Source organism: Neorhizobium sp. SOG26 (assembly GCF_003491345.1).
GTDB classification, from domain to species: domain Bacteria; phylum Pseudomonadota; class Alphaproteobacteria; order Rhizobiales; family Rhizobiaceae; genus Neorhizobium; species Neorhizobium turbinariae.
Window position 1 is genome coordinate 3,293,282 of sequence record NZ_CP025512.1, and the last position, 54,219, is coordinate 3,347,500.

Sequence of the window (54,219 nt, forward strand, 5' to 3'; positions counted from 1 at the left end):
AGAACACGATGGAGGTCGCGATGCCGGTGGCGAGGCCCGCCCAGGCATTGCCGGTCCAGTAGGCGACGCAAGCCGAGGCAAAGGCGGAGGCAAGGATCTTGCCCTCAAGACCGATGTCGAAGATGCCGGCACGTTCGGAGAACAGGCCTGCAAGGGCGGTAAACAGCAGCGGGATCGACAGGCGGATGGCCGAGCCGAGAATGCTGATGAAAATATCGAAATAATCCATGAGCTACTTCCCGCTGATCTGCTGGTAGACCCGGACGATCGCCGGCCGCAGCATGTATTCGAGCGCACCCGCAAACAGGATGACTAGGCCCTGGATGACGACGATCATGTCGCGGGTGATGGTCGGCATGTCGAAGGAAAGTTCAGCGCCACCCTGGTAGAGCACGCCGAACAATAGTGCCGCGAGAATGATGCCGGCCGGGTGGTTGCGGCCCATCAGCGACACGGCAATGCCGACGAAGCCCGCGCCACCGACAAACTCGATCTGCAACCGGGCGGACGCGCCCATCACCGGGTTCAAGGCCATCATGCCGGCCAGGCCACCGGAGATCAGCATGGTGATCATCACGATCCGGGCGTAGCGCATGCCGGCGTAGCTTGCAGCCGTCGGGCTGTGGCCAAGCGTGCGCATCTCGTAACCGAGTTTGGTGCGCCAGATCAGCAGCCAGACGAGGAAGCACATCACAAGGGCGACGAGGAAGGAGAAGTTGAGCGGCGCGGCACCTAGCCGGCCGCCGAACATGCCGATCAGCCAGTCGAGCTTCGGCAACTGCCCGCCTTCCAGGAAGGTGCGGCTTTCCGGCGCCATCTTGCCCGGCACGATCAGCACCCGCACCAGGATGTAGTTCATCAGCGACGAGACGATGAAGTTGAACATGATGGTGGTGATGACGATGTGGCTGCCACGCTTGGCCTGCAGCCAGGCGGGAATGGCGGCACAGGCGGCGCCAAACAGTGCCGAACCGATGATCGCGAACGGCATCGTCACATACCAGGGAACGTAACGGTCGAGCGACAGCGCAACGAGCGCTGCGCCAAGCCCGCCGAGATAGGCCTGGCCTTCCGAGCCGATGTTGAACAGGCCGGCATGGATCGCGACCGCCACCGACAGGCCGGTGAAGATGAAGCTCGTTGCGTAGAACAGCGTGAAGCCGATGCCTTCGCCCCGGCCAAGCGCGCCGGCAAGAAGCAGTTTCAGCGCCTCGAACGGGCTTTCACCAATCGCCCAGACAACCAGGCCGGAGAAGAAGAAGGCGAGGAACAGGTTCAGAAGCGGGATCAGCCCGTAGTTGATCCAGGCGGGAAGTGGCACGGATGCGGTACTCATGCAGCAATCCCAGCCATCATCAGGCCCAGCGCCTGCTCGTTTGCTTCACCCGATTGTTCGCCAACCACCTTGCCGGCAAACATCACCAGGATGCGGTCGGACAGCGAGCGGATCTCGTCGAGCTCCACCGACACCAGGAGGACCGCCTTTCCGGCATCACGCATTTCGATGATCCGCTTGTGAATGAATTCGATCGCGCCGATATCGACGCCGCGGGTCGGCTGGCCGATGATCAGCACATCCGGGTTACGTTCAATCTCGCGCGCCACCACGATCTTCTGCTGGTTGCCGCCGGAGAAGTTGGCGGTCTTCAGCCGCGGGTTCGGGGGGCGAATGTCGTATTTTTCAATCTGATCTTCCGCCTGCTTGCGGATCTCGTCGAGGTTGAGCATGGCGCCGCCGAAACGGCTCTCGCGATGATAACCGAGGATCGAGTTCTCGTATTCCTCGAACTTCAGCACGAGCCCCATATGGTGGCGGTCTTCGGGAATATGCGCGAGCCCCAGTTCGCGCAGCTCGGCAGGATCGGCGCCCGCCGTCGGCTTGCCGTCGAGCAGGATCTCGCCCGACGCCGGCTTGCGGATGCCTGCGATTGCTTCCAGAAGCTCCGACTGGCCGTTGCCGGCAACGCCCGCGATGCCGACGATCTCACCGGCGCGAACGTCAAACGAGACGTCATCGACCATGGTGACGCCGCGGCTGTCCTTGACCGTCAGGTTCTTCACCGACAGAAGCACCTTGCCGGGATTGGCATCGCCCTTTTCAACGCGCAGCAGGACGCGGCGGCCGACCATCAGCTCAGCAAGTTCCTCAACTGTCGTTTCCGTTGTCTTGCGCGTCGCAACGATCTCGCCGCGGCGCATCACCGACACCGTATCGGTAATCGCCATGATCTCGCGCAGCTTGTGGGTGATGAGGATGATCGTCTTGCCTTGGTCGCGCAGGACCTTGAGCACCTTGAACAGGTGGTCCGCCTCGGCCGGCGTCAGCACGCCCGTCGGCTCGTCGAGGATCAGGATCTCGGCGCCGCGGTAGAGCGCTTTGAGGATTTCAACGCGCTGCTGGCGCCCGACCGGCAGTTCCTCGATCACCGCATCCGGATCGACATCGAGGCCGTAGTCATCTTCGAGCCGCTTCAGCTCCTTGCGGGCGCTCGAAACGCCCTGGCGCAGCAATTGCCCGCCTTCCGCGCCGAGCATGACATTCTCGAGCACGGTGAAATTTTCGACCAGCATGAAGTGCTGGTGGACCATGCCGATGCCCGCCGCAATCGCCGCCTGGCTGTCGCGGATCGTCACCGGCTTGCCGGAGATACGGATCTCGCCCTGGTCTGCCTGGTAGAAGCCGTAGAGGATCGACATCAGCGTCGACTTGCCTGCACCGTTTTCGCCGATGATCCCATGGATCGATCCCTTGGCGACGGTGAGGTTGATGTTCTTGTTGGCATGCACCGCGCCGAATTTCTTGTCGATGCCGACAAGCTCGATGGCGGGCTCATTCTTTGAGAGGTCCAGGCTCAAATGGGGTGCCTTTCCGGTCATATGAAAAAAGGGCGCATGGCGAACCGCGCCGCCATACGCCCTTCAATCGAAATGCCTCACATCGGGCAGGAACTGTCCGTCGTGTAGTCGTGTACCTTCACGGTACCGGCAATGATGTCGGCCTTTGCCTTGTCGACCGCTGCCTGCATTTCCGGGGTGATCAGCGACTTGTTGTTTTCGTCGATCGCTGCCGAAACACCGTCTTCCTTGACGCCGAGCGACTGGATGCCGCCGGTGAACTTGTCGTCCTTCACGTCGAGATACGCGTTGTAGACGGCCAGATCGACGCGCTTGACCATCGAGGTCAGCACCGAGCCCGGATGCAGGTGGTTCTGGTTGGAGTCGACGCCGATCGAAAGCTTCTTGTTGTCGGCTGCGGTCTGCAGCACACCAAGACCAGTCGCGCCGGCTGCTGCGTAGATCACGTCCGCGCCCTGGTCGATCTGGTTCTTCGTCAGTTCGCCACCGCGGACCGGATCGTTCCAGGCCGCACCGGTCGTGCCGGTCATGTTCTGGAAGACCTGTGCGTCAGACTTCGCCGCCTTGACGCCCTGGACGTAGCCGCAGCCGAACTTGCGGATCAGCGGAATGTCCATGCCGCCGATGAAGCCGACCTTGCCGGTCTTGGAGGCCATGCCGGCCAGTACGCCAACGAGGTAGGAGCCTTCCTCTTCCTTGTAAAGGACGGAGCGCACGTTCGGCAGGTCGACAACGGAGTCAACGATCACGAACTTCGTGTCCGGATATTCCTTGGCGACCTTTTCCATGGCCGAGGTCCAGGCGAAGGAAACGGCGACGACCGGGTTGTAGCCACGGCTTGCGAAGTTGCGGATGGCCTGTTCGCCCTGCGTATCGTCCTTCGGCTCGAAATCGCGGTATTCGGTACCGGTTTCCGCCTTGAACCGTTCAGCGCCGGCAGCGGCAGCTTCGTTGAAGGATTTGTCGAATTTGCCGCCGGTACCATAAACGAGCGCCGGCTTGACCTCAGCCGCCAAGGCGGTTGCCGACATGGCGCTCAAGGCGATGAGGCTCAAAAGGGTTTTCTTCATTGTTCAGCCCTGTTTTTAGCTGTTAGGTCCTCCCGCAAGACCCGCTCCCCGGGAAATTCTGCGGCAACCTGCCCTTGTGGAAAAAAAGGGTTTGGCTCCGGGCACTCTTGCATGGGTCCGGGAAAAATTCACCAGATTTTTTTGTCCAGTTGGTACAAAAGCGGGCCGTGCTTAAAACTTCCACAGCCTGCCCGTGCAAGCTTTCCGCAGAGGCGGCGCGCAACCGTGAAAGCGACGTGCGTCAGGCGGAAAAGCGCCCTGCAAAGCGCGGCTTGCGATAGCCGGCCATCCAGAAGAGCAGGGCGAGCCCCAGGAAGATCGCAAAGGCAGGTTGCGCCAGCGCCGGGCCGATCACCGGCCGCCACAGGCCTTCGCTGACATAGGTTTCCGCGTAGATCTCCGCGAGCGTCAGGCTTTCGGGGTCGAGGTTGAGCCACATGTTGCCGAGACTGGTCAGCACCACGCCGGAGGCGGAGACGGACTGGATGGAGTCAAGAACGCCTGCCACAATGGCCGCCAGCAGGGCCAGAGCGCTGATGAAGCGAAACAGAAACTGAAGAGGCCTCATCCGAAACAACCCGACATCTTTGGCCGGTCTGCACCTGCAGCCGGTCCCTGAGAGATAGCCTTCGTCGCCGTGCTTGACAACGCTTGGGCCATGTTCCCGAAGGACCTGACAAAAAAGCTTTAGATTTCGGTTGATCCTTGGGAATTGATCGGTATATATCGCGGCCGTTCCAACGTTTTGCTTCGCGAGCGACGCAAGACATCGATAGGACAGGTGGCCGAGTGGTTTAAGGCGCACGCCTGGAACGCGTGTGTACGTGAAAGCGTACCGTGGGTTCGAATCCCACCTTGTCCGCCATCTCTTTCCCTAAACCGCCATCCCTTTGCTCACCGGCTCTGCGGTCAGTTCGTGCTGGTCGACTTCGGCTTGCCATCCTTGTCGGCGAGCTTCGCCCAGGAGTTCTGCTGCGACAGCATGGAGCGCAGGTAGGTCACGTTGGCGTCCGCCTGCTGCTGCGAGAGTTCACGTCGGGCGATCTCTTCCGCTTCTGAAAAACGGCCCTGGAGGCCGACAACGAGCGCCAGGTTCTGGCGCACGCGGCTGTCGGCGCCCGGCTGGCTTGCGGCGGTGCGCATGTAGGTTTCCGCGGTCTTCAGGTCGCCTGAGAGGACGTAGGACATGCCGAGGTTGGAGGTGACGCTTGGCTCGTTCGGCTGGGCATCGAGCGCCATCCGGTATTTCTGCCGCGCTTCGGCCGAGCGGCCGAGCTGATCGAGGACCGCACCTTCTGCGGAATAGAGGCGCCAGTCCGGATGGTCGGGCGTCTGTGCCCGGTTGATCGTCGCCAGCGCCTGTTCCAGCTGCCCGGCGGCGGCCTGGGCCTTGCCGTAGGCGGCGAGCACTTCGCGGTCGGCCGGATGGGCGATCGCCACCTGCTGCATCACCGCGAGCGCCTGGGCGTTCTTGCCCGTCATGCCCAACACATTGGCATATTGCAGGCCGATCGCCTTGTTCTTCGGGTCCTTCGCATAAGCCGCGCCGATCGAGCGTTCGGTATTGGCAAGCTCGGTCGCGTTCATCGACTGCAGCGAGGCGGTCGACACCTTCGGGATGGAGCCGGTGGTGATCGAGTCATGCTTGGTGCTGGCGCAGCCGGTGATCGCGGCGGCAAGCAGAAGCGCCGCGGTGCGAGCGGCAAAGGACGTGCTGGATAGGTAAGCGGCTGCAGCGGTCATGACTTTGGTCTCGTTGGTCGAGCGTTCTCCTGCAGTGTGGCAGGCATTAACGGATTTCCACTGCAACAATAAACTGTTAACCCTAACAGACCGTTAAGACGAATGATTCCAGTCGCTTCCAGGGCAGCCTCACCATGACCACCTTCCAGTATACCGATCGTCCTTCTCCCTTCAGTGCGGCAGGCGCTGCGGCGAAGATTGTTTATGCCGTGACCCCGGCTGAGATCGAGCAGGGGGCGCTGGATGCGCGGGCGCTGGCCTGGGCGAAGTCCGCGGCCTTCACGGGCGAGGCGGGCGCCTTTCTGCTGGTGCCGGGCGAGGGGGGCGAGATCGGCTGCGCACTGTTCGGCCTCGGGGCCAACCCGAGCGAAGCCCCCTTCATCGGCGGCAAGCTTTCCAAGCTCCTGCCCGCCGGCGACTGGCAGGTTCAGACCGGTGCGCTGACGCCGGAACAGGCAGCCCTCGGCTTTGGCCTCGGCTCCTATGGGTTCAGCCGCTACAAGTCCGACAAGCGCAAGGATGTGCGCCTTTCGATCGCGGGTGGGGCCGATGCGGCCGATATCGAGCGGCAGCTCGCCGGAGTCTTTTTGGCGCGCGACCTCGTCAACACGCCAACCAACGAGATGGGACCGGCGGAGCTGGAGGCGGCCTTCCGGGCGCTTGGCGAGCATTATGGTGCAACTGTCACCGCGATCGTCGGCGACGACCTCATCAAGGAGAACTTCCCGCTCGTGCATACCGTCGGGCGCGCCAGCGTTTCAGCACCGCGGTTGCTGGAGATGCGCTGGGGCCAGAAGGGCGATCCGCGGATCACGCTGGTCGGCAAGGGCGTCTGCTTCGACACCGGCGGCCTCGACATCAAGGGCGCCGCGAACATGGCGCTGATGAAGAAGGACATGGGCGGCTCGGCCAATGTCATGGGCCTTGCGCTGATGATCATGGACGCCGGGCTGAAGGTCGACCTGCAGGTGATCGTGCCGGCGGTGGAGAACTCGATCTCCGGCAATGCCTTCCGCCCGGGCGATATCTACAAGAGCCGCAAGGGGCTGACGGTCCAGATCGACAATACCGATGCCGAAGGTCGGCTCATCCTCGCCGATGCTCTGGCTTATGCGGATGAAAACCCGCCGGAGCTGTTGGTCGACATGGCGACGCTGACGGGTGCGGCGCGCGTCGCGCTTGGTGCCGAGCTCGCTCCTTATTTCACCGATGACGAAAAGCTCTCCTCCAGGCTGGCGGAAGCCGCAAAGGCTGAAACCGACCCGATGTGGCGCCTGCCCTTGTGGATGGGCTACGACAAGGACATCCGCGCCCGCGCCGCAGACCTGACCAATTCGCCATCCGGCGGCATGGCCGGCGCGATCACGGCCGCGCTGTTCCTGAAGCGCTTCGTCACCGCCACCGAGAGGTGGGTGCATTTCGACATCTATGCCTGGGTGACGGCCGACAAGCCGCATGCGCCAGTCGGCGGGGAGGCCTTTGCAATCCGGGCGCTCTACAAGGTGATCCGCGACATGGCGGCGAAATAGGCGGGGCCACCGCAACAGACCGGTAACGACCTTGCGCTTAAAATCCGCCGGATTTGGCAAAGAGGATCGCCATGCCGGTGGAACTCACCGCGACGCAAGCACTGGGGCTCTGGCACCGCGTTTCGCTCCAGCAGGTGCGGCATGACGGGCGCGATCTCACGTTGCGCCAGATGTCGGTCCTGCTGCATATCTACCTCGTGCCACCGCCGCACACGGTGCGGGGGCTTGCGGCAACGCTTGGCGTGACGAAGCCGGTGATCACCCGGGCGCTCGACACGATGGGCGACATGGGCCTGGTGGACCGCGAGCGGGACGAGCGCGACCGCCGCAACGTGGTGATCAAGCGCACCGTTGCCGGTGCCTTGTTTCTCGAAAAACTGGGCGACCTCATCATCAGCGAGGCCCGCCGCTCTGGACAGGGATCATGACCGACACGACCGACAAGCCCCTCGACCGCCGCCTGCACGCCTTCCGCCCGGATCTCGCGGACATGGCGCTGGAGGGCCGGGTCGAGGCGAAGCGCTTTGTCGAGGGCAAGTCGGCGCGGATCGCGGTTCCGGTGGCGCAGCTTCGGCCGGTGCCGGATCTTGCCCGCGGCATCGATACCGAATTGCTGTTGGGCGAAACGGTCCGCGTCTTCGACCGCGCCGATGGCTTTGCCTGGGTGCAGGCCCATGCCGATGGTTATGTCGGCTACCTGCCGGAAGCAGCTCTTGCCGAGGGCGGGGAGCCGACCCACTGGATCGCCGTGCCGCGCACCTTCATCTATCCGCAGCCGGAATTGCGAACATTCCCGACGGCGGCGCTGTCGATGGGCAGCCGAGTCACGGTAACGGGCGAAACGGAAGTCCGCGGCACGCGCTACGCCCTTCTGTCGACCGGCGGTGCCGTCATTGCCCGGCACTGCCTGCCGGTCGGCGAGGCGCTCGGCGATGACTATGTCGCGGTGGCTGAACGTTTTCTCGAAACGCCCTATCTCTGGGGCGGCCGCTCCGGTTTCGGCATCGATTGCTCGGCGCTGGTGCAGCTGTCGCTGATGATGGTCGGCAAGTTTGCACCGCGCGACACCGACATGCAGACGACGATCGGTACGCCGATCAGCCGCGAGGAACTTCGCCGCGGCGACCTCGTTTTCTGGAAAGGGCATGTCGGTGTGATGGAAGACGAGGAAGTGCTTCTGCATGCCAATGGCCACACGATGAGCGTGGCGCGGGAAAACTTCGAGGCGGCCGTGAAGCGCATCGGCTGGCTCTATGATCAGCCGACGGGGTATCGCCGCATCGCCTGAGCCGATCACGCAAAGTTTGATTCGTGGCCATAGCACCGCCTGCCCGCAGCCCATATCTTTGAATCCATCCCCTGCGTCGGGTGGAACAGGAGCAAGGTGAATGCTGAAAGGTGCATGGATATTGCCGGCCGTGATGGTGGTGGCGCTGATCCTCGCGGCGCTTGTTCCGGGGCATCTGTTTGCCGCCGACCGCGGAACCGTCGACTGGGCGCGCCCGACACCCGCTGCAAATCCGGCGCCGGCGTTCAAGGACCTGCCGGGCGTCGTGCCGGAAGAACAGCGGGTCGCGAAGGACAGCTACGACTGCACCAGCGACATCGAGGATGTGTATATCGCCCGTGGACGCTATGACATCCTCTATGGCGATACGCTGCCGCGACGCGTTTATCGCTGCAAGACGCCGAGCGGCGTGACCTATACCGGCACGCGCCTGCCGAACACCCATTGGGTGCCGGGACTGAACCCGCATCACCTGCCGAAGTGAGGGTCGGACAGACTCCTCCCTTGGTGATCCCCGGATTTTCAAAGAACCCTGGATGAGACCAGGTATCGGACGGGGCGCTGAAAGCTGCCTCGTAGTTTAATGTATAAGTGACACCTCTCAGCGCCCCGTTCGGCGGTTTTTGCTCGCGACTTGGGTTCCTCTGCGGTGGCCTGATCCGGACGGCTTTTGCCGCCGGCTCCGATCCTGGATCGACGGACGTAAAGGTCCGGCGAAACCATCCAGATCGGCCACCATGTGTGCCGCACAGGCACGTCCGGCGCGCTCTTTCGGGCCTCAGGAGATGACAGGCCGGTCCGTTGCCTGCCGTCTCCCCCCGTCTCGCCGGAGGGGAACCATTTTCCGCGAACCCCGAAGGTGAAGGTTCACGTCGTCCCTTCAACTCCGGCGCCGGCCCCGCATGGCTGGCACGCCTGCCAGCGTATCCGATGCGGAACGGGCCCATTGTAGGAGCGAGACTTTGGGGCGTGGAAAAACGAGCGTGGTTTTTCGGTCAAGTGGTTGATGTTGCTGGAGGTGGGGTAGGAGATTTTCCACGGGGTGTGGAATGGGTGCCGCATCCCCTCACCAACAAAATCTACGACTTAGCTGAAGCTAAGATCGTGATTTTGTAACCTCTCCCCGCCCGCGGGAAGAGGGAGAAGCGTCGCGCGTGCCGCATCGGCTCCTCTCCCCCTTGTGGGAGAGGAAGAAAAATCGGCAGCCTGGGCCGAAGGCTAGATGCAAGGTTCAGGTGAGGGGATACAGGAGGCGCCCCTCAATCGTCCTTCATCTTCAACGCCGCGATGAAGGCTTCCTGCGGAATGTCGACCTTGCCGAACTGGCGCATGCGCTTCTTGCCTTCCTTCTGCTTTTCCAGAAGTTTGCGCTTGCGGGTGGCGTCGCCGCCGTAGCACTTGGCCGTCACGTCCTTGCGCATCGCCGAGATGGTTTCGCGGGCAATCACGTTGCCGCCGATCGCCGCCTGGATCGGGATCTTGAACATGTGCCGCGGGATCAGGTCCTTCAGCTTTTCGCACATGTCGCGACCGCGCTTCTCGGCCGCCGAGCGGTGGACGAGCATGGAGAGCGCATCGACCGGCTCGCCGTTCACCATGATCGACATCTTCACGAGATTGCCCTCGCGGTAGCCGTGCAGGTGGTAGTCGAAGGAGGCGTAACCCTTGGAGATCGACTTGAGGCGGTCGTAGAAATCGAACACCACTTCGTTGAGCGGCAGCTCATAGGTGAGCATGGCGCGCTTGCCGACATAGGTGAGTTCGGTCTGGATGCCGCGACGGTCCTGGCAGAGCTTGAGGATGCCGCCGAGGTAATCGTCCGGCGTGAGGATCGTTGCCTTGATCCACGGTTCCTCGATCTTGTCGATCTTCACCACGTCCGGCATATCGGCCGGGTTGTGGAGCTCGCGCGTCGTGCCGTCCGTCATCGTCAGGTGGTAGACGACCGAAGGCGCGGTGGCGATGAGGTCGAGGTTGAACTCGCGCTCCAGGCGTTCCTGGATGATCTCCAGATGCAGCAGGCCAAGGAAGCCGCAGCGGAAACCGAAGCCGAGCGCTGCCGACGATTCCATTTCGAAGGAGAAGGATGCGTCGTTGAGGCGCAGCTTGCCCATGGCGGCACGCAGGTCTTCGAAATCGGCCGCATCGACCGGGAAGAGGCCGCAGAACACCACCGGCTGGGCCGGCTTGAAGCCCGGGAGGGCCTTCGCGGTCGGGCGCTTGTCCTCGGTGATCGTATCGCCGACGCGGGTATCGGCCACTTCCTTGATGGAAGCGGTGATGAAACCGATCTCGCCGGGGCCGAGGCTATCGACATTGACCATCTTCGGGGTGAGCACGCCGACGCGCTCGACCTGGTATTTGGCGTCCGTGCCCATCATGCGGATGGTCATGCCCTTGGTCAGCACGCCATCGATGATGCGCACCAGAACCATGACGCCGAGATAGGTGTCGTACCAGCTGTCGACGAGAAGCGCCTTCAGCGGGCCCTTTTCGCCAAGCTCGCTCTTGGGCGCCGGCAGCTTCTGGACGATCGCTTCCAGCACGTCCGGAATGCCGAGGCCGGTCTTGGCCGAAATTAGCACGGCTTCGGAGGCATCGATGCCGATGACTTCCTCGATCTGCTCCTTGATGCGGTCCGGTTCGGCCGCCGGCAGGTCGATCTTGTTGAGCACGGTGACGAGCTCGTGGTTGTTGTCGATTGCCTGGTAGACGTTGGCGAGCGTCTGGGCTTCGACGCCCTGGGAGGCATCGACCACGAGCAGCGACCCTTCGCAGGCCGACAGCGAGCGCGAGACTTCATAGGCAAAGTCGACGTGGCCGGGCGTGTCGATGAGGTTCAGGATATAGGTTTCGCCGTCATGTGCCTTGTAGTGCAGGCGAACGGTCTGCGCCTTGATGGTGATGCCGCGCTCGCGCTCGATATCCATCGAGTCCAGGACCTGTTCCGACATTTCGCGTTCGGCAAGGCCACCAGTCGTCTGGATCAGACGGTCGGCCAGCGTCGACTTGCCGTGGTCGATATGGGCAACGATCGAAAAGTTGCGGATATGGTCAAGGGGCGTGCGGGAAGAGGTGCTCATGGCTCGCGCATATAGCAGCGCGAATGGAGACCGCAAAGCGGAAAGATAACCATTCGTTGAGGATAAAATGCCCGGCAGGCAAAGCGTTTGCGGCAATCAGGGGGCGGTGGTGTCGGCATCCGGTTCGGTGATGACGGATGCGTTCGGCACCTGGGCGCTGCGGATGCGGATGTTCTCGCGCTCGTCGGTCGGCACCGGCTTGCGCTCCTTCAGCCGCCGCAGCACGTAAAGGCCGTAAGCAGTGGCGACCAGCATCACCGCATAGATGAAGGTGTGCTGGCCGAAAACGGGCGTCAGCAGGGTGACGCCAAGCGGCACGACTGTGGCGGCGGTTGACCAGGCGACCAGCAGCGTGGAGGAGAGAGGCACGAAGTCGCCAGGGTCAGCGCGATCGTTGGCATGCGCATTGGCAACGGAATAGACGGTTTCGACCGCGCCGCCGAAGACGAGGAAAACCACCATCAGCAGGATGATGGTGCCGAAGGAGACGAAGAGCGCGGCGCCACCGGCGAGAACCACGAGGCAGCAGGTGATGAGGAGCACGACGCGCCGGTCGATGAGGTCCGACAACATGCCGAGCGGGTATTGCACGAAGAGCAGGCCGGTCTGCATGACGAGCATCAGCAGGGCGATTTCGCCCTGGGAGATCTGGCTGGTCGTGGCGTAGATCGGGGTAAAGCCCTGGATCACCATGGAAAGCCCGCCGGAGGCCAGCACGCCGATGAGGCCGACCGGGGAGATGCGCCAGGCCATCGGGATGTTGACGCTGACGCTGGCCGGTGGAGGCGGGTTCGGCAGGCGGGTGAGCCCGATCGGCAGGATCGAAAGGGCGGTGACGAAGACCACGGCCAGCGGCGCAAGATTGCCTTCGACCGGGATCTGGCCGAAGGCCCAGGCGCCGGCGCCAAGCCCCAAGACATAGGCCATGTAGAAGAAGGACATTGCCCGGCCACGCCATTCATTCGAGGCGGCATGGTTCAGCCAGCTCTGGGCGATGATGAAGTTCACGTTGGAGGCGGCGCCGTAGAGCCCGCGGGCGAGGATCCACCAGATGGCTGGCAGGTCGGCCGCGATGATGACGGCGGCGATGATGACCATCGCCATGGAGCAGGCAAACAGCCGCGCATGGCCGACACGGCGGATCAGCGGGCCGCCGACCACGCAGCCGACGAGGCCGCCAAAGGCAAGCGCAGGCACGGCGCTGCTCGCGGCCCAGGTTTCGCCGGCCTGGGTCAGCACGAAGGGCACGTAGGTCGACATGATGCCGCTGCCGACCGCGGCGATCGTCATCGACAAAACGATGCTGGCGATCGACAGAGGCGACACCCTGGTCGTGCTCGCATCGTTCATCTGGTGGCTCCGGAATGGGTCTGGATGCTCTCTACCGCAGAGCATGATGCTTGGCTGTCGTGGAAACGTCACCCGCTGCAAAAATCATCATGTGTCCGATGCTCCACCAATTGATTCCATCATAAGAGAATGTCATGCTCGAATAATGGAAGCGGAGAATGGTGACATCGATGGCGCGATCAGCGAGAAGCTGCGGCGGCTGAGAGCCGACGCGGGCCTGACGCTGGATGAACTCGCGGCGCGTTCCGGCGTCAGTCGGGCGATGATCTCGCGGATCGAGCGGGCTGAAGCGAGCCCGACGGCGGCGCTGCTGGCGCGGCTTTGCGAAGCACTCGGGTTATCGCTTTCGGCATTTTTTGCAGACGAGGCGCAGCCGCCGGCGCCGCTCATCCGGCGGAGAGAGCAGAAGACCTGGCGCGATCCGCAGACCGGTTATGTCCGACGCGCAGTGTCGCCGCCCGGCATGCCGAGCCGCGTCGATATCGTCGAGGTGGACTTTCCTGCGCGCGCGCGCGTCAGCTTTCCGCCGCGCGATGAAAGCCGCAGCATGACCCAGCATGTCTGGCTGTTTCAGGGCGTGCTGGAGATGGTGATCGGCGAGACGGTGCATCGGCTCGAGCCTGGTGATTGCCTCTTCATGGACATTGGCCACGCCTTCGACTTCCACAATCCTTCCGACAAACCCGCCCGCTACGCCGTCATCCTCGACCGTGGCCGCTAACACCCGAATCCCACTCAATGAGGCTCCCATGACTGCCACGATCCGGATTGCCACTGCCGACGAAGCCCACGCCTGCGTGGGTGATCTTTGCGAGATCCTCTCCGACTGCATCAATGGCGGCGCCTCGCTCGGCTTCATGCTGCCTTACGCGCCGCAGGACGCCGTGGCTTATTGGCAGGAGATTGCCGATGCGGTGGAGAAGGGCACGATCATCCTCGCCGTGGCGGAGTTGGAGGGCAGGATCGTCGGATCGGTGCAGGTGGGGCTTGCGACGAAGCCGAACCAGCCGCACCGCGGCGACCTGATGAAGCTTCTCGTGCATCGCTCGGCGCGCGGCCAGGGTTTGTCGCGCAGGCTGATGGAAGTGGTGGAAGCGGAGGCAGTAAGGCGTGGACGCACGCTTCTGGTGCTCGATACGGCAACGGGAAGCGACGCGGAGAAGATCTATCCGCGCTTCGGCTGGGAGCGTGTCGGCGTGATCCCGCAATATGCGATGTGGCCGCAAGGCGGCTTTTGCGACACGACCCTGTTCTACAAGCGAATTGCCTGAGCCATTGCCAAGAATTTTTGTGTCCCTGACGCCTGCCCATCTCGATTTGCAAGAAGAAATCAGCTCTTAGTAGCGCGCGCCAGTCATTGGCGTTTCAAGGGGGAACTTCATGCCTATCTCATATTCGCTGCCGGCGAAGCGCCGTGCAGCAGCATTCATTGTGTCCGCAATGGCAGGTCTTTTCGCTGGCCAGGCCTTGGCGGACGACGTCACCTTCATCATGAAGAACAGCCACGAAAACGCGGTCGAAGTCGAGCTCTACAGCCAGGACCGCAAGCATGTCTGGCCGGGCGGAAACGAGGTCTATTACCTCGATGACGGCGATTCCAAGCAGATCAAGCTGTCCTGCCAGCAGGGCGAAACCATCTGCTACGGCGCCTGGGTTTCCGGCGACAAGCAGACCTATTGGGGTACGGGCCCGAACAACAAGGATAGCTGCGAAGACTGCTGCTACACCTGCGAAGGTGGGGAAACCGAGGAAATCAACCTCGTCGAATAGTGACAACGCGATGGCAGGGCGCGTCGAGCGGGCCCTGCCATCGGTTCTTGATCAGCGCTTTTCGGTGAGGAAATAACCAAAGGCGAGGACCGGCAATACGGTGCCGATCGCGGAGGCAAACAGCCAACCGCCTTCTGCAAAGGCCCAGGCGCCAACGGCTGATCCGACGGCGCCGCCGAGGAAGAAGGTCGCCATGAACAGCCCGTTCAACCGGTTGCGAAGGTCGGCGCCGAGCCCATAGATGGCGCGCTGGCTGATCACCAGCGTCATCGTCACACCGAAATCGAGAAGAATGGCGCCAAGCGTCATAAGCGCGAGTGCGGCGGTCGAGCCTTCCGGCGCGAGATGGGTCATGAGGAAGGCAACTGCGACCAATGCGACGCCGAACAGCGTTGCAGGCTTGCCAAGATCACGATCGGCGAGGCGCCCGGCAATCGGCGAGGCGATGGCGCCGGCAACACCGGCCAGCGCAAACAGCGCAATGCCTGCCTGGCTCAGTTGAAATGCCGGACCGGCCAGCACCAGCGGCGTCACCGTCCAGAACACGCTGAAGGCGGTGAATTGCATGGTCTGGTAGAAGGCGCGGCGGCGCAGGACCGGCTGCGTGCGGTAAAGCTCGACCATTGAGCCGATCAGCGCGGGGTAGGAAAGCCGGGTCTGCGGCATGCGCTGCGGCAGCCGGAGCGCCAGCGTCAGCCCAATCAGGATCATCACGCCGGCGGACAGGAAAAACACGAGGTGCCAGGAAGTGAATTCGGCGATGAAGCTCGAGACCGGCCTGGCCATCATGATGCCGATCATCAGGCCGCTGACCACATTGCCCACAACGCGGCCGCGGTGGCTGTCCGGCGCCAGGTTGGCGGCGAAGGGCACGATCATCTGCACTGCCGTCGAGGCAAGCCCGATCGCGAGCGACGCGGCGAGGAACGGTACCGCGGAACTGGAGAGGCCGGCCGCCAGCAGCGAGAGCGTTGCGACGCCGATCATGATGAGGATCAGCCGACGGTTTTCGAGAAGGTCGCCGAGCGGCACGATGAGGAGCAGGCCCAGCCCGTAGCCGATCTGCGTCAGGGTGACGATGAGACCGGTGGCATGCGCCGGCAGGCCGATGGAAGCGGCAATCGGGCCTGCCAGCGGCTGGGCGTAATACAGGTTGGCGACGATCAGCCCGCAGGCGAGCGCCATCACGAAAGTCATTGCAGGCGACATGGCTGTCGGGACAGCCGGAGCGTCGTCCAAGGTTGCGGTATTGCTTGTCATCAAGAACCCCTAGGGGAGGAAAAGGGAGTGTCGGAGAAATTGGTTGGTCAGTCGAGAAGCTTCATGGCGGCACCGACCATCTTGTCGGCCTGTCCGGGGTCGAGCCCCGTCTTGCCCATGACGCGCATGCCGTGCATGAGGCAAAGCAGTGTTTTGGCCGTCACCAGCGGCTCGATGTGGGTCCGGATGGAGCCGTCCGCCTGGCCTTCGCGCAGCAGTTCCACGAGGCGCGCTTCGCTGCGGGCATGCGAGCGGCACACGCGTTCGGCGGCATCGGGGTCGTTGATGGCAAGCTCGGACGCGGTGCCGATCACCAGGCAGCCGCGGCGCCCCATCTCGCCCTGCGCCGCTTGCGCATAAAACGCCACGGTCCGGTGCAACTTGTCGCGACCGGTGCGGCCCTGGGCGATCTCCGCCTCCAGCAGTTCCATGCGGACCTGCTTGTAACGGTCGAAGCTGGCGAGGAAGATCGCCTTCTTGTCCTTGAACGCCTTGTAGAGGCTGCCGGCCGCGACACCCATCGCCTCCGTGAGATCGGATATCGAGGCCGCGTGGTAGCCCCGCTCCGAAAACAGCACGATCGCCCGATCGAGCGCCGCATCGAGATTAAATTCACGGGGTCGGCCGGCACGAGGGGCCGCGGTCGCGGATGCGGTGGACATGGTTTGGAGATACCTATTCGGAAATGGTCGTTCCCAAATAGGCGGCAGGGGGTGCCGCGTCAACCTGGCAAGGGTCGAAGCGCGGTTTTATTTCGGAACAGATCCGTCGGGGGCTGGTTAAGCACTTGTACCACCTCGAAAATGGAGGAAAGAGATGAGCAAGAGTGACGTTAAGGATACCGTAGCACGCGCCGAAAAGCAGGTGCAGAACACCAGCGGCGGCGGCCATCTCGGCGGCACCTATTACGGCCAGCAGCCGGACGGCAAGACGGCATCGACGAATTCGACCGTCGGCAACAACCGCCCCAACACCGGCAGCTGACGTTCCGGCCGAATAGAGTTTCGCAAAGCCCCGCCCACGAGCGGGGCTTTGTCGTTTCGCCTCCACCTCCTCAAAGTTTTTCTAAAAGAATGTGCTAATCCTTGTCGGCATGGCGGGAGGCCGCGCGTCTTGAAGTCAGGCGCCTGTTTTTGAACGGGTGGATGACAAACGTCGCGGTGGAGGATCCGGACATGACGAGCAGTTACAGATGGGTGATCGTGTTTGCGGGCGCGCTGATGGGTTGCGTGGCCGTGGGCACGATGTTTTCGCTGGCGATTTTCCTGGAGCCGGTGGCCAAGGCGACCGGCTGGTCGCATGCAGGCATTTCAAGCGCCATGACGGTGAACTTCATCGTGATGGGGTTGGGCGGCTTCATGTGGGGTGCCGCGAGCGACCGGTATGGCGCGCGCGTCGTGGTGCTGCTCGGCTCGGTGCTGCTGGGGCTGGCGCTGGTGCTGGCAAGCCAGGTGGAGAGCCTGCTCGCCTTCCAGCTCGTTTATGGCTGCCTTGTTGGCCTGTCAGCGAGCGCCTTCTTTGCGCCGATGATCGCGGTGACGATGGGCTGGTTCGATACGCATCGCAGCTTGGCGGTGTCGCTCGTGTCGGCCGGCATGGGCATGGCGCCGATGACGATCTCGCCTTTCGCCCGCTGGCTGATCACCGCCTATGACGACTGGCGCATGGCGATGTTCGTGATCGGCGTCGGTGCCTGGATACTGCTTCTGCCGACGGCGCTGCTGGTGCGCCGGCCGCCGGCCGCACCAGCCAATGCACCGGTCGGCGCCGCGACGGCAAGCCGAATGAAGGAGACAACGCCGCTCGGCAAGGTGCTGCGCTCGCCGCAGTTCCTGGTGCTGGCCTTCACCTTCTTTGCCTGCTGTGCCGCCCATTCCGGACCGATCTTCCACATGGTGAGCTACGCCATGTTCTGCGGGATAGCGCCGATGTCGGCGGTGACGATCTACAGCGTGGAAGGGGCGGCGGGGCTTGGCGGGCGCATCCTCTACGGCGTGCTGGCCGACCGGCTGGGGGTAAAGCCGGTGCTGATCGGCGGGTTGCTGATTCAGGCGGCGGTGATTTCCGCCTATACGATGGCGGGCAACCTCACCGAATTCTACATGCTTGCGATCATCTTCGGCGGCACCTATGGCGGCGTCATGCCCTTGTATGCGGTGTTGGCCGGGGAATATTTCGCGCCACGGATGCTTGGAACGGTGCTGGGCGCGGCATCGATGCTGTCGAGCATCGGCATGGCCTTCGGGCCGCTGGCGGGCGGCTGGGCCTTCGACCAGTTCAACAACTACAACTGGCTGTTCATCGGTTCGGCGCTTGTTGGGCTTGGAGCGGTGCTGATTGCACTTGCCTTCCCGCCGATCCCGCAGCAGCGACGCGGCGAACTGCAGCCGGCCTAGAAGGTAGACGACATGAAAAAGCCCGGGCAAGCCGGGCTTTTTTCTAGTGATCCTTGGAGACCTTGCGCTTCTTTGGCGCTGCCTTTGGCTCGCTTGCGGCCTCGGCAGCTTCCCGCTCCATGCGGAGCAGTTTCAGCTTTTCGGTCTTCTTTTCCCGCTGCGAAGCCTCGGCCGCGATGATGGCGCGGGCCGTATGGTCCGTTGCAGCAGCTTTGTCACGCGCGGAAAGCTTGGTGGGGCTGAAGAATTCTTCCTTTGTGGCAGTCATGATATTCTCCTTCCTGGTGAGTTGTCCGGCGGCAGAAAGCCACTAGCGGGCGGGGCGGGCAGCCTTCTTGGGAGCCGGCAGCAGACCTTCGCGCTGCATCTTCTTGCGCGCCAGCTTGCGGTAGCGGCGGACGGCCTCGGCCTTCTCGCGCACACGCTTTTCCGACGGCTTTTCGTAAGCGCTGCGCGCCTTCATTTCACGGAAAACGCCTTCGCGCTGCATCTTCTTCTTAAGAACGCGAAGTGCCTGGTCGACGTTGTTATCTCTGACTAGAACCTGCAAATGATGTCCTTTCCTGGTTGTTAAACTACTTGCCGACCCGGATGCTCGACGCGTTGAGCCAGGAGCCGCCGGCAACGGCCGACGAGGCCGCCTGGCGGGTCTGTGCTGACGCTGCCGTTTCACCCGCGTCGATATCGCTGTGGACGATCCGTCGCTCGAAGTTCTCGGTTCCGACCCGGACCCGGTACTGGTTTTCACCGCGCTCGGCGGCGGGCAGGAGGCCGACGATCCGGCATGTGCGGTCGCCGGTTGCCATGCGCGTGAGGCCAGCCTTGAGGACGACGTCATCGCCGATCGCATAGGTTCTTGCGCTCACTGCATTCTCCTTTGTCGGACACAAGGTCCGGAAAAAACAAAAAGGCCGGGATTGACCCCGACCTCTTAACTGCCATTCAAGCACTGACTGCCGGTACATCCGCGGTCAGTCGTGCGAATGACATCCTTAGGCGGCGCGAAGGTTATCGGCCGAATTCTTGCCGGACTTGCGGTCGCGGACGATCTCGTAGGAGATCTTCTGGCCTTCGGCCAATGACGCCATGCCAGCGCGTTCTACAGCAGAGACGTGGACGAAAACGTCCTGTGCGCCATCATCAGGCTCGATGAAGCCGAAGCCCTTGGTGCTGTTGAACCACTTTACGGTGCCAGTATTCATAACGATTTCCTTTCAATCGCTTGTGTGATCGGACAGTATCTCGTCCGCATGATCGATATTTGAGAGGAAATCTGACGGTGCGCTGAGCGCGTAGACAAAGGTCGCAAGCAAGTTCGATAGGCTCAATATAGGGACTATCGGCAAATTAGCAATGCTCAAGCCCGACTTTAATTCCCGCAGGGGCCGCGGGAGCTTCTTGAAATCTATGCCAACCACCTGTTTTCAAGGCGTAAATACTGACGCTGATCGATCTCGCCGGCATGCGTGCCGGCAACGAAAAAGCCCGGCACGAGGCCGGGCTTCATATGCTTTCCAGTGACTATCTGCCTCAGAGTGCGCCGGCGCGCTGCTGCGTCATCATATAGGTGTCGTAGGAATATTCGGCGATCTGGGCCCAGAGGTAAGCGTCCTTCTTGAAGGCCTGCTGGTGGTCGTAGATCTTCTTGAAGGCCGGGCTCTTGGCGGAAAGATCGGCATAGGTTTCCATCGCCGCCTTGTAACAGACGTCCATGATCTCGCGGCTGAACGCCTTGAGAACGGCGCCTTCGGACACGAGCTTGCGCAGCGCCACGGCGTTCTGTGCGTCGTAGTTGGCAAGCATGCTCATGTTGGCGGCAGCACAGGCGTCGGTCAGTATCTGCTGGTAGCTCTTCGGCAGGCTGTTCCACTTTTCGAGGTTGAAGAAGGCGTGCATGGCCGGGCCGCCTTCCCACCAGGCCGGATAGTAATAGTACTTGGCGACCTTGGCGAAGCCGAGCTTCTGGTCGTCATACGGGCCGACGAACTCGGTGGCGTCGATCGTGCCCTTCTCGAGCGCGGCATAAACATCGCCAGCAGCGATCTGCTGCGGCGTGATGCCGACCTTCTGCATGATCTGGCCAGCAAGGCCGGCGATGCGCATCTTCAGGCCCTTCAGGTCTTCGATCGTGTTGATCTCCTTGCGGAACCAGCCGCCCATCTGGGTGCCGCTGTTGCCGGCCGGGATGGCGTAGAGGTTGCGCGGCGCCAGGAACTCGTTGATCAGCTCGTTGCCGCCGTTGAGGAACCAGGCATTGGTCATGCGGGCGTTGAGGCCGAAGGGGATGGCGGTGCCGAGCGCAAAGGCCGGGTCCTGGCCGATGTAATAATAAGAGCAGGTATGGGCCATCTCGACGGTGCCGCTGGCAACCGCATCGCCGGCCTGCAGCGGCGGGACGATTTCGCCGGCGCCGAAGGTCTGGATGGTGAACTTGCCGTCACTGGCGTTCTTGACGCTGGCAGCGATCTGGTCGGCCGCGTCGAAGATGATGTTGAGGCTCTTGGGGAAGGAGGAGGTGAGCCGCCAGGTGATCTGCGGGTTTTCCTGTGCGATGGCCGGGGCGGCGAGGGCCGTTGCAGCGGCGGCACCAACGCCGGCCGTGGCTGCGGTTTTGAAGAAACGTCTGCGATCCATGTTATCCTCCCAAGAGAAGCGAAAAGTGCGTCCAACCAGTGTCGGGCCTACCTGCTGTTAATCCCGAGTTTTGCGCAACAGCAAGCCAAATTCAAAAGCAATTGCTAGCCGGCACAACCTGAGTGCCGGAGGCTGGCAAAAAAACAGCCCGGGACGAGACCCGGGCTGTTTTCCATTTGAGATACCGTCGCGATTACAGCGTGCCCTTGCGCTGCTGCATCATCATGAAGGTGTCGTAGCTGTATTCGGCGATCTGGTTCCAGAGGTAACCTTCGCGCTTGAAGGCCTGCTGGCTTTCGTAGATCTTCTTGAACGCTTCGTTCTTGCCGTTGAGTTCGGCATAGACTTCCTGCGCGGCCTTGTAGCTGGCTTCGAGGATTTCCTGGCTGAACGGCTTCAGGACGGCACCTTCCGATACGAGCTGCTTCAGCGCCTTGGCGTTATGCGTGTCGTAGCGCGACAGCATGTTCTGCGTGGCGTTGGCGCAGGCATCCTTGAGGATGCGCTGGTAGGACTTCGGCAGGCCGTTGAACTTCTCGAGGTTGAAGAAGGCGTGAACCGCCGGGCCACCTTCCCACCAGGCCGGGTAGTAGTAGTACTTGGCGACCTTGGCGAAGCCGAGCTTCTGGTCGTCATACGGGCCGACGAATTCGGTTGCGTCGATCGTGCCCTTTTCGAGCGCGGCGTAAACGTCGCCACCGGCGATCTGCTGCGGGGTGACGCCGAGCTTCTGCATGACCTGGCCAGCGAGGCCGGCGATGCGCATCTTCAGGCCCTTCAGGTCTTCGATCGTGTTGATTTCCTTGCGGTACCAGCCGCCCATCTGGGCACCGGTGTTGCCAGCCTGGATCGCATAGATCTTGTGGGGCGCGAGGAACTCGTTGAGCATCTCGTTGCCGCCGCCGACCGAGAACCACGCATTGGTCTGGCGGGCGTTGAGGCCAAACGGAACAGCCGTGCCGAGCGCGAAGGTCGGATCCTTGCCGATGTAGTAGTAGCAGCAGGTGTGGGCCATTTCGACCGTGCCGTCGGCAACGGCATCCATGGCCTGCAGGCCGGGCACGATTTCAGCGGCCGCAAAGGTCTGGATGGTGAAGTTGCCGTCGGTCGCTTCCTTGACACTTTCGGCAATATCGGTGCCGGCTGCCCAGAGGATGTCGGTGTTCTTGGTGAACGACGACGTCATGCGCCAGGTGATCTTCGGATTTTCCTGGGCGATTGCCGGCGCGGCAAGCGCGGTTGCAGCGGCGGCGCCTACGCCAGCGGTGGCTGCCTGCCGGAAGAAATGTCTGCGGTTCATGATAGAGCCTTCTGCGTTTGAATTCCCGATGTTTGGTCATAATCAATTCATTTCAGAATCGGCAAGAAGAAAAGTAGGAAAGTTACGCTGCACCGCAGCAACGCTTTCAAAATGTTGCGCCTGACGGCCGAGATGCAGAAAATTCGTTCCCACCGGAAACAGGACTTGAAACCATCGCCAGTTCGCTTAGTTTAGAATAATTCTAAGCTAGGTTATTGCGCATGTTTGGCCATCTGTTTCCCTCATCGAAGCGGTCCTTCGATACCCTTTCCGAAGAAGAAATCCTGGCGCTCGCGATTGGCGCGGAGGAGGAGGATGCGCGCATCTACCTCGCATATGCCGATGGGCTGCGAGCGCAGTATCCCGCCTCGGCCAAGGTGTTCGAGGACATGGCGGAGGTGGAGCAAACCCACAAGAACATGCTGATCGACATGTTCCGCTCCCGCTTCGGCGAGCGGATCCCGCTGATCCGGCGTGAGCATGTGCGGGGCTTCTACGAGCGCAAGCCCGACTGGCTGCGCAAGAACCTCTCGCTGGACGCCGTGCGCGGGCAGGTGGAGGCGATGGAGCGCCAGGCGGCACGCTTTTACGAGGAGGCGGCCAAGCGCGTTTCGGATGCCTCGACCCGGCAGTTGCTGGGCGATCTGGCGCTCGCGGAGCAGGGGCATGAGGACATCGCCCACATGCTGACCGACAAGCACCTGCCGGAGGATGTGAAGGCGGAGGAAAATGCCGATGAGCGGCGCCAGTTCATCCTGACCTATGTGCAGCCGGGCCTGGCGGGCCTGATGGATGGGTCGGTGTCCACGCTGGCGCCGATCTTCGCGGCAGCCTTTGCCACCGGCGATACCTGGTCCACCTTCCTGATCGGCCTGTCGGCGTCGGTCGGTGCCGGCATCTCCATGGGTTTCACCGAGGCGGCGCATGACGACGGCAAGATTTCCGGCCGCGGCTCACCGATCAAGCGAGGCCTAGCATCGGGCATCATGACCGCGCTCGGCGGCCTGGGGCACGCGCTGCCCTATCTCATCCCGCATTTCTGGATTGCCACCACCGTGGCCGCCATCGTGGTTTTCTTCGAGCTCTGGGCGATCGCCTTCATCCAGAACCGTTACATGGAGACACCCTTCCTGCGCGCCGTCTTCCAGGTGGTGTTCGGGGGATCGCTGGTGCTGGCCGCCGGCATCCTGATCGGAAACGGCTAGGCGGGCTCTTCCTCGTCCTGTCTCAGCGGTGCCGTCATCTCGAACACGGCGCCGCCATTGGTGAGGGTGGAGTATTCCCCGCCGATCTGCCTGACGAAACTTGCGATGAGGCGGCTGCCCATGCCGCCGCTCGCCTCGGCGGTCACGTCCATTCCCGGGCCATTGTCGCGGATGACGAGGCGGAAGTCGTCGCCGTCCTGGTGAAGCTCGACGCCGAGCCTGCCGTCGGTGCGGCCGGCAAAGGCATATTTGAAGGCGTTCGAAACCACCTCGTTGATGATCATCCCAAGCGGCAGCGCCTGTTCGCGGTCCACCGTCAGGGGCTCAAGCTTGAGCTCGATTGCGACGGGCAGGTCGTAGGACGAGGCAATCTCCCGCACCAGCCTCTCGGCATAAGGCGCAACCTCGACACGCTCGAACTGGTCGGTCCGGTAGATCTGTTCATGCACGGCGATCATCGCCGCGACCCGCCGCGACATGTCCTCCCGGGCCTCGACCGGCATCGGCTGCAGCCGGATGAGCGCGAGCACGGCCTGGAGATTGTTTTTCACCCTGTGATGGATCTCCCGCAGGAGGAAACGGTTGCGCTCCAGGGCCTCCTCGAGCGCCTCGTTGCGCGCAGCGGTGCGGTAAAGCAGGCGGTTGATCCATGCCGCGGCAAAGATCAGCACCGCCATCAGCGGCAAGATGATGACCGCATCGGACCAGAGGTTGCGCCAGAACTGGTCGAGCATTTCCTGGCGTTCGATGGCGGCAAGCGCGATCAGGGGTGCCCCGGAAACCTTCCAGAAGGCGACGATGCGGGCATGGCCATCGATCGGCGAAACTGCGCTGTGGTAGACGCCGTTGTCCTGCTCGCGGGTGAGCGGGAACCAGTCCGTGGTGCTGATATCGACGGCGCGCGCGGCAGCGGGGCGACGGGCGACAAGCCAGCCATCGTCACGAACGGCTGAAATGGTTGAGTCGGGTCCGAGGTCCAATGACGCCCAGAACCGGTCGAGGCTCTCGTTTGGGATGTTGATGCTGGCCACGCCGGCGAAGGTGTTGTTCCGGTCGATGCGCCGGGCGACGAGGAAAGACGGTTTGCCGGAGAATTCATCCATGAGCGCGCGTGAGAAGGCCAGTTCCTGCCCATCCCGCAGCATGGTGAAATAGGTTCGGTCGCTATGGTTGATCCCCGGTGCGACGGGCCCGCTGGAGAACACGACGCGACCGGTCTCATCCATGAGCGTGTACTGGAAACCATCCGGCATCTCGCCGACCGCACGCGTCAGTTCATCGGCATATTCATGGACTGACGCGATTGGCCGATCGGCGACTTCGGCCTCGATGCGCTGCAACGCCTGGTCGCTAGCCTCGATCATCCACTGCAGATGGGCTGCAACGACATGCGCGGAGGACAGGGCACGCGTTTCGCCATCGCGGAGGGCGGTGCGGTAGTTTTCCACCACGATGAAGGCAGCGACAGTCGTCAGGGCCGCCAGGAAAATGGCTGCCAGCCAGATCGGAAGGGCCGGGCGCGCCGCCCGCATCAGCTTTTGATCTGCCTTCGCCGGTTCAGCCACGCTTACGCATCACCCAGGTTCGAACTTGCTGCAAGCAACTTCGTAGCAGGAGAATGGAGGATAGGGAACAAACGGCAGGCAGGAGCGGAAAATAAAACGCCCGCAGCGTGACTGCGGGCGATCATTGTCGGACAAAACGACCGGGTTTTTATCGAAGCGCGCCAACCAGAAGGTCGCGGCCATCTTCGATGGAAACCCAGCGGCCGGTGTTGAACGTGGCCTGGCGCTTCAGGAAGGTATAGGTCGTCGCGTACCAGGGGCGCACTTCGTTATCGAGATTGTCGAGAACGAAATCACCCTCAGCGGTGCGCAGCGTCAGGATCGCATGGCCTTCGCCATCGGCCTTGCGGACGACCGTCATCAGCAGGTCGGAGAGGGAAAAGCCGCGCGCGGCAAGTTCGCGACGCTTCTGCAGCGCGAAATCTTCGCAGTCAGCAAAATTGACTGGATAGCTCCAGACCTCTTCGACGCCGTGGGCTTCCTTGTCGGTCTTGGCAATATAGCGTGCGTTGACGCTGCGATTGATGCGGCGGACGGTGGCCCAGTCCTTTTCGCTCATCCGGCGCGCCGGAGCCGGCTGGCTCTTGACCGCGCATTCGGCGGCATATTTCTGGCAGAACTCGTAGTGGCCGATCGGTTGCGACGTCACGGCGCCCGTGATCATTGCGGCCATTGGCCTCGGTGCCGGCACAGCGGTACTCACTGGCACCAATACGCTGACTAGGATCACGGCAAGCCGTGCCTGCAGAGCTTTCATCATGGACCCGTCCCTTAAAATCCTAACGAAACGTTAAGATTGGGTTCATGTGAGAGTCAATCTGTTGATTTCTGTTAACGACTCATAGCGAGCATTATGGTTAAGGCTGCTGCTTTTTGGTCTCAGCCCAAAATTTAATCATGCAATTATTAGGGCTGCGGCTGCGGCCTTAAGCTTTTCAAGGTCTTGCGGGCGCGAAAGCCGGTGGTCGCCGTCGCGGATGAGGGTGAGCACCACGTCATCGGCCGGCAGGAACTCGACGAGCTTCAGCGCGTGGGGATATGGAACGTCCGGATCCTGCATGCCCTGGAGGATGTGAACCGGGCAGCCGGTTTCGATGATCCCGGTCAGGACGATGTTGTTGCGGCCATCCTCCAGGAGCGCGCGGGTAAAGATGTTCGGCTCGGGGCTGTATTCCGAATGTTCTTCGAAATAGCCGCGCTCGGCGAGCGATTGGCGTTGCTCCGCCGTCAGGTGCGGTTCGACAAGTTCGGCAGTGAAATCGGGTGCGGGTGCGACGAGCACCATGCCGAGCACGTTGGGACCGCTTGCGCGCTGGCGCAGTTCCTGGACGAGTCGAAGTGCGACCCAGCCGCCCATGGACGAGCCGACGAGCAGGACGCTTTCGGCCTTGCTATCGTCAAGAACGGCAAGCGCCTCTTCCAGCCAGCGGGAGATGGTCCCGTCTTGAAAGGCGCCGCCGGATGCACCATGTCCGGAATAGTCAAACCGCAGGGCGCCAATGCCAAGTTCGGCGGCGAGCTTGTCAAGTTCGAGTGCCTTCGTGCCCGTCATGTCGGACCGGTATCCGCCGAGCCAGACAAGGGTTGGAGCATTCGGGCGGGTCGGCAGGCGATGGATCACCGCGATCTCGCGTGCAGCCGGTCCATTGCCGACCGTGATCCGTTTTTCGATGCTGTTCGTCGCCGCGTCTGTCATGGGTTTCCTCGCGTTTTGGCGCTTATAAAACAGATTCGATTGCCGATAACAGCAGGTGATTTTTTCATCTGCCTATGCTATTGACTTCGCGCAAGCGGTCACGACATTCCGCTCGGCCGCGGGCCGGGCGAGCTTAAGTCGTCGCTCGCGCCGGAGAAACTTCAAGGAGAATACGACCATTCGCAGACCATTCAAAGCCGATGCTCCCGTCAAAGAGGGGCCGCGCTCAAACAGGGAAATCCGCGTTCCCCGGGTCCAGCTTATCGATGCCGAAGGACAGAACCTCGGTGCAGTTCCGACCGACCAGGCTCTCCGCATGGCAGAAGAAGCCGGCCTCGATCTCGTCGAGATCTCGCCGAACAACGATCCGCCGGTATGCAAGATCCTTGATCTCGGTAAGCTGAAATATGCGAACCAGAAGAAGGCGGCCGAAGCTCGCAAGAAGCAGAAGATCGTCGAAATCAAAGAAATCAAGATGCGTCCCAACATCGACACCCATGACTATGAGGTGAAGATGAAGGCGATGAACCGTTTCTTCGAAGACGGCGACAAGGTGAAGGTGACGCTGAAGTTCCGCGGTCGTGAAATGGCCCACCAGGAACTCGGCATGAAGCTTCTGCTTCAGGTGAAGGACGATACGACCGAGATCGCCAAGGTGGAAGCAGAGCCCAAGCTCGAAGGCCGCCAGATGATGATGGTGCTGGCGCCGAAATAAGCGCCGCACTACCCCGTTTGCCACGGTTCGCCGCTTGGCAAAGCCGGTGTTCAATCAATCCTTCTTTTTCATTGCGCTTCCCGCAGACTGCGGTTATAAGCGCGCGTCCGAACGGTCCGGCAGGGCATGCCGTGGCCGTTCCAAATGCTTGAAACAGGCGTCGTCTGCCGGTTTCGATACAAATACGGAGTAGCAAAATGCCCAAGATGAAGACGAAATCGGCCGCCAAGAAGCGGTTCAAGGTAACGGCGACCGGTAAGGTCGTTGCAGCTGCTGCTGGCAAGCGCCACGGCATGATCAAGCGGTCCAACAAGTTCATCCGCGATGCTCGCGGTACGATGATCCTTGCCGAAGCAGACGGCAAGAAGGTTATCAAGAACTACCTGCCGAACGGTCTCTGAGACCTCTCGTCACTTTTGGATCAGTTAAGGAGATCATGACATGGCACGCGTAAAACGGGGCGTCACTTCCCGCGCCAAGCACACCAAGACCCTCAAGGCAGCCAAGGGCTTCTACGGCCGCCGCAAGAACACGATCCGCGCCGCAAAGGCTGCTGTTGATCGTTCGCGCCAGTTCGCTACCCGCGACCGTCGCGTCAAGAAGCGCAATTTCCGCGCCCTGTGGATCCAGCGTATCAACGCTGCTGTCCGCGAATCCGGCCTGACCTACGGCCGCTTCATCGACGGCCTCAACAAGGCTGGCATCGAAGTTGACCGCAAGGTTCTTTCCGACATGGCCATCCATGAGCCGGAAGCATTCGGCGCCCTGGTTGCTGCCTCCAAAAAGGCCCTTGAGTACCTCAAGGAAACCGGCACGGCCGGCGAGTTTGAAGGCGCGGTTCGCTAAGACCAGCGCTTCCCAGGCTCATTGAGCTTATAGAATTTTGGGAAACCCGCGCTGGCTTGGGCTGGCGCGGGTTTTTCGTTTACGGCATCCGCCTGAAATATCTCTCCGATCATCAACGGAAGACACCATGTCCGACCTGGAAAACCTGAAAACATCGCTGCTGGCCGAAATCGGCGCCGCCGGCGACGAAGCGGCGATCGAAGCCGTGCGCGTCGGCGCGCTTGGCAAGAAGGGCTCCGTTTCCGAGCTCCTGAAGACGCTCGGAACGATGACGCCGGAAGAGCGCCAGACCCGCGGGGCCGCAATCAACGCGCTGAAGAACGAAGTGACCGAAGCCATCAACGCCCGCAAGACGGTGCTGAAGGATGCGGCAATCGAAGCGCGGCTGAAGGCGGAAACGGTGGATGTTTCGCTGCCGGTGCGCTCGTCGCCCGCCGAGCGTGGCCGGATCCACCCGATCAGCCAGATCATCGACGAGATCACCGCCGTTTTCGCCGACATGGGTTTTTCGATTGCCGAAGGGCCGGATATCGAGACGGACTATTACAACTTCACGGCGCTGAACTTCCCGGAAGGTCACCCCGCCCGCGAAATGCACGACACCTTCTTCTTCCAGCCGGACGAAAAGGGTGAGCGCAAGGTGCTGCGCACGCATACCTCGCCGGTGCAGGTGCGCACCATGGAAGCGCAGGACCCGCCGATCCGCATCGTCATTCCGGGCAAGACCTACCGCCAGGATTCCGACGCCACCCACTCGCCGATGTTCCACCAGGTCGAAGGGCTCGTTGTCGACAAGAAGAGCCATGTCGGCCACATGCGATGGATCTTGGAAGAGTTCTGCAAGGCCTTCTTCGAGGTGCCGTCGGTGACGATGCGCTTCCGCCCGTCCTTCTTCCCGTTCACAGAGCCCAGCTTCGAGGTCGACATCCAGTGCGACCGCTCCGGCCCGATCGTCAAGTTCGGCGAAGGCAATGACTGGATGGAGATCCTTGGCTGCGGCATGGTTCATCCGAACGTGCTGCGCTCCGGCGGCCTTGACCCGGACGAGTACCAGGGCTTTGCGTGGGGCATGGGCCTCGACCGCATTGCCATGCTGAAATACGGCATGCCGGACCTGCGCGACTTCTTCAACGCCGATGTCCGCTGGATGAACCACTACGGCTTCCGCCCGCTCGACATGCCGACGCTGTTCGGCGGCCTGAGCCAGTAGGGGGAGAGAGACAATGAAATTCACGCTTTCCTGGCTCAAGGATCATCTTGAGACCGACGCAACGCTGGAAGAAATCTGCGAGCGCCTGACCGCGATCGGCCTTGAGGTCGAGGATGTCGACGACAAGTCGGCCTACAAGCCTTTCGTCATCGCCAAGGTCCTGTCGGCTGAAAAACATCCGGAGGCCGACCGGCTGAAGGTGCTGATGGTCGATGCCGGACCTGAGGTCAATGGGGGCAAGCCGCTGCAGATCGTTTGCGGTGCGCCAAATGCGCGTGCCGGTCTGGTTGGTGCCTTGGCGCGGCCGGGCACCTATGTTCCGGGCATCGACGTGACGCTTGCCGTCGGCAAGATCCGCGGCGTCGAAAGCCACGGCATGATGTGCTCGGAAAAGGAACTCGACATTTCCGAGGACCACAATGGCATCATCGACCTGCCCGCGGATGCACCGGTCGGCCAGTCCTTCGCGTCCTATGCCGGCCTTGATGATCCGGTCATCGAGATCAACCTGACGCCGAACCGCCCGGACTGCACCTCGATCTACGGTATCGCCCGAGACCTCGCCGCGTCCGGCCTGGGCACGCTGAAGCCGAAGGCCAAGCCGTCCTTCACCACGCAGGGCGAGACCTCCATTGGCATCACGCTTGATCTGGATGACGAGCGCCTGTGCCCGGCCTTTGGCCTGCGCCTCGTGCGAGGCGTCAAGAACGGCCCGAGCCCGGTCTGGATGCAGCAGCGGCTGAAGGCGATCGGCCTTCGTCCGATCAACGCGCTTGTCGACGTCACCAACTACATGACCTTCGACCAGGGTCGCCCGATGCACGTCTTCGACGCTGCCAAGGTGAAGGGCGACCTCACCGTGCGCCGCGCCAAGGATGGCGAGACGCTTTTGGCGCTCGACCAGCGCGAATACAAGCTCGGCCCGAACAACGTGGTCATCGCCGATGAAAATGGCGTCGAGTCGATCGGCGGCATCATGGGCGGCGAGCACTCCGGCTGTGATGAGAACACCACCGACGTGCTGATCGAATCGGCGCTGTGGGACCCGATCAACATCGCAAAGTCCGGCCGTGCCCTCGGCATCATCACGGATGCGCGCTACCGGTTCGAACGCGGCGTCGACCCGCAGTACATGCAGCCTGGCCTCGACCGCACAACCGAACTGGTCCTGGAACTGTGTGGCGGCACGCCGGCGGAAGCCAAGATCGTCGGCTACAAGGGATTTGAGCCGAAGGTCGTCGACTTTCCGTTCTCGGAGGTGAAGCGCCTGACGGGTCTGGAAGTCTCGACGCAGGAGAGCCGCACTATCCTCACCCGCCTCGGCTTCACCGTTGAGGGCGAGGGCGAACGGGTCTCGGTAAAGGTCCCGTCCTGGCGTCCCGACGTCGATGGCAAGGCCGACCTCGTTGAAGAAGTCATGCGCATCTATGGCGTTGACCAGATCAAGCCTGAGCCGATCGAGAAGCTGTCGGCGGTCAATGGCCGCATCCTGACGACGCTGCAGGTTCGCACCCGCACGGCCAAGCGCTCGCTTGCCGCGCGCGGCATGCTGGAAGCCGTCACCTGGTCGTTCATTTCCGAGGAGCAGGCCAAGCTCTTCGGCGGCGGTAGCGCAGCACTGAAGCTCGCGAACCCCATTGCCGCCGACATGTCCGACATGCGCCCCTCGCTTCTGCCGGGCCTTCTTACCGCAGCCCAGCGCAATGCCGACAAGGGTTACGGCGACGTCGCGATCTTCGAAGTCTCCGGCACCTATGAGACGGATACGCCGGAAGGCCAGCGTCGCGTCGCCGGCGGTGTACGTCGCGGCACGGCGTCGATCCACGGCGCGGGCCGCCTGTGGTCCAACAATGCCAAGGGCGGCGGCAAGCCGGTCGATGTCTTCGATGCCAAGGCCGATGCACTGGCCGTGGTGGAAGCCTGCGGCCTGCCGATGAGCAATGTGCAGGTCGAGCAGGGTGCGCCGTCCTGGTACCATCCGGGCCGCTCGGGTACGATCAAGATGGGGCCTAAGGTGGTGCTCGGTTATTTCGGTGAGTTCCATCCGAAGACGCTGGCGGCGCTCGATGTTTCCGGCGCGCTCTGCGGTTTCGAAGTTTATCTCGACGCGATGCCGGACCCGAAGAAGAAAGCAACCCGCACCAAGCCGGGCCTCGATCTTTCGGCTCTCCAGGCGGTGAAGCGCGACTTCGCCTTCGTGGTAGGAAGCGACGTTGAAGCCGGCGCGATCGTCAAGGCGGCCCTCACGGCCGACCGCAAGCTGATCACCGGCGTCAATGTCTTCGACGTGTTCGAAGGTGCGTCGCTTGGCGAAGGCAAGAAGTCGGTGGCGATCGAGGTCGTCATCCAGCCCGTCGAACGCACGCTGACGGACGAGGACTTCGAGGCGCTGACCGGCAAGATCGTTGCCAATGTCCAGAAGGCCACCGGCGGCACGCTGCGCGGCTGATTTCGGGTGGCGAGACCACTCTTCAAGAGCTAGCCTGCTTCTCTGGAAGCAGGCTTTTTTGTTTGTACGCGGGGCAGACGGCGGGGAAGCAACTGCAGCAGACGAGGGAGGTGGGTTTGCGCAAGCCAAATTCCATGAAGGGCCTGGAAGACCTCGGCCGTGTCCGGCTGTCTGAAAATTTCTTCTTTCGCGACTTCCTGCATTCGGAGATCGCCGACTTCTACCGCATCCCCAACGTTCCGGATGACCCCGATCTTACGATCGAGGCAGGGCGGCATCTGTGCGAGGAATTGCTGGAGCCCCTGCAGCGGACCTTCGGGCGGCTGCATATCCGCTCCGGCTATCGCTGCGCCGAGGTGAACGCCTTCGGCAACCGCAACAACCTGAACTGCTCGACCAATACGGCAACCGCGGCCGACCATATCTGGGACAGGCGCGATGCCAATGGCTGTATCGGCGCCACCGCCTGCGTCGTCGTGCCCTGGCTCATCGATCGTCACCGCGGGGAGGGCGACTGGCAGAAGATGGCCTGGTGGATCCACGACCACCTGCCCTATGCGTCGCTATGCTTTTTCCCGAAGCTCTGGGCCTTCAACATCCAGTGGCATGAAAGGCCGGCGCGGCGGATCATGAGTTATGTCGCGCCACGCGGCGTGCTGACCAAGCGCGGCATGGCCAACCACGAAGTTGACCATGCTGAGTTTTACGCGGGGTTTCCACCGCCGGCCGGCCGCTGACGCTCAGAGCTTCAGCTTGGCCTTCAGCGCGTCGATGCGCTTCGACGCTTCTGCCTTGGAAAGATTGTCGGCAAAGGCGTCCGGTTCGTGCGCCTGCTCCGTCAGCGTCTTCAGGTAGGAGGTCTGGGCGCCGGTCATCGGTTCGTCGCCGGTCACCCAGTCGTCCGGATCCTTTTCCGTGTTGGATTGATTGTCCGGATCGACTTTCGGGTTGTGCTGGTCTGTCATCATCTGCCTCTTCGCTTTGTTCTTCAAACGTTCACGTCGAGGCAAATGTTCCCTTACTTCTTGGGCGTCCAGGCCGCGGCCTGCGCGGCGTAACGCGCGCCGGAAAATTTTTCCGGGGCGAGCAGGTCGCCGAGGTTGGCAAGTTCCTCGGGTGACAGCGTGATGTCGGCGGCCGCGATGTTCTGTTCCAGATGCGGGATCTTGCGGGCGCCGGGGATGGGCACGATGAAATCGCCCTGGGCCAGAACCCAGGCAAGCGCCAGCTGCGCGGCGGTGACGCCCTTCTCAGCGGCCATGTCCTCCAGCAGCTTCACCAGCGCTGCATTGGCGGCCATGTTTTCCGCGCTGAAGCGGGGCAGGCCGGCGCGGAAGTCATCAGGTGCGATATCATCCGGCTTCTGGATCTTGCCGGTGAGGAAGCCGCGGCCAAGTGGGCTGAAGGGCACGAAGCCGATGTTGAGTTCGCGGCAGGTATCGAGGATCTCGCCTTCCGGATCTCGCGTCCAAAGCGAATATTCGCTCTGCAGCGCGGAAATCGGATGAACGGCATGGGCGCGGCGAATGGTGGCGGCGTCCGCTTCCGACAGGCCAAGCGCCCGCACCTTGCCTTCCTTCACGAGATCCGCCATGGCCCCAACCGTATCTTCGATCGGCACGTTCGGGTCGACGCGGTGCTGGTAGAAGAGGTCGATCACCTCGATGCCGAGGCGCTTCAACGAGGCTTCGGCCACCTCGCGCACATGCTCCGGCCGGCTGTCGAGGCCGGACATGGCGCGGCTGTCGGAGGCATTCGGGTCGATCTTGAAGCCGAACTTGGTGGCAATCACCACCTTGTCGCGGAAGGGCTTCAAGCCCTTGCCGACGAGCTCCTCGTTCTTGAACGGCCCGTAGACTTCCGCGGTATCGAAGAAGTTGACGCCGAGTTCGACCGCCCGATGCAGGGTGCGGATGGATTCCGCCTCGTCCTGACCGCCATAGGCATGGCTCATGCCCATGCAGCCGAGCCCGACCGCCGAAACCGTAAGTTCTTGTCCTAGCTGCCGCATCTTCATGGGAGGCTCCTTCAGGCTTTGTTATTCAGGATGGTCAGGCGCCGGCTTCGTTCAGCATCTTCATCTGGTCGTCGGAGAGCTTCAGGCTACCGGCGGCGATGATGGCATCGAGTTGGGCAGGGCTGGTGGCGCTGGCGATCGGTGCGGTGATGCCGCGCGACTGGATGAGCCAGGCAAGCGCAATCGAGGCCGGCTCTACATTCGTTTCGACGGCAATCTCGTCCAGTGCGGCAAGGATCCGGTAGCCTTTGTCGTTGAGGTAGGTGAGGGCGCGAGCGCCACGTGCCTTGCCTTCGGTATCGGCCTTGTCGCGGTACTTGCCGGTGAGGAAGCCGGAGGCGAGGCCGTAATAGTTGATGACGCCGATCTCTTGCCTGATGCACAGATCCGCGAGCGGCCCTTCGAAGCTGTCGCGGTCGTAGAGATTGTATTGCGGCTGGAGCACGTCGTAGCGCGGAAGGCCTGCCTTGGCGGCGGCATCAAAGCTTTCCTGCAACAGCTTGGCATCATAGTTGGAGCAGCCCATTGCGCGGATCTTGCCCTGCTCCTTCAGCTTGGCGAAGGCGCCTAGCGCTTCCTCGTGGGTCACCGTGTCGTCGGGCCAGTGCGCGAGGTAAAGGTCGATATGGTCGGTCTGCAGGCGGCGCAGCGAGTTGTCGACCTCCTCCAGGATCCACTTGGCCGAGAGATCCTTCTTTCCCTGGCCCATGTCGGAACCGACCTTGGTAACGATGATCGCCTCGTCGCGCGAGCGGCCGCTCCCCTTCAGCCACTTGCCGATGATGGTCTCCGACTCGCCGCCTTGGTGGCCCGGGACCCAGCGGGAATAGGAGTCCGCCGTATCCAGCGTGTTGAAGCCGGCGTCGAAGAAACGATCGAGAACCGCAAACGAAGTCTTTTCATCCGCCGTCCAGCCGAAGACGTTGCAGCCGAGCACAACAGGCGAAATGGATAGGCCGGTACGGCCGAGCGGGCGCAATTCCATTGATCTTTCTCCCAAAGTCTTAGGTCAGCGGATGAATCGTCCAAATGAAGGAAGGTGAGATTAGCCGAAGCGTCGTTGGCGGCCAGCAGCAATTTCGCGTGGGGACGCATTTTTTCAAGCCTTGCCCGCGGCCTCCGTTGCGCCACCTGGACCTCCCCAATAAGGTGCCGACGCAAAATCAAGGGAGAAGTTCATGCTGCGTTTCGGAATTCTGTCGACTGCCAAGATTGGCCATGAGCAGGTTGTGCCGGCGATCCAGGACGCCGAAAACTGCGTCGTCACCGCCTTCGCAAGTCGCGACCTCGGCAAGGCCCGCAAGCTGGCGGATCGTTTCGGCGCGCCGCATGCATTCGGCTCCTATGAGGAGATGCTGGCGTCTGACGTGATCGACGCGGTCTATATTCCGCTGCCGACGAGCCAGCATGTCGAATGGTCGATCAAGGCGGCCGAGGCAGGCAAGCATGTGCTTTCCGAAAAGCCGATCGCGCTGAACGCGGGCCAGATCGAGGAACTGATCAAGGTGCGCGACCGCACCGGCAAGCTCATCACCGAAGCCTTCATGGTGACCTATTCGCCGGTCTGGCTGAAGGTGCGCGAACTGTTGCGGGAAAAGGCGATCGGCGAACTGAAGCACGTGCAGGGCGCCTTCACCTATTTCAACCGCGACCCCTCCAACATGCGCAACATCCCGGAACTTGGTGGCGGCGCGCTGCCGGACATCGGCGTTTATCCCACCATCGTCACCCGTTTTGCGACGGAAGCCGAGCCGCAGCGCGTGCAGGCCGAGGTTGAGCGTGATCCCACCTTCGGCACCGACATCTTCTCCAACGTGAAGGCAGATTTTGGTTCGTTCAAGCTTACCTTCTACATTGCCACCCAGATGGCAGCGCGGCAGATCATGGTCTTCCACGGGACCGAAGGCTACATCGAGGTGAAGTCGCCGTTCAACGCCGTGCGCTGGGGTGCCGAGGAGATCGAGGTGACCAACCAGAACCACGGAGAGTCGCAGATCTTCCGCTTCCAGGACAGCCGCCAGTACAAGCGTCAGGCCGAAGCGTTTGCCCGTGCAACGCAGGGCGAGGCGGTGGAATTCGTGACGCTCGAAAACTCGCTGAAGAACCAGCGTTTCATCGACGCTATCTACCGCGCCGGCGAACACGGCGGCTGGGAAGAAATCTAGCGGGCGCGACGGCGCAGGCGGAGATAACCGAGCAGCCAGAACAGGAGTGCCGCCACCCATGAGAGGGAAAGGTGCAGCAGCGGCTGCACCTGCGGGGCCCGTGTTGCAAGCAGCGCAAACAGGCTGAAGCTCAGCAGCAGGCTGACACCGACAAGCGGCCGCAGTCCGGGAGGGGAGGGTGGCACATCAGATGGACGCGTAACGCGCAGGATGATGGCGCAAACGGCAATGGCGCCGCCGAGCGAAAGCAGGCGGGCGACAAGCGGCCCGAAGCCGAAGACCGTGATGAGGATGTGCAGAAGCACCGCGTCGAGAGCGATAAGCAGAAGGCTCAGGATGATGATGCGCGGGCGCAGAAGCACGGGAAATGGGCCAGCCGTTGATCGCAGGATAGGCCCACGATGCGCTGCAGCCGGTTAAACCGGCGTTAAGCAGCAAGATGTCGGCAGCTGTCGACCTCGGCCCGGCTGAGACAGGCAGACTGCTGTCCCAGCGTCATGCATAGTGTTGGCTTTAGAGGATCCGGTTGAACGCGTCGCGGTCGATGCCGAGCGTTTCCAGGTCGCGGCCAGCCGGGCGGCGGCGGTTTTCAACGGCAGCCGAAACGGCGATTGCAGCGCCAACAACGGCGAATGCACGGGTAAAGCTGTTGCCACGCTTCTTGGTATTGATAGACATGTTCTCGTCTCCTTCTCGTTGTACTGAATATGGTGAGCAGGTGGTTATTGTGCAACGCACAAGGGAGCACGGGAGCCATGCAGATGCGGCATATCATCGGCGAGTTCCGAACCGTGGCTTGCACATTTCGTCCGCATGTTGCTATCGCTGAACGACCACTCCTGGAGTTCCCGATGACGGTCACGATCTACGGTATCAAGAACTGCGACACGATGAAGAAGGCGCGCGCCTGGCTTGATGAGCGCGGCATCGAATACAGCTTCCACGACTACAAGGCGCATGGCATCGACCGGGCGCATCTGGAGACCTGGACGGAACGCGCAAACTGGGAAACGGCGCTGAACCGCGCGGGCACGACCTTCAAGAAGCTGGAAGATGCTGCAAAGGCGGATCTCGATCGCGAGAAAGCGATCGAGCTGATGCTGGCCCAGCCGTCGATGATCAAGCGGCCGGTGCTCGAGGCGGACGGCAAGCTTTTGATCGGCTTCAAGCCCGACCTTTACGAAGAGGCTTTTGCCGCAGTCTAACCCCGGTTGCTCCCATGTCAAAAACCACTCGTGCCACCCAGGCGCTGCAAAAGGCGGGCGTCTCCTTCACCACCGTCACCTATGATTACGATCCGGACGCCGACCGGATCGGACTGGCTGCGGCCGAGGCGATTGGCGAAAGTCCATCACGGGTGCTGAAGACGCTGATGGCAGAAGTCGATGGCAAGCCCGTCTGTGTTGTCGTGCCGTCTGACCGCGAGGTTTCGATGAAGAAGCTTGCGGCGGGCTTTGGTGGCAAGTCGGCGCATATGATGAAGCCGGCCGATGCCGAGCGTGCCACGGGCTACCATGTCGGCGGCATCAGCCCGTTCGGGCAGAAGAAGACGGTGCCGACAGCAATCGAGATCACCGCGCTCGAAGAAGCTTACGTTTACATCAACGGCGGCCAGCGCGGCCTGCAGATCCGCGTTGATCCGCGCAAGGCGCAGGAAGCCTTGCGCGCCGTTGCCGCTGCACTGGTTACGTGAGGTGATCCGATGCCGGACATGACTGCGACGCTGCGCATCCTTGAGCCCCAACCCGGCATCTTCGCCTATTACGATGGGCGGATTGACGGCAAGCGCCTGCATGATGCCGCGCCGAACTGGCTTGACGACGGCGCCTATTCGCTGGGCGTGGCGTCCTATGCGTTGGTCGATGGGGATGAGGCGCTGGTCTACGACACGCATATCTCGCTCGACCATGCCCGAGCCATCCGGGCGCATTTGGAAGGCGTGGGCGTCAAGCGGATCCGCGTTGTGCTCAGCCACTGGCACAAGGACCACATTGCCGGCAACGCGGTCTTTGCCGATTGCGAAATCATCGCGCTGAAGCTGACGGCCGAACGAATGGCCGAGAACCGGGCGAAGATCGAGACGGCCAACCCGCCGATCAACCCGGTGGTGATGCCAACCACGACCGTCGAAAACCGGCTCGAGCTCACCCTTGGCAGCCGCAGGGTGGAGCTTCACCATTTCGCCATTCATAGCGCCGATGGCAACGTGATCTGGCTGCCGGAGGAAAAGCTGCTGCTGGCCGGGGATACGCTGGAAGACACCGTCACTTACATTTCCGAAGCAGGCGAGATCGCGACTCACCAGGCCGAACTTGCCCGCATGCGGACGTGGCCGATCGAGAAGATCCTGCCCGCGCACGGCGATCCGGACCGCATCGCCTCCGGTGGCTATGATGCAAGCCTCATTGACGCCAACCTCGCCTATCTTGAAGCGATGACCGCCGCAGCCGCTTCCGGCCAGGAGATCGACCCGTCGCTGAAGGCATTCGTGGGCGAGGAGATCGCACGCGGATCGGTGACCTATTTCGAGCCCTATGAAGCGGTTCACACAAGCAATATCGCAGCCGTTAAAACGGCAGCGAAAGGCTGAGCGGACTTCAATTCCGCCGCAAACCTCTCTAAGTCTGGCGTGATACAGCCAAACATTTGAGGTCCACCATGACAATCGTGCCGAACTTTCAAACCGCCGTCGATCCGCAGAAGCTCGACAAGCTGGCCGAAGTGGCCGTGAAGGTAGGCCTGAGGCTCGAGCAGGGACAGGACCTCGTGATAACGGCGCCGATCGCGGCGCTGCCGCTTGTGCGCCTGATCACCAAGCATGCCTATATCGCCGGCGCGGGCATCGTCTCGACCTTCTATTCCGACGAAGAAACCACGCTTGCCCGCTACCAGCACGCGCCGGACGGCAGCTTCGACAAGGCCTCCGACTGGCTCTACGAGGGCATGGCTAAGGCTTATGCCAATGGCGCGGCGCGCCTTGCGATCGCCGGCGACAACCCGATGCTGCTGTCCGGGCAGGACCCGGCAAAGGTGGCGCGCGCCAACAAGGCCAATTCCATGGCCTACAAGCCGGCGCTGGAAAAGATCGCCAACTTCGACATCAACTGGAACATCATCTCCTATCCGAACCCGTCCTGGGCGCGGCAGGTATTCCCGGACGTTCCCGAAGACGTCGCGGTCGGCAAGCTTGCCGATGCCATCTTTGCCGCGTCGCGCGTCGATGTCGCCGATCCGATTGGCGCCTGGGCCGAGCACAACGCCAACCTGAAGAAGCGGTCGACCTGGCTCAATGGCGAGCGCTTCTCGGCGCTGCACTTCACCGGTCCCGGCACCGACCTGACGGTGGGGCTGGCCGAAGGCCATGAATGGCATGGGGGCGCCTCGACCGCCAAGAACGGCATTACCTGCAACCCGAACATCCCGACGGAAGAAGTCTTCACCACGCCGCATGCGCTGAAGGTGGAAGGCCATGTCTCCAGCACCAAGCCGCTCTCGCACCAGGGCACGCTGATCGACAACATCCAGGTGAAGTTCGAAGGCGGCCGCATCGTCGAAGCGAAAGCCAGCCGCGGCGAGGAAGTGCTCAACAAGGTGCTCGACACCGACGAGGGTGCAAGGCGGCTGGGCGAAGTGGCGCTGGTGCCGCATTCCTCGCCGATCTCCAAGAGCGGCATCCTGTTCTACAACACACTGTTTGATGAAAACGCCTCCTGTCACATCGCGCTCGGCCAGTGCTATTCGAAGTGCTTCCTTGATGGCGCATCTCTCAGCCAGGAACAGATCAAGGCGCAGGGCGGCAATTCCAGCCTCATCCACATCGACTGGATGATCGGCTCGGACAAGGTTGACATCGACGGCATCCGCGCCGACGGATCGAGTGTGCCGGTCATGCGCAACGGCGAATGGGCTTAAAGCCGTTTTTGGCGCGAAATTAGCTAACGAGGCAGGGCCGAGCGTCCTGCCTCAGAACAAGCTGCCTTGTTTCGGGGGATCGGCAGGCGGTTCGGCTTTCGTTGCTGGGCGGCGTTTGGGCTCGGGTCCCGGGCGCTTGTCCACCTCCGGTGCGCCTTCTCCTGTCACCGCTGCGACGCGGCCATCGGCGAACTGGATGCTGATGGCGCGTCCGGCATCGACATCGGCGGCGCGCGTCAGCGGCTTGTCGTCCTCGCCGCGAATGACGGCGTAGCCACGCTTCAAGACGTTGGTATAGGCGAGCGACTGCAGGACGCGATCCTGCGCCATCACGTTGGCGCGGCTGCGGCTCAGCGCATGGCGGATCGCGGTATCGGAATGGCGGGAGAGCGACGTGAGATGCTGGCGTTCCCGCTGCAGATGCCCGGCAAGGCGCGCCGGAAGGGCCGCAAGCTTGGCGGCAGCGGTATCGACGCGGTTCTGGCCCTTCAGCAATTGCCGCTCCAGGCACCGCTCGCTGCGGGTCAATCTGTCAGCAAGCGCTTGACGCTGCTGGGCAAGCCGGTTGGTGAGAAGCTCCAGGCGCAGGCCGGAAGAAGATCGCTCCAGCGCCCGACGTTTCACCACCGTCGTGCGCTCCAGGCCGCGACCCAGGCCGGCGGACGCCTCATCGAAGCGGCGGCGCGGCAGCGCCAGCAACTGGTCCAGCGATGGCAGGGCGCGCATCAGCGCGCGCACCGTTTGGCGACGGTGGTCCATATGGCGGCTGGAGCAGTGCCGCAGCCGGGCGGTCAGGTTGGCGATCTGGGCGTCGAGATCCGCCTTCACCGGCACGGCCATTTCGGCGGCACCCGTCGGGGTCGGCGCACGCACGTCGGCCGCATGGTCGATCAGCGTCCAGTCGGTCTCGTGGCCGACGGCGGAGATTAACGGGATCTGGCTTTCAGCCGCGGCGCGAACCACGGCCTCGTCGTTGAAGCTCCAGAGATCCTCCAGGCTGCCGCCGCCGCGCGCAATGATCAGCACGTCGGGTCGGGGAATCGGACCATTGGCCTCGAATGTATTGAAGCCGCGAATGGCGGCCGCCACCTCGTCACCCGATCCTTCGCCCTGCACCTTGACCGGCCACACGACCACGTGCACCGGGAAGCGGTCCGAGATGCGATGCAGGATATCGCGAATGACGGCGCCGGTCGGCGAGGTCACGACGCCAATCACATGCGGCAGATAGGGCAGGGGCCGCTTGCGCGCCTGGTCGAACAGGCCCTCGGCACCCAGCCGCCGGCGGCGCTCCTCGATCAAAGCCATCAGCGCGCCGGCGCCCGCAGGCTCCATGTTCTCGATGACGATCTGGTATTTCGACGATCCGGGGAAGGTGGTCACCTTGCCCGTGGCGATGACTTCCATGCCCTCTTCAGGACGAAAACGCAGGCGCGGAAAGGTCCCCTTCCAGATCACTGCATCAATGCGAGCCCGGTCGTCCTTCAGCGAGAAATAGGCATGGCCGGAGGAATGCTGGCCGCGATAACCGGAGATTTCGCCGCGCACCCGCACGTGGTCAAAAGCGTTCTCGACCGTGCGCTTGATCGAGCCCGACAATTCCGACACCGAAAACTCGGTGAGGTTCGACTGGGAATCAGGGGCCGGGAATGGGGTCATCCTGTCTTTCTAAAGCAAGCGGCCCGGAAATTCATCATCTCTCGCCGGCGGGCACGTGGACGTTCTTGGGAAGTCAGAAAATGGAAGTGCAGGTTAAGCCATTCAAGATGCGCGCAGATTTCTTGATGGTTTGCCGTGGAAGGGGCTTTTGGCCGCTTGTTTTTCCACAGCTATGGGCCGTGGCGGAGAATGGCGCGACGTTCAAACCAAGGAGAACCTGCCATGCCCGATCGTTTTGCCAATACCCAGCCTTCCCTGTCCGGTCCCGCCGCGTCCGGATTTGCCGTAACGCCCAATGACGCAACCGACCTGCCGGAGACGACGCGGGCTCTTTATGTCGGGATAGGCGGCAACATGGCGGTGCGCATGTTGTCTGGCGAGACGCTGACGCTCTCGAACCTTTCGGCAGGAAGCCTGCTGCCGCTGCGCGTTACGCGCGTGATGTCGAGCGGCACGACGGCATCCGCCATCATCGGCCTGGTCTAGCCGGTATTGATATTCCGGAGCCGGATGGGTGATCCGGCTCCGGAAGCCTTGTTCAGACTATTCCCACTCGATCGTGCCCGGCGGCTTCGACGTGACGTCGTAGACAACGCGGTTGATGCCACGTACCTCGTTGATGATGCGGGTGGCCGTGCGGCCGAGGAAGTTCATGTCATAGGGGTAGAAGTCGGCGGTCATGCCGTCGACCGAGGTCACGGCGCGCAGCGCGCAGACGAAGTCATAGGTGCGATAATCGCCCATGACGCCGACGGTCTGCACCGGCAACAGCACGGCAAAGGCCTGCCAGATCGTGTCGTAGAGGCCAGCCTTGCGAATCTCTTCGAGATAGATCGCGTCTGCCTTGCGCAGGATGTCGAGCTTTTCGCGGGTGACCGCGCCGGGGCAGCGGATCGCGAGGCCGGGACCCGGGAACGGGTGGCGGCCAATGAAGCTTTCCGGCAGGCCAAGTTCGCGGCCAAGCGCACGGACTTCGTCCTTGAAGAGCTCGCGCAGCGGCTCGACGAGCTGCATGTTCATGCGCTCGGGCAGGCCGCCAACATTGTGGTGGCTCTTGATGGTGACCGACGGGCCGCCGGAGAAGGAAACGCTTTCGATGACGTCCGGGTAAAGTGTGCCCTGCGCCAGGAATTTCGGGGCACCCTTGCCGTCTTCGGCAATCTTCGAGGCCTCGGCGTCGAAGACCTCGATGAACAGGCGACCGATCGTCTTGCGCTTGACTTCCGGATCGGTGACGCCGGCAAGTTCGGTGAGGAACAGGTCGGACGCGTCGACATGCACGAGTGGGATGTTGTAGTTGTCGCGGAACATGCCGACAACCTGCTCGCTCTCGCCTTGGCGCATCAAGCCGTGGTCGACATAGATGCAGGTCAGCTGGTCGCCGATCGCTTCGTGGATCAGCACGGCTGCAACGGAGGAGTCGACCCCGCCGGACAGGCCGCAGATGACGCGCTCGGAGCCGACCTGCTCGCGGATCTTGCGGATAATCTCCGCCCGATAGGCTGCCATGGTCCAGTCGGACTTCAGCCCGACGATCTTGTGCACGAAGTTGGAGAGCAGCTTGGCGCCATCCGGCGTGTGAACCACTTCCGGGTGGAACATCGTCGTGTAGTAGCGGCGGCTTTCGTCGGCGGCGATCGCAAAGGGTGCGTTCTCCGACGTCGCGATGACCTCGAACCCTTCCGGCAGCTGCGTGACGCGGTCGCCGTGGCTCATCCAGACGGGGTAACGTCCGCCTTCTTCCCAGAAGCCTTCAAACAGCGGGCTTGCCTTCTTCACCTCAAGATCGGCGCGACCGAACTCGGCAGCATGGCCACCTTCAACGACGCCGCCCAACTGGGTGCAGAGCGTCTGCTGGCCGTAGCAGATGCCAAGGATCGGCACGCCGCTGTCGATCACCGCCTGCGGAGCGCGCGGGCTGCCTTCCGCCGTGACCGAGGCCGGGCCGCCGGAAAAGATCACGCCCTTGGGGCTCAGCTTCTCGAACGCTGCGGCAGCACTCTGGAAGGGATGGATTTCGCAATAGACCCCGGCTTCGCGAATACGGCGCGCAATCAACTGCGTCACCTGGCTGCCGAAATCGATGATGAGAATGCTGTCGGGATGAGCTATCTGGGTCATGCCGAGCCTTTAAAGAAATCTTGGATTTTGTGCAACTGCGTTAGAGCGTCACATCGCCGGATTCCAGCGCCTCCAGCAGCCGATCCACCGTCTGGGCGAGTTTGGCGTCGATCACGTGGAGGTATTCGGTCCAGTCACTGACGTGCTTCAGTTCCTCCTTGCCGTCGGAGATGCCGCGCAGGCCGATCAGCGGAATGTCGAACATCTGGCAGCAGCGCAGGATGGCGAAGGTTTCCATGTCGACCATCTCGGCGTCGATCAGGTCATAAGCCGCGCCCGAGACGATGTTTGCGCCGGTCGACAGCGACGCCTTGGGGATGCCCGGAATGGTGAGCCGCAGCGGCACCACGGCAGGAAGCTCAAGGAACGGCGTGCGCCCCTTCTCGAAACCGAGCGGCGAGGCATTCATGTCGCGATAGGAAGCCGAGGAGGCCTGGTAGACCTCGGTCTGCTCCAGCACCCGCGAGCCGGCAGAGCCAAGCGAGACGACGAGATTGGGAAGTTCCCCCGCCGCCTGCATGCGGGTCAACGTGTGGGAGAGGACGACAGCCGCCTCCACCGGGCCGACGCCAGTCATCAACGGTGTGAAGCGAGTGCGCAGCGCTGGACCGTACTCGGCATCAACCGCCATCACGAAAAGGATGCGCTTGCCATCAGCCAGCACCGGCTCACCGAGGGGCAGCCCGGCGGTCATTCGATGACATCCTCGCGGCCGCGGATCACCATCATCGTGCCGGTCATGGAGGCAATGAGCTTGGCCGGACCGTCACCGATCGCATAGGCGCGGCCATCGGCGACGATAATCGTGGAGCCGGGCTTGGTGATCTCGCCGCGGAACAGGAAGCGGTCGCCACGGCCCGGCGACATCATGTTCACCTTGAACTCGATGGTGAGGATGGAGACATCCGGCTCGATGACGCCATAGGCGGCATAGGTGCAGGCGGTGTCGAGAGCCGCGGAAATGACGCCGGCATGCAGGAAACCGTGCTGCTGCGTCAACTTCGGGTCAAAGGGAAGCTCGATCTCGACCATGGCCGGCTCGACCCGGGTCAGTTCCGCGCCAAGCATGCTCATCGCACCCTGGCGTGAAAAACTCTGGCGCACGCGCTCGCTGAAATCGCCGATGTCCCGCCCGTTCATGCCGTGTCCCTTTCGCAGTCGCGAAACTCGCATGCACGGGCAGGTTCCGCAAGCGCGCGGAGAGCCCGATCCTTAATTCAGCAGCAGGATCGACAGGTTAAGTACGGTCGCGAAGGTTACCCAGGCGGCATAAGGCAGGAAGCAGAGGGCGGAAACCCTGTCCGGCTGCCAGGCTTGGCGGATGAAGACGATGATCGACACCAGCATCGGCACGATGACGATCAGCGCCAGCAACGGGCTTTCCAGTCCGAAGAAGGCGGGCGACCAGAGGAAGTTCAGCACCATCTGGACGAACCAGGTCTTCATGCGGGCAGAGTTGCGCGCCTCGATCCAGGTACGCGCGCCGGCTATGCCGATGAGGATGTAGAGCACCGTCCAGACGGGACCGAAGATCCAGCCGGGCGGATTGAAGGACGGCTTCTGGAGGCCTTGGTACCAGTCGCCGGGAAGCGTGAAGAGGCCGACAAGAGAGCCGATGCCGACAACGCCGATGATAAAGAGGAGATAGATAACTGTGCGGTTCATGACCGGGGCAGATAGGGCGGCAGGTTTTGTTCGGCCAGATCATCCCGACCGAACTCTTGCCTCATCTCTTGAGACCCCGGAAGCCGGCCTCAGACGGCGCGGCGCATGCGGCAGAAGAAGAAGCCGTCCGTGTCGGTTGCCGCTGGTGTCAGGGTCACGGTCTTGCCGTCCCGCGAACGGGGCTTTGGCGCATCGGCACCAAAAAGCTTCGACCAGTCTTCAACCGCGGGCGCAATGGAGAACTGCGGATTGTCGGCGCAGAAGCGCTGCACCTGGGCATCGTTCTCTTCCGGCAGAACAGAGCAGGTGACGTAGACGAGCGAGCCGCCGGGTTTGACGAAGGCCGCTGCTTCCGCCAGCGCTTCCTGCTGCTGGGCAACACGTTCCTCGAGGTTCTTCTGCGTCAGGCGCCACTTCGTATCGGGGCGGCGGCGCCATGTGCCGGTGCCGGTGCAGGGCGCGTCAACCAGCACGCAGTCGAGCTTTGCCTTCATTGCGTCGAGCTGGCGCGGGTCATCATGCACCTGGACATTACGCGTGCCGGCACGGCGCAGGCGCTCGATGATCGGCGCCAGCCGCTTGCGGTCCGCGTCATAAGCGTGGACCTGACCCTTGTTGTTCATGGCTGCGGCCATGGCGAGCGTCTTGCCACCACCGCCGGCGCAGAAATCCAGCACCTGGTCGTGTTCACCGGGCTGCACCAGGTCGGCCACCACCTGCGAACCTTCGTCCTGAACTTCGAACCAGCCTTTCTGGAACGAAAGTTCGGCGGTGACGTTTGGCTGACGGGAAGCGCCCTCGCCAGCGGCAATCCGGATGCCGTTGCGCGCAAGGTGCGTGGCCTTTGCGCCGACCCGCTCGAGTGCCTTGAGCACCTTGTCGCGCGACGCCTTCAGCGTATTGGCGCGCAGGTCGAGCGCCGGACGGCCGGCAAGCGCCTGTGCCTCGACCAGCCAGTCCTCGCCGAAATTGGCTTCGAAGGACGGCTGCACCCATTGCGGAATGTCGGCCTGCACATGTGCTGGCGCATCCGAAAGGGATCGAGAGTTGAAGGCGGAAAGATTGGCTTCCGTCAGGGCCGGCGGCGCGAAACGATCATCGGCGAAATCTGCCTGGAGGTCGTCCTGGGAAAGGCCCCATTGGCGGATGAGCACGGCATAGGCCAGCGCGGTCGGGCTTTCGTCGTCCATGAGCCAGGCATGCGACAGGCGCATGCGGAGCGCATCATAGACGATGTTGCCGATCGCAGCGCGGTCGCCCGAACCAGCGAACCGGTGCGCAAGGCCCCAGTCCTTCAAGGCGTCTGCGACAGGTCGCTTGCGAGCCTCGATATCTGCAAGAACCTCGATGGCTCCCGCCAGTCGCCCGCCTAGTCGCATGTCCGTCTCCGTTCGGTTGAACCCGTATACCTGTGGGTCCTAGCCGGGATCAGGAGCAAGGGCAAGTCGGGAAGGCGATGTCCGCTTAGATCGGATCAGCCGTCGATGTTCTTCAGGCCCTTGCCGGCGATCTTGCCGTTGCCGCCGTCGACGATCTGATAACAGACCTGCGCGGTGCCCGACTGGACCATGCCGATGTTCTTTGCGGCAGCCTTGGAAACATCGATGACACGTCCGCGGATGAAGGGGCCACGGTCGTTGATCCGCACGACGACACTCTTGCCGTTGCGCTTGTTGGTGACCATCACCTTGGTGCCGAACGGCAGCGTACGGTGAGCGGCGGTGAGAAGGGATGCATTCATCCGTTCCCCGGAGGCAGTCTTGCTGCCCAAAGCATACCAGGATGCGTGGCCACAGCCGGCAGCCGCACTGGACTGCGCTGAGGCGAAGATTGCAAAAGCAGCAATGGAGGCCGCGGCGAATGTCGAGCGTCGATTTGTTGTCAAGTCGGTCGTCCCCGTTCGTTTGGTCTGCACGTTGCGTGCAAAAGCGGCTAAGCAGGGCGAAAAGTGGCGGAAACGTGGGATTTGTAATCACGGAATACTTCAGACTGAAACATACGTGATTATATTTCGAGCGATATTTTTAAGTCGCCGGCTAATGATTCGGAGAAGAAATCCTTGAGAATCAGGGGATCGGAAGAATCTGATTCCGCTTCCAATTGGCCTGACCGCTGCTCACGAAATGTAACGAAAAAAATATATTGCGTTGCGGCATTTTCCGCCACATCGGCGAAATTTTTGTGGCGCGCTGCCGCAACAGTAAAGAAAGTTTAACCGGCCAGGCCGGGTAAGTAGGAATTTTCACCCGAAGAGGGTGGGAATTTTATCCTCGCCAGATGCCATCGCGCCAGAGTTGCTCAAGCGACATGTGGTAGTTGGGGAAGCGGAAGCGGAAGCCGGCATCCTTGATCTTGGCATTGGAAACACGCTTGTTGGCGCCATAGAACGAGCGCGCCATCGGTGTCATCTCGGCGGTCTCGAAGTCATGCTCCGGTGGAGGTTCGACACCCATCAGCCGTGCGGCCTCGAGGATCACATCCTGCGGCGGAGCGGGTTCGTCATCGGTCACATTGAAGATGCCCCGCATGCGTCCGTGTCCGAGGAAAAGCGCTGCCTCGCCGATGTCCTCCACGCGGATGCGGTTGAACACCTGGTTCTTCTTGATGATGCGGCGCGCCGTGCCGCGAGCAAGGTTGACGAAGGCGTTGCGGCCGGGACCATAGATGCCGGAAAGGCGCAGAACTGCCACCGTCACTTGCGCCTGCTCAGCCTCATGCGTCCACGCCTCTTCCGTATCGATCCTGTCTATGGAACGGCCGAGGATCGGGCTGCCAGGCGTCTCCTCCGTCACCCAGCCGCCGCCATGATCGCCGTAGACACCGACGGTGGACAGGTAGCCGATCCATTCGAGCTTCGGACAAAGCGCGGACAGGCGCCCGGTGATCAGTTTCAGCAGCGGGTCGCCGTCCTTGCCCGGCGGAATGGACTGGATGAGATGCGTGATCTCCTTCAACTCCGCCAGGAGTTCCGGGCTGAACTCGGTGCCATCGAAGATGAAGCCGTTGATACCGGCTTGCGTCAGCTGTGATGCCTTCTCAGCCGACCGGGCTGTGCCGCAAACCGTGCCCGCGGCCTGGTAGGAGTTCGCGATCGCCTGGCCGGAATAACCGCAACCGAAAATCATCACGCGCATCAACTTACTCCAGCGAGCTTCCATTCCTCTTGCACCTCGGGATCCGTCTCCGTCGGGCGCCGTTGCGCAAACAACAGGAATTCTTCATCGAGCATCAGGCGTTTCAGCGCCCAGACCGCCATGCCGCGCACGACCGGCGAGGGATCGCCTGCAAGCTTCTCCACCTGCGGGATGAGCGCCCGGTCACCGGAGTTGCCGGCGGCGATCAGCACGTTGCGCACAAACCGGTCGCGTCCAATGCGCTTTACCGGCGAGCCACTGAAGAAACTACGGAAGGTCGGGTCATCCAGCGTCAGCAGGAAGGCGATCGACGGTTCCTTCAGGTCCTCGCGCGCCTTCAGCTTCATCTCGGAAGCGCTGGCGGCAAACTTGTTCCACGGACAGGCGGCGAGACAATCGTCGCAGCCGTAGATGCGATTGCCGATCATCGGTCGGAAATGCGGCTCGATCGGTCCCTTGTGCTCGATGGTCAGGTAGGAGATGCAGCGGCGCGCATCGAGCCGGTAGGGTGCCGGAAAGGCTGCCGTCGGGCAGGCGTCGAGGCAGGCGCGGCAGGAGCCGCAATGATCGGTTTCCGGCGCGTCCCGTTCAAGGTCGGCCGTGGTGAAGATGCTGCCGAGGAACAGCCAGGATCCATGGCTGCGGCTGACGAGATTGGTGTGCTTGCCCTGCCAGCCGAGGCCCGCCGCTTCCGCGAGCGGCTTTTCCATTACAGGCGCCGTATCGACGAAAACCTTCACATCCTCGCCGGCGCGGGCCGCAAAACGGGTGGCGATTTCCTTCAGGCGACCCTTGATGACATCGTGATAGTCGCGGTTGCGCGCGTAAACGGAAATCGCTGCAGAACCTGGCTTGTCGAGGAGGGCGCGGGGATCTTCATCGGGCCCGTAGTTCAGGCCGAACATGACGACGGAATTCACCTGGTCCCAGAGAACCCGCGGGTCCGATCGACGATCCCGGGTTTCCGCCAGCCACTCCATCGTGCCGTGGTGGCCCTCGGCGAGAAACATGTCCAGCCGTTCCGTGGCCTGCGGAATGCTGTCAGCGCTTGTGATGCGGCAGAGGTCGAAGCCCTGTGCCGCCGCTTCCTCGCGAATGAAGGCGGTCAGCTTTGCCCGCCGCCGTAAAGCCTTTTCCTCCTCCCGGCCGACGGGTTCAGAAATCAAGGTCCGCATAATGTGATACCGGGGTAAGGCCGCGCACGCGCTCTGCAAGCAGCGGCCGGAAGGATGGTCGCGACTTGATGCGCTGGTACCATTCCTTGGCAACGGGCGTTTCCGTCCAGTCAATTTCACCGAGATAATCAAGCACGGAGATGGCGGCCGCGGCAGCAAGATCCGCATAGCTCATCCGCTCGCCGGCAAGCCACTGGCGCGAACCGGCAAGCCAGGAGAGATATTTCATATGTTGCCGGATGTTGGCGCGCGCGGTGCGCAACACCTTGGAGTCCGGCGCGCCGCCGCCCTGTGCCGCCGTCATCTGCAGCTTGTAGATCCGCTCGCGGGTGAGCGGCCGGGTAACGTCCTGTTCCATTTTCTGGAGGAACCATTCCGTCAGCCGACGGATCTCGGCGCGCTGCCACGGATCTTCCGCCAGGAGCCGCCTGTCCCGTTTCAGCACACCATGGGTTTCGTCGAGAAACTCCATGAGCACGGAAGGGCCACAAAGTACCCGCATGCTGTCATCAACATAAACCGGAAGCGTCGCGGCCGGGTTGAGCGTCAGGAACTCGCGGCGTTTTTCCCACGGCTGTTCCTCAACGAGATCGGCCTGGAAGCCGTATTCCGCCAGGATCAGCCGGACAAACCGCGACGTCGACGACATAGGATGATGATAAAGAGTGGGCATCGATATTTTTTAACTTTGTGAAGATCATATAGACAGGCTGCGTCCGGCGCCGGCTGACATATCGCAGCTATATGGATTTGGTAGGGCCAGCACAAGCAACGGCTCGTAAGCTCGTCAAATTGCGCTTATCTGCTCAATAAAGGATTAAGAATGGCGGATCAGTCCATCGTCAGTGCGCTCGTACTTGGCCTCATCGAAGGGCTCACTGAATTTCTTCCCGTTTCCTCAACCGCACACGTTCTCCTGGCCGGCCGGTTTCTCGGCTTCCATTCCCCCGGAAATACCTTCGCAGTCCTGATCCAGCTCGGCGCGATCCTTGCCATCCTGCTTGTTTATGCGCACCGGTTGACCTCGATCGCCTTGGCGCTGCCGAACAGCGAGAAGGCACGTCATTTCGTGCTGACGGTGCTGGTCGCTTTTCTGCCGGCGGCGGTCATCGGTGCGCTGGCGCATGGCTTCATCAAGTCGGTGCTGTTTGAAACGCCAATGCTGATCTGCATCATGCTGATCATCGGCGGCATCATCCTGCTTGCCGTCGACAAGATGAAGTTCCAGCCGAAATACCACGACGTGATGGACTACCCGCTGTCGCTTGCGTTCAAGATTGGGCTTTTCCAGTGCATCGCGATGATCCCGGGCACATCCCGGTCCGGTGCCACCATCGTCGGCTCGCTACTGATGGGGACCGATAAGCGCTCTGCGGCGGAGTTTTCGTTCTTCCTCGCAATGCCGACCATGCTTGGCGCCTTCGTGCTCGACCTTTACAAGAACCGCGAGCTGATAAGCTTTGACGATGGCGCGGTGATCGCCGTCGGTTTCATCGCCGCCTTCGTCACCGCGATCCTCGTTGTCCGCTCGCTTCTCGACTTCGTGTCGAGCCGCGGTTACGCGCCGTTCGCCTATTGGCGGATCGTGATCGGCGTCGTCGGTCTGCTCGGGTTGTTGTTCTGGCCGTCGCAGGATGCGACCGCGGTAGCGGCCCTGGCGCCCGCTTTCTGAAGTTAAGCCAACCTCAGACAAGAAAAAGGCGGCTGATGAGCCGCCTTTTTCTTTTGTTCTATTCGCTGGAGATCAGCGGCGGACCGATGCAGTGCTGCAGGGATCAACGCCATAAGCGGACGTGCACTCAACTCTTCCCGCGGCATCCGTGCGCGGCGCCATGAAGGAGCCAGCGAGGACGATCAAAGCTGCACACGCGAAAAAGAGTGCAATGGGCTTGCCCATAGGAATACGCCTTTCGGAAGAGGATCTGGTGGACATGTGGTGCTTGGTTGGCGGCGAGCTTTATTGCTCGCATTAGAAGTTTTCAATAAATGATTTTGCTGAACTGGCCGTTAACAGCACTGTGTTTCCGACTGCGACTATTGTGCCACATCATCGGCCACCAAGCGGGCTGAAACAGGTCCCGGCAAGGGAGGAGGCGGCCCGATCCATGTGACCGGGCGGCTCAGAAAGACGTTCTTGTCAGGCGGCGCGGCCGGTGCCCGTGTACTGGCCCTGCGGGCGATAGTGCACGAGATAGGACGGCAGGATCGACGCAAGCAGCGTCGGGCGAATGCCCATGCCCTGCAGCGTGCGGCCTTCGCGCACGGCATCCTCAGAAACGACATTGTCCTTCTTCAGGAGCTTCACCTGGTCGCTGGTGATGGGCGGCGTGAGGAACGGGATGAGAGACGCGATGCTGCCGAGCAGCGAAGCGATGCCGAAGGGCAGCGAAACGAGCTTGTTGTCGCGATTGATGACGCGCAGCATCGTCTCGAGACATTCCTTGAAGGTCAGCACTTCGGGGCCGCCGAGCTCATAGGTGCGACCCATCTCGATGGTGCCGTCGACGGAGCGCGCGACAGCTTCCGCGAGATCCTCGACATAAACCGGCTGGAACCTCGTTCCGCCGCCGCCAACGAGCGGAAGGGCGGGTGCAAGGCGGGCCATCGAGGCGAACTTGTTGAAGAAGCTGTCTTCCGGGCCAAAGACGATCGACGGTCGAAGGATGACCGAGTCCGGCAGGATCGACTGGATGGTTGCTTCCGCGCGGCCCTTGGAACGGGCATAGGCGGAGTCGGAATTGGCATCGGCGCCGATGGCGGAGATATGGACGAGGCGCGCACCGGCTGCACGGGTCGCTTCGGCGATAGACCGAACGCCGAGATCCTGAACCGCGTCGAAGGTGTTGCGGCCGCTCTCGAACATGATGCCGACGCAGTTGACCACGTAGGACGAGCCTTCGATCGCCTTGAAAACCGACTGGCGGTAGCGGAGGTTCGCCTGCGTCAGGGTGATCTGGCCAATGTAGCCGGCTGGAAGCAGGAAGCCGCCGAGGTCGGGACGGCGGACCGCGACGCGGATGCGGTAACCGCGCTTGGCAAGCGCCCGGACCACATGCCGACCGACAAAGCCTGTACCTCCAAATACGGTGACGAGTGGCGGCAGGTTAGTGACAGTCATGATATGATGCTCCGGGAGCCAGATGGGTCTTGTGTTGGACGCTGTTTAGCCGAATCGCCTTCCGGGTGGAAGTGGTTCTACTGTCGCAGTTTCAAGCCTTAAACGCCGTCCACGATCAACAGTTCGCCCTCGGCGCATTCCTGGCGGATTTTCGCAGCGGCCTGGTATTCGGGGGAGTTGTAGCAATCAAGGGCAACCTGCCTGGAGGCGAACTCGATGACGACATTGCGGGCGCGGGCCTTGCCTTCAAGCGCCGTGGCTTCACCGCCGCGCACATGGAAGACCGCACCGAACTTCTCGAAAGGCGCCTTGGTGGCGGCAACATAATCCTTGTAGCGCTCCGGGTCATGGATATCCATGCGAGCGATCCAATATCCTTTTGCCATGCCGTCTCCTCCAGAAGATGTTTTCGATGAAGATGACTTCGAGCAATAAACCGGGCAAGTCAACATGACTAGACAATTCGGACTCCTGGCTGGTGCCGTGATATCTTCAATGCTCCTGTTTACGCCGATGGCGCCGGCCGATACCGCGACGAAAGCATGTGGCGCGGATATTCATCGCCGGCTGCAGGCCAAGGTCACGAAGAACACCAAGGCGGTGGCGATCGACTGCGATCTCACCTTGAAGAAGGGCGATGTTATTGCGGTGCCGCTGTCCTTTACCGGTTCGGCCGGGTCCGGCCGCGTGCTGGACTGTAATGGCGCGACGCTGGATGGAACGGTCCCGTCTGCGATGACGGTCCTCATCCGGTCGAAACGGCAGCCGGATGGCAGCTGGGAGGCGCCCCGCGACATCACCATCCGCAACTGCACGATCAAGGGCGGGCTCCATATTCGTGGACTTGGTCGCAATGGCGAGGCGGAAAATGTGCGCCAGTCGTCGCTGACGCCGGGACATACCGAGCGGGCGCAAGCCGCGGCACCGCGCGATATCCGCATCGAGAACGTGACCTTCGTAGCGCAGGGCGGCATCCCTCTTTATGCCGCGCCCGGGGTGACGGGCCTCGTGGTCGAGAACTCCACCTTCACCGGCAAATCCGGCTCGGTCGGGATCTATCTCGACGCGGAATCGGCGCGCAATCAGATTCGGGGCAACGTCTTTGATATCCGCACGACGGTTCGGGAGGTGTTGGCCGTGGATGGTTCAGCCGACAACCGGATCGAAGGCAACCGCTTTGAAAACCCGATCGGCGGCGGCATTTTCCTGTATCGCAACTGCGGTGAGGGTGGAACGATCCGCCACCAGGCGCCACAGCGCAATGTCATCAAGGATAACACCTTCCGCT

The 54,219-nt window shown here is 62.1% G+C and carries 60 protein-coding genes and 1 tRNA gene (2 of these 61 only partly in view); 25 read left to right on the forward strand and 36 right to left on the reverse strand.

Translation table 11 applies throughout. From position 1 onward, the window contains the following. The 5 genes from CYG48_RS16185 to CYG48_RS16205 form a co-directional block, all read right to left on the reverse strand. Positions 1–229 carry the start of an ABC transporter permease gene (locus tag CYG48_RS16185; RefSeq protein ID WP_118851315.1) on the reverse strand. The gene continues 743 nt to the left of window position 1, outside the view, so the window shows 229 of its 972 coding nt (coding positions 1–229); the start codon lies at positions 227–229; the stop codon falls past the left edge of the window. Between the two features lie 3 nt (positions 230–232). Then, positions 233–1,336, reverse strand: coding sequence for an ABC transporter permease (locus CYG48_RS16190; RefSeq protein ID WP_118851316.1), 1,104 nt, complete (start codon positions 1,334–1,336; stop codon positions 233–235). Then, entirely contained in the window at positions 1,333–2,877 is a 1,545-nt protein-coding gene (locus tag CYG48_RS16195) for an ABC transporter ATP-binding protein (RefSeq protein ID WP_118851317.1), read from the reverse strand. Before CYG48_RS16195 ends, CYG48_RS16190 begins: the two co-directional genes overlap by 4 nt. A gap of 56 nt (positions 2,878–2,933) precedes the next feature. Then, a complete protein-coding gene (locus CYG48_RS16200) occupies positions 2,934–3,926 on the reverse strand; it encodes a BMP family lipoprotein (RefSeq protein ID WP_118851318.1) in 993 nt (330 codons plus the stop codon). Positions 3,927–4,167: 241 nt separating this feature from the next. Further along, the gene (locus CYG48_RS16205; protein WP_118851319.1) at positions 4,168–4,494 is read right to left on the reverse strand and encodes a hypothetical protein; all 327 of its coding nucleotides are present in this window, start codon (positions 4,492–4,494) and stop codon (positions 4,168–4,170) included. Positions 4,495–4,701: 207 nt separating this feature from the next. Here CYG48_RS16205 and CYG48_RS16210 point away from each other — a divergent pair. Beyond that, positions 4,702–4,791 (forward strand) — tRNA-Ser (locus CYG48_RS16210). A gap of 44 nt (positions 4,792–4,835) precedes the next feature. Here the strand turns inward: CYG48_RS16210 and CYG48_RS16215 are convergent. Beyond that, complete coding sequence (locus CYG48_RS16215) at positions 4,836–5,669, reverse strand: tetratricopeptide repeat protein (RefSeq protein WP_118851320.1); 834 nt, start codon at positions 5,667–5,669, stop codon at positions 4,836–4,838. A gap of 134 nt (positions 5,670–5,803) precedes the next feature. Here CYG48_RS16215 and CYG48_RS16220 point away from each other — a divergent pair, with 134 nt between their 5' ends. The 4 genes from CYG48_RS16220 (at position 5,804) to CYG48_RS16235 (ending at position 8,970) form a co-directional block, all read left to right on the forward strand. Continuing rightward, a complete protein-coding gene (locus CYG48_RS16220) occupies positions 5,804–7,198 on the forward strand; it encodes a leucyl aminopeptidase family protein (RefSeq protein WP_118851321.1) in 1,395 nt (464 codons plus the stop codon). 71 nt (positions 7,199–7,269) lie between these two features. Beyond that, a complete protein-coding gene (locus CYG48_RS16225; protein ID WP_118851322.1) occupies positions 7,270–7,626 on the forward strand; it encodes a MarR family transcriptional regulator in 357 nt (118 codons plus the stop codon). After that, entirely contained in the window at positions 7,623–8,486 is an 864-nt protein-coding gene (locus tag CYG48_RS16230; RefSeq protein ID WP_118851323.1) for a C40 family peptidase, read from the forward strand. The genes CYG48_RS16225 and CYG48_RS16230 overlap by 4 nt, the downstream gene beginning before the upstream one ends. Positions 8,487–8,586: 100 nt before the next feature. After that, positions 8,587–8,970, forward strand: a complete 384-nt coding sequence (locus CYG48_RS16235) for a hypothetical protein (RefSeq protein ID WP_118851324.1) — start codon at positions 8,587–8,589, stop codon at positions 8,968–8,970. A gap of 775 nt (positions 8,971–9,745) precedes the next feature. Here the strand turns inward: CYG48_RS16235 and lepA are convergent. Then, a complete protein-coding gene (gene lepA / locus CYG48_RS16240) occupies positions 9,746–11,569 on the reverse strand; it encodes a translation elongation factor 4 (RefSeq protein ID WP_118851325.1) in 1,824 nt (607 codons plus the stop codon). A 96-nt stretch (positions 11,570–11,665) separates the two neighbouring features. Beyond that, on the reverse strand, positions 11,666–12,919 hold the full coding sequence (locus CYG48_RS16245) for an MFS transporter (protein ID WP_118851326.1): 1,254 nt from the start codon (positions 12,917–12,919) through the stop codon (positions 11,666–11,668). Between the two features lie 145 nt (positions 12,920–13,064). Between CYG48_RS16245 and CYG48_RS16250 the strand changes: the two genes are divergently transcribed. From CYG48_RS16250 to CYG48_RS16260, 3 genes are all read left to right on the forward strand, one after another. Next, on the forward strand, positions 13,065–13,640 hold the full coding sequence (locus tag CYG48_RS16250) for a helix-turn-helix domain-containing protein (RefSeq protein WP_118851327.1): 576 nt from the start codon (positions 13,065–13,067) through the stop codon (positions 13,638–13,640). 28 nt (positions 13,641–13,668) lie between these two features. Beyond that, on the forward strand, positions 13,669–14,190 hold the full coding sequence (locus tag CYG48_RS16255) for a GNAT family N-acetyltransferase (RefSeq protein WP_118851328.1): 522 nt from the start codon (positions 13,669–13,671) through the stop codon (positions 14,188–14,190). Positions 14,191–14,299: 109 nt separating this feature from the next. After that, positions 14,300–14,689, forward strand: coding sequence for a hypothetical protein (locus CYG48_RS16260; RefSeq protein ID WP_118851329.1), 390 nt, complete (start codon positions 14,300–14,302; stop codon positions 14,687–14,689). A 51-nt stretch (positions 14,690–14,740) separates the two neighbouring features. Here the strand turns inward: CYG48_RS16260 and CYG48_RS16265 are convergent, their stop codons facing one another. Both CYG48_RS16265 and CYG48_RS16270 read right to left on the reverse strand, forming a co-directional pair. Beyond that, positions 14,741–15,949 (reverse strand): MFS transporter, encoded by a 1,209-nt coding sequence (locus tag CYG48_RS16265; RefSeq protein ID WP_118851330.1) that lies wholly within the window; start codon positions 15,947–15,949, stop codon positions 14,741–14,743. 47 nt (positions 15,950–15,996) lie between these two features. Next, positions 15,997–16,611 (reverse strand): TetR/AcrR family transcriptional regulator, encoded by a 615-nt coding sequence (locus CYG48_RS16270; protein ID WP_118851331.1) that lies wholly within the window; start codon positions 16,609–16,611, stop codon positions 15,997–15,999. 154 nt (positions 16,612–16,765) lie between these two features. Between CYG48_RS16270 and CYG48_RS22560 the strand changes: the two genes are divergently transcribed. Continuing rightward, positions 16,766–16,933 (forward strand): hypothetical protein, encoded by a 168-nt coding sequence (locus CYG48_RS22560; protein WP_199925162.1) that lies wholly within the window; start codon positions 16,766–16,768, stop codon positions 16,931–16,933. 191 nt (positions 16,934–17,124) lie between these two features. Next, a complete protein-coding gene (locus tag CYG48_RS16275) occupies positions 17,125–18,345 on the forward strand; it encodes an MFS transporter (RefSeq protein ID WP_118851332.1) in 1,221 nt (406 codons plus the stop codon). A gap of 43 nt (positions 18,346–18,388) precedes the next feature. Here CYG48_RS16275 and CYG48_RS16280 read toward each other — a convergent pair whose 3' ends face one another. From CYG48_RS16280 to CYG48_RS16310, 6 genes are all read right to left on the reverse strand, one after another. Beyond that, positions 18,389–18,613, reverse strand: a complete 225-nt coding sequence (locus CYG48_RS16280) for a hypothetical protein (protein ID WP_118851333.1) — start codon at positions 18,611–18,613, stop codon at positions 18,389–18,391. Between the two features lie 42 nt (positions 18,614–18,655). Beyond that, positions 18,656–18,895: a 30S ribosomal protein S21 gene (gene rpsU, locus CYG48_RS16285; RefSeq protein WP_118851334.1), complete on the reverse strand. Its 240-nt coding sequence runs from the start codon at positions 18,893–18,895 to the stop codon at positions 18,656–18,658. A gap of 25 nt (positions 18,896–18,920) precedes the next feature. Then, entirely contained in the window at positions 18,921–19,211 is a 291-nt protein-coding gene (locus CYG48_RS16290; protein WP_118851335.1) for a cold-shock protein, read from the reverse strand. A 126-nt stretch (positions 19,212–19,337) separates the two neighbouring features. Further along, on the reverse strand, positions 19,338–19,547 hold the full coding sequence (locus tag CYG48_RS16295) for a cold-shock protein (protein ID WP_118851336.1): 210 nt from the start codon (positions 19,545–19,547) through the stop codon (positions 19,338–19,340). A 328-nt stretch (positions 19,548–19,875) separates the two neighbouring features. Next, a complete protein-coding gene (locus CYG48_RS16305) occupies positions 19,876–20,979 on the reverse strand; it encodes a TRAP transporter substrate-binding protein (RefSeq protein ID WP_118851338.1) in 1,104 nt (367 codons plus the stop codon). A 193-nt stretch (positions 20,980–21,172) separates the two neighbouring features. After that, a complete protein-coding gene (locus tag CYG48_RS16310) occupies positions 21,173–22,279 on the reverse strand; it encodes a TRAP transporter substrate-binding protein (RefSeq protein ID WP_118851339.1) in 1,107 nt (368 codons plus the stop codon). A gap of 221 nt (positions 22,280–22,500) precedes the next feature. On the opposite strand from CYG48_RS16310, the gene mbfA reads away from it, so the two are divergent. Further along, complete coding sequence (mbfA, locus tag CYG48_RS16315; protein WP_118851340.1) at positions 22,501–23,484, forward strand: iron exporter MbfA; 984 nt, start codon at positions 22,501–22,503, stop codon at positions 23,482–23,484. On the opposite strand, the gene CYG48_RS16320 is transcribed toward mbfA, so the two are convergent. The 3 genes from CYG48_RS16320 to CYG48_RS16330 form a co-directional block, all read right to left on the reverse strand. Then, a complete protein-coding gene (locus CYG48_RS16320) occupies positions 23,481–25,049 on the reverse strand; it encodes a sensor histidine kinase (RefSeq protein WP_118851341.1) in 1,569 nt (522 codons plus the stop codon). The genes mbfA and CYG48_RS16320 overlap by 4 nt on opposite strands. A 148-nt stretch (positions 25,050–25,197) precedes the next feature. Continuing rightward, complete coding sequence (locus CYG48_RS16325; protein WP_118851342.1) at positions 25,198–25,809, reverse strand: transglutaminase-like cysteine peptidase; 612 nt, start codon at positions 25,807–25,809, stop codon at positions 25,198–25,200. A gap of 135 nt (positions 25,810–25,944) precedes the next feature. Beyond that, positions 25,945–26,745 (reverse strand): alpha/beta hydrolase, encoded by an 801-nt coding sequence (locus CYG48_RS16330; RefSeq protein WP_118851343.1) that lies wholly within the window; start codon positions 26,743–26,745, stop codon positions 25,945–25,947. Positions 26,746–26,923: 178 nt separating this feature from the next. On the opposite strand from CYG48_RS16330, the gene infC reads away from it, so the two are divergent. From infC to CYG48_RS16360, 6 genes are all read left to right on the forward strand, one after another. Next, positions 26,924–27,460 (forward strand): translation initiation factor IF-3, encoded by a 537-nt coding sequence (infC, locus tag CYG48_RS16335; RefSeq protein WP_118851712.1) that lies wholly within the window; start codon positions 26,924–26,926, stop codon positions 27,458–27,460. A 197-nt stretch (positions 27,461–27,657) separates the two neighbouring features. Continuing rightward, positions 27,658–27,861 carry a 50S ribosomal protein L35 gene (rpmI, locus tag CYG48_RS16340; protein ID WP_027487755.1) on the forward strand — a complete coding sequence of 68 codons (204 nt, stop codon included), beginning with the start codon at positions 27,658–27,660 and terminating at the stop codon, positions 27,859–27,861. 40 nt (positions 27,862–27,901) lie between these two features. Continuing rightward, positions 27,902–28,306, forward strand: coding sequence for a 50S ribosomal protein L20 (gene rplT / locus CYG48_RS16345; protein ID WP_118851344.1), 405 nt, complete (start codon positions 27,902–27,904; stop codon positions 28,304–28,306). A 127-nt stretch (positions 28,307–28,433) separates the two neighbouring features. After that, entirely contained in the window at positions 28,434–29,516 is a 1,083-nt protein-coding gene (gene pheS, locus CYG48_RS16350; protein WP_118851345.1) for a phenylalanine--tRNA ligase subunit alpha, read from the forward strand. 13 nt (positions 29,517–29,529) lie between these two features. Further along, positions 29,530–31,965, forward strand: coding sequence for a phenylalanine--tRNA ligase subunit beta (gene pheT / locus CYG48_RS16355; RefSeq protein WP_118851346.1), 2,436 nt, complete (start codon positions 29,530–29,532; stop codon positions 31,963–31,965). Positions 31,966–32,081: 116 nt separating this feature from the next. Further along, on the forward strand, positions 32,082–32,702 hold the full coding sequence (locus CYG48_RS16360; RefSeq protein ID WP_245450357.1) for a hypothetical protein: 621 nt from the start codon (positions 32,082–32,084) through the stop codon (positions 32,700–32,702). Positions 32,703–32,705: 3 nt separating this feature from the next. Here the strand turns inward: CYG48_RS16360 and CYG48_RS16365 are convergent, their stop codons facing one another. From CYG48_RS16365 to CYG48_RS16375, 3 genes are read right to left on the reverse strand one after another with little or no spacing between them, the layout of a single operon-like run. Then, positions 32,706–32,930: a DUF3072 domain-containing protein gene (locus CYG48_RS16365; RefSeq protein WP_445304343.1), complete on the reverse strand. Its 225-nt coding sequence runs from the start codon at positions 32,928–32,930 to the stop codon at positions 32,706–32,708. Between the two features lie 53 nt (positions 32,931–32,983). Continuing rightward, the gene (locus tag CYG48_RS16370) at positions 32,984–33,982 is read right to left on the reverse strand and encodes an aldo/keto reductase (protein WP_118851348.1); all 999 of its coding nucleotides are present in this window, start codon (positions 33,980–33,982) and stop codon (positions 32,984–32,986) included. Positions 33,983–34,016: 34 nt separating this feature from the next. Then, a complete protein-coding gene (locus CYG48_RS16375; protein WP_118851349.1) occupies positions 34,017–34,967 on the reverse strand; it encodes an aldo/keto reductase in 951 nt (316 codons plus the stop codon). A gap of 193 nt (positions 34,968–35,160) precedes the next feature. On the opposite strand from CYG48_RS16375, the gene CYG48_RS16380 reads away from it, so the two are divergent. Next, positions 35,161–36,147: a Gfo/Idh/MocA family protein gene (locus CYG48_RS16380; protein WP_118851350.1), complete on the forward strand. Its 987-nt coding sequence runs from the start codon at positions 35,161–35,163 to the stop codon at positions 36,145–36,147. Here the strand turns inward: CYG48_RS16380 and CYG48_RS16385 are convergent. Then, positions 36,144–36,509 carry a hypothetical protein gene (locus tag CYG48_RS16385; RefSeq protein WP_118851351.1) on the reverse strand — a complete coding sequence of 122 codons (366 nt, stop codon included), beginning with the start codon at positions 36,507–36,509 and terminating at the stop codon, positions 36,144–36,146. The two genes, CYG48_RS16380 and CYG48_RS16385, sit on opposite strands and share 4 nt — an antisense overlap. 151 nt (positions 36,510–36,660) lie before the next feature. Further along, positions 36,661–36,825 carry a hypothetical protein gene (locus tag CYG48_RS22565; protein ID WP_199925163.1) on the reverse strand — a complete coding sequence of 55 codons (165 nt, stop codon included), beginning with the start codon at positions 36,823–36,825 and terminating at the stop codon, positions 36,661–36,663. A 173-nt stretch (positions 36,826–36,998) separates the two neighbouring features. On the opposite strand from CYG48_RS22565, the gene CYG48_RS16390 reads away from it, so the two are divergent. The 4 genes from CYG48_RS16390 to CYG48_RS16405 all read left to right on the forward strand — a co-directional run bounded on the left by CYG48_RS16390 (position 36,999) and on the right by CYG48_RS16405 (position 40,059). Further along, positions 36,999–37,352, forward strand: coding sequence for an ArsC family reductase (locus tag CYG48_RS16390; RefSeq protein ID WP_118851714.1), 354 nt, complete (start codon positions 36,999–37,001; stop codon positions 37,350–37,352). Positions 37,353–37,366: 14 nt separating this feature from the next. Continuing rightward, positions 37,367–37,840 carry a Cys-tRNA(Pro) deacylase gene (gene ybaK, locus CYG48_RS16395; protein WP_118851352.1) on the forward strand — a complete coding sequence of 158 codons (474 nt, stop codon included), beginning with the start codon at positions 37,367–37,369 and terminating at the stop codon, positions 37,838–37,840. Between the two features lie 9 nt (positions 37,841–37,849). After that, entirely contained in the window at positions 37,850–38,737 is an 888-nt protein-coding gene (locus CYG48_RS16400) for an MBL fold metallo-hydrolase (RefSeq protein ID WP_118851353.1), read from the forward strand. Between the two features lie 68 nt (positions 38,738–38,805). Further along, positions 38,806–40,059 (forward strand): aminopeptidase, encoded by a 1,254-nt coding sequence (locus CYG48_RS16405; protein WP_118851354.1) that lies wholly within the window; start codon positions 38,806–38,808, stop codon positions 40,057–40,059. Between the two features lie 51 nt (positions 40,060–40,110). On the opposite strand, the gene xseA is transcribed toward CYG48_RS16405, so the two are convergent. Then, positions 40,111–41,718, reverse strand: a complete 1,608-nt coding sequence (xseA, locus tag CYG48_RS16410) for an exodeoxyribonuclease VII large subunit (RefSeq protein ID WP_118851355.1) — start codon at positions 41,716–41,718, stop codon at positions 40,111–40,113. 222 nt (positions 41,719–41,940) lie between these two features. Between xseA and CYG48_RS16415 the strand changes: the two genes are divergently transcribed. Next, positions 41,941–42,204, forward strand: a complete 264-nt coding sequence (locus CYG48_RS16415) for a spike base protein, RCAP_Rcc01079 family (protein WP_118851356.1) — start codon at positions 41,941–41,943, stop codon at positions 42,202–42,204. Between the two features lie 57 nt (positions 42,205–42,261). On the opposite strand, the gene guaA is transcribed toward CYG48_RS16415, so the two are convergent. From guaA to CYG48_RS16460, 9 genes are all read right to left on the reverse strand, one after another. Beyond that, positions 42,262–43,839: a glutamine-hydrolyzing GMP synthase gene (gene guaA, locus CYG48_RS16420; protein WP_118851357.1), complete on the reverse strand. Its 1,578-nt coding sequence runs from the start codon at positions 43,837–43,839 to the stop codon at positions 42,262–42,264. Between the two features lie 40 nt (positions 43,840–43,879). Continuing rightward, positions 43,880–44,533, reverse strand: a complete 654-nt coding sequence (locus CYG48_RS16425) for a 5'-methylthioadenosine/S-adenosylhomocysteine nucleosidase (RefSeq protein ID WP_118851358.1) — start codon at positions 44,531–44,533, stop codon at positions 43,880–43,882. Further along, complete coding sequence (locus CYG48_RS16430; protein ID WP_118851359.1) at positions 44,530–44,979, reverse strand: PaaI family thioesterase; 450 nt, start codon at positions 44,977–44,979, stop codon at positions 44,530–44,532. Before CYG48_RS16430 ends, CYG48_RS16425 begins: the two co-directional genes overlap by 4 nt. Before the next feature lie 72 nt (positions 44,980–45,051). Next, positions 45,052–45,504: a TspO/MBR family protein gene (locus tag CYG48_RS16435; RefSeq protein WP_118851360.1), complete on the reverse strand. Its 453-nt coding sequence runs from the start codon at positions 45,502–45,504 to the stop codon at positions 45,052–45,054. 89 nt (positions 45,505–45,593) lie between these two features. Beyond that, complete coding sequence (locus CYG48_RS16440) at positions 45,594–46,883, reverse strand: RsmB/NOP family class I SAM-dependent RNA methyltransferase (RefSeq protein ID WP_118851361.1); 1,290 nt, start codon at positions 46,881–46,883, stop codon at positions 45,594–45,596. A gap of 95 nt (positions 46,884–46,978) precedes the next feature. Then, positions 46,979–47,389, reverse strand: a complete 411-nt coding sequence (locus CYG48_RS16445) for a septal ring lytic transglycosylase RlpA family protein (protein WP_118851362.1) — start codon at positions 47,387–47,389, stop codon at positions 46,979–46,981. 379 nt (positions 47,390–47,768) lie between these two features. Further along, positions 47,769–48,638 (reverse strand): SDR family oxidoreductase, encoded by an 870-nt coding sequence (locus CYG48_RS16450; RefSeq protein WP_118851363.1) that lies wholly within the window; start codon positions 48,636–48,638, stop codon positions 47,769–47,771. Continuing rightward, the gene (gene queG, locus CYG48_RS16455) at positions 48,638–49,813 is read right to left on the reverse strand and encodes a tRNA epoxyqueuosine(34) reductase QueG (RefSeq protein WP_118851364.1); all 1,176 of its coding nucleotides are present in this window, start codon (positions 49,811–49,813) and stop codon (positions 48,638–48,640) included. The genes CYG48_RS16450 and queG overlap by 1 nt, the downstream gene beginning before the upstream one ends. Then, positions 49,794–50,486 carry a glutathione S-transferase family protein gene (locus CYG48_RS16460; RefSeq protein WP_118851365.1) on the reverse strand — a complete coding sequence of 231 codons (693 nt, stop codon included), beginning with the start codon at positions 50,484–50,486 and terminating at the stop codon, positions 49,794–49,796. The genes queG and CYG48_RS16460 overlap by 20 nt, the downstream gene beginning before the upstream one ends. Before the next feature lie 150 nt (positions 50,487–50,636). On the opposite strand from CYG48_RS16460, the gene CYG48_RS16465 reads away from it, so the two are divergent. Further along, positions 50,637–51,485 (forward strand): undecaprenyl-diphosphate phosphatase, encoded by an 849-nt coding sequence (locus CYG48_RS16465; RefSeq protein WP_118851366.1) that lies wholly within the window; start codon positions 50,637–50,639, stop codon positions 51,483–51,485. A 465-nt stretch (positions 51,486–51,950) separates the two neighbouring features. Here CYG48_RS16465 and CYG48_RS16470 read toward each other — a convergent pair whose 3' ends face one another. Both CYG48_RS16470 and CYG48_RS16475 read right to left on the reverse strand, forming a co-directional pair. After that, entirely contained in the window at positions 51,951–52,931 is a 981-nt protein-coding gene (locus CYG48_RS16470; RefSeq protein WP_118851367.1) for a complex I NDUFA9 subunit family protein, read from the reverse strand. A 98-nt stretch (positions 52,932–53,029) separates the two neighbouring features. Further along, positions 53,030–53,317, reverse strand: coding sequence for a DUF1330 domain-containing protein (locus CYG48_RS16475; RefSeq protein ID WP_118851368.1), 288 nt, complete (start codon positions 53,315–53,317; stop codon positions 53,030–53,032). Between the two features lie 109 nt (positions 53,318–53,426). On the opposite strand from CYG48_RS16475, the gene CYG48_RS16480 reads away from it, so the two are divergent. After that, positions 53,427–54,219: the 5' portion of a NosD domain-containing protein gene (locus CYG48_RS16480; RefSeq protein ID WP_245450358.1), read on the forward strand. It continues 218 nt past the right edge of the window; the window shows 793 of its 1,011 coding nt (coding positions 1–793); the start codon lies at positions 53,427–53,429; the stop codon falls past the right edge of the window.

Bases quoted from the DNA above. Each gene is read 5' to 3' on its own strand.
- CYG48_RS16200 (WP_118851318.1), bottom strand. From the start codon at position 3,926: ATGAAGAAAACCCTTTTGAGCCTCATCGCCTTGAGCGCCATGTCGGCA.
- rplT (WP_118851344.1), top strand. From the start codon at position 27,902: ATGGCACGCGTAAAACGGGGCGTCACTTCCCGCGCCAAGCACACCAAG.
- CYG48_RS16440 (WP_118851361.1), bottom strand. From the start codon at position 46,883: ATGCGACTAGGCGGGCGACTGGCGGGAGCCATCGAGGTTCTTGCAGAT.
- CYG48_RS16430 (WP_118851359.1), bottom strand. From the start codon at position 44,979: ATGAACGGGCGGGACATCGGCGATTTCAGCGAGCGCGTGCGCCAGAGT.
- xseA (WP_118851355.1), bottom strand. From the start codon at position 41,718: ATGACCCCATTCCCGGCCCCTGATTCCCAGTCGAACCTCACCGAGTTT.
- CYG48_RS16195 (WP_118851317.1), bottom strand. From the start codon at position 2,877: ATGACCGGAAAGGCACCCCATTTGAGCCTGGACCTCTCAAAGAATGAG.
- CYG48_RS16365 (WP_445304343.1), bottom strand. From the start codon at position 32,930: ATGACAGACCAGCACAACCCGAAAGTCGATCCGGACAATCAATCCAAC.
- CYG48_RS16375 (WP_118851349.1), bottom strand. From the start codon at position 34,967: ATGGAATTGCGCCCGCTCGGCCGTACCGGCCTATCCATTTCGCCTGTT.
- CYG48_RS16205 (WP_118851319.1), bottom strand. From the start codon at position 4,494: ATGAGGCCTCTTCAGTTTCTGTTTCGCTTCATCAGCGCTCTGGCCCTG.
- queG (WP_118851364.1), bottom strand. From the start codon at position 49,813: ATGCGGACCTTGATTTCTGAACCCGTCGGCCGGGAGGAGGAAAAGGCT.
- CYG48_RS16400 (WP_118851353.1), top strand. From the start codon at position 37,850: ATGCCGGACATGACTGCGACGCTGCGCATCCTTGAGCCCCAACCCGGC.
- CYG48_RS16370 (WP_118851348.1), bottom strand. From the start codon at position 33,982: ATGAAGATGCGGCAGCTAGGACAAGAACTTACGGTTTCGGCGGTCGGG.
- CYG48_RS16230 (WP_118851323.1), top strand. From the start codon at position 7,623: ATGACCGACACGACCGACAAGCCCCTCGACCGCCGCCTGCACGCCTTC.
- CYG48_RS16235 (WP_118851324.1), top strand. From the start codon at position 8,587: ATGCTGAAAGGTGCATGGATATTGCCGGCCGTGATGGTGGTGGCGCTG.
- CYG48_RS16275 (WP_118851332.1), top strand. From the start codon at position 17,125: ATGACGAGCAGTTACAGATGGGTGATCGTGTTTGCGGGCGCGCTGATG.
- CYG48_RS16190 (WP_118851316.1), bottom strand. From the start codon at position 1,336: ATGAGTACCGCATCCGTGCCACTTCCCGCCTGGATCAACTACGGGCTG.
- CYG48_RS16215 (WP_118851320.1), bottom strand. From the start codon at position 5,669: ATGACCGCTGCAGCCGCTTACCTATCCAGCACGTCCTTTGCCGCTCGC.
- CYG48_RS16255 (WP_118851328.1), top strand. From the start codon at position 13,669: ATGACTGCCACGATCCGGATTGCCACTGCCGACGAAGCCCACGCCTGC.
- CYG48_RS16310 (WP_118851339.1), bottom strand. From the start codon at position 22,279: ATGAACCGCAGACATTTCTTCCGGCAGGCAGCCACCGCTGGCGTAGGC.
- pheT (WP_118851346.1), top strand. From the start codon at position 29,530: ATGAAATTCACGCTTTCCTGGCTCAAGGATCATCTTGAGACCGACGCA.
- CYG48_RS16250 (WP_118851327.1), top strand. From the start codon at position 13,065: ATGGAAGCGGAGAATGGTGACATCGATGGCGCGATCAGCGAGAAGCTG.
- CYG48_RS16330 (WP_118851343.1), bottom strand. From the start codon at position 26,745: ATGACAGACGCGGCGACGAACAGCATCGAAAAACGGATCACGGTCGGC.
- CYG48_RS16305 (WP_118851338.1), bottom strand. From the start codon at position 20,979: ATGGATCGCAGACGTTTCTTCAAAACCGCAGCCACGGCCGGCGTTGGT.
- CYG48_RS16380 (WP_118851350.1), top strand. From the start codon at position 35,161: ATGCTGCGTTTCGGAATTCTGTCGACTGCCAAGATTGGCCATGAGCAG.
- CYG48_RS16390 (WP_118851714.1), top strand. From the start codon at position 36,999: ATGACGGTCACGATCTACGGTATCAAGAACTGCGACACGATGAAGAAG.
- CYG48_RS16475 (WP_118851368.1), bottom strand. From the start codon at position 53,317: ATGGCAAAAGGATATTGGATCGCTCGCATGGATATCCATGACCCGGAG.
- CYG48_RS16405 (WP_118851354.1), top strand. From the start codon at position 38,806: ATGACAATCGTGCCGAACTTTCAAACCGCCGTCGATCCGCAGAAGCTC.
- CYG48_RS16295 (WP_118851336.1), bottom strand. From the start codon at position 19,547: ATGAATACTGGCACCGTAAAGTGGTTCAACAGCACCAAGGGCTTCGGC.
- CYG48_RS16270 (WP_118851331.1), bottom strand. From the start codon at position 16,611: ATGTCCACCGCATCCGCGACCGCGGCCCCTCGTGCCGGCCGACCCCGT.
- lepA (WP_118851325.1), bottom strand. From the start codon at position 11,569: ATGAGCACCTCTTCCCGCACGCCCCTTGACCATATCCGCAACTTTTCG.
- CYG48_RS22565 (WP_199925163.1), bottom strand. From the start codon at position 36,825: ATGTCTATCAATACCAAGAAGCGTGGCAACAGCTTTACCCGTGCATTC.
- CYG48_RS16225 (WP_118851322.1), top strand. From the start codon at position 7,270: ATGCCGGTGGAACTCACCGCGACGCAAGCACTGGGGCTCTGGCACCGC.
- guaA (WP_118851357.1), bottom strand. From the start codon at position 43,839: ATGACCCAGATAGCTCATCCCGACAGCATTCTCATCATCGATTTCGGC.
- CYG48_RS16245 (WP_118851326.1), bottom strand. From the start codon at position 12,919: ATGAACGATGCGAGCACGACCAGGGTGTCGCCTCTGTCGATCGCCAGC.
- CYG48_RS16265 (WP_118851330.1), bottom strand. From the start codon at position 15,949: ATGACAAGCAATACCGCAACCTTGGACGACGCTCCGGCTGTCCCGACA.
- CYG48_RS16470 (WP_118851367.1), bottom strand. From the start codon at position 52,931: ATGACTGTCACTAACCTGCCGCCACTCGTCACCGTATTTGGAGGTACA.
- ybaK (WP_118851352.1), top strand. From the start codon at position 37,367: ATGTCAAAAACCACTCGTGCCACCCAGGCGCTGCAAAAGGCGGGCGTC.
- mbfA (WP_118851340.1), top strand. From the start codon at position 22,501: ATGTTTGGCCATCTGTTTCCCTCATCGAAGCGGTCCTTCGATACCCTT.
- CYG48_RS16325 (WP_118851342.1), bottom strand. From the start codon at position 25,809: ATGATGAAAGCTCTGCAGGCACGGCTTGCCGTGATCCTAGTCAGCGTA.
- CYG48_RS16415 (WP_118851356.1), top strand. From the start codon at position 41,941: ATGCCCGATCGTTTTGCCAATACCCAGCCTTCCCTGTCCGGTCCCGCC.
- CYG48_RS16220 (WP_118851321.1), top strand. From the start codon at position 5,804: ATGACCACCTTCCAGTATACCGATCGTCCTTCTCCCTTCAGTGCGGCA.
- CYG48_RS16280 (WP_118851333.1), bottom strand. From the start codon at position 18,613: ATGACTGCCACAAAGGAAGAATTCTTCAGCCCCACCAAGCTTTCCGCG.
- CYG48_RS22560 (WP_199925162.1), top strand. From the start codon at position 16,766: ATGAGCAAGAGTGACGTTAAGGATACCGTAGCACGCGCCGAAAAGCAG.
- CYG48_RS16425 (WP_118851358.1), bottom strand. From the start codon at position 44,533: ATGACCGCCGGGCTGCCCCTCGGTGAGCCGGTGCTGGCTGATGGCAAG.
- pheS (WP_118851345.1), top strand. From the start codon at position 28,434: ATGTCCGACCTGGAAAACCTGAAAACATCGCTGCTGGCCGAAATCGGC.
- CYG48_RS16465 (WP_118851366.1), top strand. From the start codon at position 50,637: ATGGCGGATCAGTCCATCGTCAGTGCGCTCGTACTTGGCCTCATCGAA.
- CYG48_RS16435 (WP_118851360.1), bottom strand. From the start codon at position 45,504: ATGAACCGCACAGTTATCTATCTCCTCTTTATCATCGGCGTTGTCGGC.
- rpmI (WP_027487755.1), top strand. From the start codon at position 27,658: ATGCCCAAGATGAAGACGAAATCGGCCGCCAAGAAGCGGTTCAAGGTA.
- CYG48_RS16460 (WP_118851365.1), bottom strand. From the start codon at position 50,486: ATGCCCACTCTTTATCATCATCCTATGTCGTCGACGTCGCGGTTTGTC.
- CYG48_RS16260 (WP_118851329.1), top strand. From the start codon at position 14,300: ATGCCTATCTCATATTCGCTGCCGGCGAAGCGCCGTGCAGCAGCATTC.
- CYG48_RS16450 (WP_118851363.1), bottom strand. From the start codon at position 48,638: ATGCGCGTGATGATTTTCGGTTGCGGTTATTCCGGCCAGGCGATCGCG.